38 protein-coding genes, 3 tRNA genes and 1 pseudogene are annotated in these 45,383 nt (G+C 65.0%); 20 read left to right on the top strand and 22 right to left on the bottom strand.

The window, feature by feature from the left end; all coding sequences use genetic code 11:
• Positions 1–203: 203 nt before the first annotated feature.
• On the bottom strand, positions 204–1,169 hold the full coding sequence (locus tag ACPYN9_RS15620; protein WP_424467520.1) for an aldose 1-epimerase family protein: 966 nt from the start codon (positions 1,167–1,169) through the stop codon (positions 204–206).
• A 163-nt stretch (positions 1,170–1,332) separates the two neighbouring features.
• Here ACPYN9_RS15620 and ACPYN9_RS15615 point away from each other — a divergent pair, with 163 nt between their 5' ends.
• Positions 1,333–2,607, top strand: a complete 1,275-nt coding sequence (locus ACPYN9_RS15615; RefSeq protein ID WP_424467518.1) for an alpha-amylase family glycosyl hydrolase — start codon at positions 1,333–1,335, stop codon at positions 2,605–2,607.
• Positions 2,608–2,723: 116 nt separating this feature from the next.
• On the opposite strand, the gene ACPYN9_RS15610 is transcribed toward ACPYN9_RS15615, so the two are convergent.
• Together ACPYN9_RS15610 and ACPYN9_RS15605 are read right to left on the bottom strand one after the other, a co-directional pair.
• Positions 2,724–4,205, bottom strand: coding sequence for an MFS transporter (locus ACPYN9_RS15610; RefSeq protein WP_424467516.1), 1,482 nt, complete (start codon positions 4,203–4,205; stop codon positions 2,724–2,726).
• Positions 4,206–4,463: 258 nt separating this feature from the next.
• Positions 4,464–4,548, bottom strand: a tRNA-Leu gene (locus ACPYN9_RS15605).
• A 223-nt stretch (positions 4,549–4,771) separates the two neighbouring features.
• Between ACPYN9_RS15605 and ACPYN9_RS15600 the strand changes: the two genes are divergently transcribed.
• From ACPYN9_RS15600 to pknB, 7 genes are all read left to right on the top strand, one after another.
• Positions 4,772–5,482, top strand: a complete 711-nt coding sequence (locus tag ACPYN9_RS15600) for an FhaA domain-containing protein (protein WP_424467514.1) — start codon at positions 4,772–4,774, stop codon at positions 5,480–5,482.
• A complete protein-coding gene (locus ACPYN9_RS15595; RefSeq protein WP_424467512.1) occupies positions 5,479–6,063 on the top strand; it encodes an FHA domain-containing protein FhaB/FipA in 585 nt (194 codons plus the stop codon). The genes ACPYN9_RS15600 and ACPYN9_RS15595 overlap by 4 nt, the downstream gene beginning before the upstream one ends.
• Before the next feature lie 2 nt (positions 6,064–6,065).
• The gene (locus tag ACPYN9_RS15590; protein WP_424467510.1) at positions 6,066–7,316 is read left to right on the top strand and encodes a Stp1/IreP family PP2C-type Ser/Thr phosphatase; all 1,251 of its coding nucleotides are present in this window, start codon (positions 6,066–6,068) and stop codon (positions 7,314–7,316) included.
• Complete coding sequence (locus ACPYN9_RS15585; protein WP_424467508.1) at positions 7,300–8,709, top strand: FtsW/RodA/SpoVE family cell cycle protein; 1,410 nt, start codon at positions 7,300–7,302, stop codon at positions 8,707–8,709. The genes ACPYN9_RS15590 and ACPYN9_RS15585 overlap by 17 nt, the downstream gene beginning before the upstream one ends.
• Complete coding sequence (locus ACPYN9_RS15580; RefSeq protein ID WP_424467506.1) at positions 8,706–10,166, top strand: peptidoglycan D,D-transpeptidase FtsI family protein; 1,461 nt, start codon at positions 8,706–8,708, stop codon at positions 10,164–10,166. Before ACPYN9_RS15585 ends, ACPYN9_RS15580 begins: the two co-directional genes overlap by 4 nt.
• Entirely contained in the window at positions 10,163–11,950 is a 1,788-nt protein-coding gene (locus tag ACPYN9_RS15575; protein ID WP_424467504.1) for a protein kinase domain-containing protein, read from the top strand. Before ACPYN9_RS15580 ends, ACPYN9_RS15575 begins: the two co-directional genes overlap by 4 nt.
• Before the next feature lie 153 nt (positions 11,951–12,103).
• A complete protein-coding gene (pknB, locus tag ACPYN9_RS15570; RefSeq protein ID WP_424467522.1) occupies positions 12,104–13,876 on the top strand; it encodes a Stk1 family PASTA domain-containing Ser/Thr kinase in 1,773 nt (590 codons plus the stop codon).
• Positions 13,877–13,967: 91 nt separating this feature from the next.
• Here the strand turns inward: pknB and ACPYN9_RS15565 are convergent, their stop codons facing one another.
• A complete protein-coding gene (locus ACPYN9_RS15565; protein ID WP_424467502.1) occupies positions 13,968–14,159 on the bottom strand; it encodes a hypothetical protein in 192 nt (63 codons plus the stop codon).
• Entirely contained in the window at positions 14,159–15,061 is a 903-nt protein-coding gene (locus ACPYN9_RS15560) for a class E sortase (protein ID WP_424467500.1), read from the bottom strand. The genes ACPYN9_RS15565 and ACPYN9_RS15560 overlap by 1 nt, the downstream gene beginning before the upstream one ends.
• A 169-nt stretch (positions 15,062–15,230) precedes the next feature.
• On the opposite strand from ACPYN9_RS15560, the pseudogene ACPYN9_RS15555 reads away from it, so the two are divergent.
• Positions 15,231–15,455: pseudogene (locus ACPYN9_RS15555) on the top strand (cell division protein CrgA); the annotation flags it as partial.
• A gap of 171 nt (positions 15,456–15,626) precedes the next feature.
• Here ACPYN9_RS15555 and ACPYN9_RS15550 read toward each other — a convergent pair.
• Positions 15,627–16,502, bottom strand: coding sequence for a rhomboid family intramembrane serine protease (locus tag ACPYN9_RS15550; protein WP_424467498.1), 876 nt, complete (start codon positions 16,500–16,502; stop codon positions 15,627–15,629).
• Between the two features lie 21 nt (positions 16,503–16,523).
• Positions 16,524–17,063 carry a peptidylprolyl isomerase gene (locus ACPYN9_RS15545; RefSeq protein ID WP_424467496.1) on the bottom strand — a complete coding sequence of 180 codons (540 nt, stop codon included), beginning with the start codon at positions 17,061–17,063 and terminating at the stop codon, positions 16,524–16,526.
• Positions 17,064–17,194: 131 nt separating this feature from the next.
• Here ACPYN9_RS15545 and ACPYN9_RS15540 point away from each other — a divergent pair, with 131 nt between their 5' ends.
• Positions 17,195–17,800, top strand: coding sequence for a hypothetical protein (locus tag ACPYN9_RS15540; protein WP_424467494.1), 606 nt, complete (start codon positions 17,195–17,197; stop codon positions 17,798–17,800).
• A 34-nt stretch (positions 17,801–17,834) separates the two neighbouring features.
• Here ACPYN9_RS15540 and ACPYN9_RS15535 read toward each other — a convergent pair whose 3' ends face one another.
• A complete protein-coding gene (locus tag ACPYN9_RS15535) occupies positions 17,835–18,704 on the bottom strand; it encodes a LysR family transcriptional regulator (RefSeq protein WP_424467492.1) in 870 nt (289 codons plus the stop codon).
• A 68-nt stretch (positions 18,705–18,772) separates the two neighbouring features.
• Here ACPYN9_RS15535 and ACPYN9_RS15530 point away from each other — a divergent pair, with 68 nt between their 5' ends.
• Positions 18,773–19,663, top strand: a complete 891-nt coding sequence (locus ACPYN9_RS15530; protein ID WP_424467490.1) for an EamA family transporter — start codon at positions 18,773–18,775, stop codon at positions 19,661–19,663.
• Positions 19,664–19,705: 42 nt separating this feature from the next.
• Here ACPYN9_RS15530 and ACPYN9_RS15525 read toward each other — a convergent pair whose 3' ends face one another.
• The 5 genes from ACPYN9_RS15525 to ACPYN9_RS15505 all read right to left on the bottom strand — a co-directional run bounded on the left by ACPYN9_RS15525 (position 19,706) and on the right by ACPYN9_RS15505 (position 24,123).
• A complete protein-coding gene (locus ACPYN9_RS15525) occupies positions 19,706–20,164 on the bottom strand; it encodes an NUDIX hydrolase (protein WP_424467488.1) in 459 nt (152 codons plus the stop codon).
• Positions 20,165–20,319: 155 nt separating this feature from the next.
• Positions 20,320–20,979 carry a methionine ABC transporter permease gene (locus ACPYN9_RS15520; protein ID WP_424467486.1) on the bottom strand — a complete coding sequence of 220 codons (660 nt, stop codon included), beginning with the start codon at positions 20,977–20,979 and terminating at the stop codon, positions 20,320–20,322.
• Complete coding sequence (locus ACPYN9_RS15515; protein WP_424467484.1) at positions 20,976–22,028, bottom strand: methionine ABC transporter ATP-binding protein; 1,053 nt, start codon at positions 22,026–22,028, stop codon at positions 20,976–20,978. The genes ACPYN9_RS15520 and ACPYN9_RS15515 overlap by 4 nt, the downstream gene beginning before the upstream one ends.
• A gap of 148 nt (positions 22,029–22,176) precedes the next feature.
• A complete protein-coding gene (locus ACPYN9_RS15510; protein ID WP_424467482.1) occupies positions 22,177–23,052 on the bottom strand; it encodes a MetQ/NlpA family ABC transporter substrate-binding protein in 876 nt (291 codons plus the stop codon).
• 177 nt (positions 23,053–23,229) lie between these two features.
• Positions 23,230–24,123, bottom strand: coding sequence for a LuxR C-terminal-related transcriptional regulator (locus ACPYN9_RS15505; protein WP_424467480.1), 894 nt, complete (start codon positions 24,121–24,123; stop codon positions 23,230–23,232).
• A gap of 182 nt (positions 24,124–24,305) precedes the next feature.
• Here ACPYN9_RS15505 and ACPYN9_RS15500 point away from each other — a divergent pair, with 182 nt between their 5' ends.
• From ACPYN9_RS15500 to ACPYN9_RS15490, 3 genes are all read left to right on the top strand, one after another.
• Entirely contained in the window at positions 24,306–24,650 is a 345-nt protein-coding gene (locus ACPYN9_RS15500; protein ID WP_424467478.1) for a DUF485 domain-containing protein, read from the top strand.
• Positions 24,647–26,278, top strand: coding sequence for a solute symporter family protein (locus ACPYN9_RS15495; RefSeq protein WP_424467476.1), 1,632 nt, complete (start codon positions 24,647–24,649; stop codon positions 26,276–26,278). Before ACPYN9_RS15500 ends, ACPYN9_RS15495 begins: the two co-directional genes overlap by 4 nt.
• 200 nt (positions 26,279–26,478) lie before the next feature.
• Positions 26,479–27,294: an SDR family oxidoreductase gene (locus ACPYN9_RS15490; protein ID WP_424467474.1), complete on the top strand. Its 816-nt coding sequence runs from the start codon at positions 26,479–26,481 to the stop codon at positions 27,292–27,294.
• 75 nt (positions 27,295–27,369) lie between these two features.
• On the opposite strand, the gene ACPYN9_RS15485 is transcribed toward ACPYN9_RS15490, so the two are convergent.
• The 9 genes from ACPYN9_RS15485 to dnaA all read right to left on the bottom strand — a co-directional run bounded on the left by ACPYN9_RS15485 (position 27,370) and on the right by dnaA (position 37,845).
• Positions 27,370–27,442 (bottom strand) — tRNA-Ala (locus tag ACPYN9_RS15485).
• A gap of 40 nt (positions 27,443–27,482) precedes the next feature.
• Positions 27,483–27,556 (bottom strand) — tRNA-Ile (locus tag ACPYN9_RS15480).
• A gap of 54 nt (positions 27,557–27,610) precedes the next feature.
• Positions 27,611–28,018 (bottom strand): DUF3566 domain-containing protein, encoded by a 408-nt coding sequence (locus tag ACPYN9_RS15475; protein ID WP_104285222.1) that lies wholly within the window; start codon positions 28,016–28,018, stop codon positions 27,611–27,613.
• 11 nt (positions 28,019–28,029) lie between these two features.
• Positions 28,030–30,669: a DNA gyrase subunit A gene (gene gyrA / locus ACPYN9_RS15470; protein WP_424467472.1), complete on the bottom strand. Its 2,640-nt coding sequence runs from the start codon at positions 30,667–30,669 to the stop codon at positions 28,030–28,032.
• Between the two features lie 17 nt (positions 30,670–30,686).
• Positions 30,687–32,909 (bottom strand): DNA topoisomerase (ATP-hydrolyzing) subunit B, encoded by a 2,223-nt coding sequence (gene gyrB / locus ACPYN9_RS15465; RefSeq protein WP_424467470.1) that lies wholly within the window; start codon positions 32,907–32,909, stop codon positions 30,687–30,689.
• 166 nt (positions 32,910–33,075) lie between these two features.
• Positions 33,076–33,564 (bottom strand): DUF721 domain-containing protein, encoded by a 489-nt coding sequence (locus ACPYN9_RS15460; RefSeq protein ID WP_424467468.1) that lies wholly within the window; start codon positions 33,562–33,564, stop codon positions 33,076–33,078.
• A complete protein-coding gene (gene recF, locus ACPYN9_RS15455; RefSeq protein ID WP_424467466.1) occupies positions 33,557–34,756 on the bottom strand; it encodes a DNA replication/repair protein RecF in 1,200 nt (399 codons plus the stop codon). The genes ACPYN9_RS15460 and recF overlap by 8 nt, the downstream gene beginning before the upstream one ends.
• Before the next feature lie 3 nt (positions 34,757–34,759).
• A complete protein-coding gene (gene dnaN, locus ACPYN9_RS15450) occupies positions 34,760–35,899 on the bottom strand; it encodes a DNA polymerase III subunit beta (RefSeq protein ID WP_424467464.1) in 1,140 nt (379 codons plus the stop codon).
• A 479-nt stretch (positions 35,900–36,378) separates the two neighbouring features.
• Entirely contained in the window at positions 36,379–37,845 is a 1,467-nt protein-coding gene (gene dnaA / locus ACPYN9_RS15445) for a chromosomal replication initiator protein DnaA (RefSeq protein ID WP_424467462.1), read from the bottom strand.
• 424 nt (positions 37,846–38,269) lie between these two features.
• Between dnaA and rpmH the strand changes: the two genes are divergently transcribed.
• The 6 genes from rpmH to rsmG all read left to right on the top strand — a co-directional run bounded on the left by rpmH (position 38,270) and on the right by rsmG (position 41,614).
• Complete coding sequence (gene rpmH, locus ACPYN9_RS15440) at positions 38,270–38,407, top strand: 50S ribosomal protein L34 (protein WP_068484134.1); 138 nt, start codon at positions 38,270–38,272, stop codon at positions 38,405–38,407.
• Positions 38,408–38,411: 4 nt separating this feature from the next.
• Positions 38,412–38,801 (top strand): ribonuclease P protein component, encoded by a 390-nt coding sequence (rnpA, locus tag ACPYN9_RS15435; protein ID WP_424467459.1) that lies wholly within the window; start codon positions 38,412–38,414, stop codon positions 38,799–38,801.
• A 2-nt stretch (positions 38,802–38,803) separates the two neighbouring features.
• A complete protein-coding gene (gene yidD / locus ACPYN9_RS15430) occupies positions 38,804–39,100 on the top strand; it encodes a membrane protein insertion efficiency factor YidD (RefSeq protein WP_424467457.1) in 297 nt (98 codons plus the stop codon).
• Positions 39,101–39,131: 31 nt separating this feature from the next.
• Positions 39,132–40,142, top strand: a complete 1,011-nt coding sequence (gene yidC / locus ACPYN9_RS15425) for a membrane protein insertase YidC (RefSeq protein ID WP_424467456.1) — start codon at positions 39,132–39,134, stop codon at positions 40,140–40,142.
• Positions 40,143–40,181: 39 nt separating this feature from the next.
• Entirely contained in the window at positions 40,182–40,691 is a 510-nt protein-coding gene (locus ACPYN9_RS15420) for a protein jag (RefSeq protein ID WP_424467454.1), read from the top strand.
• Positions 40,692–40,975: 284 nt separating this feature from the next.
• Positions 40,976–41,614: a 16S rRNA (guanine(527)-N(7))-methyltransferase RsmG gene (rsmG, locus tag ACPYN9_RS15415; protein ID WP_424467452.1), complete on the top strand. Its 639-nt coding sequence runs from the start codon at positions 40,976–40,978 to the stop codon at positions 41,612–41,614.
• Positions 41,615–45,383: the final 3,769 nt, after the last annotated feature.

Below are 45,383 nucleotides of genomic sequence, written 5' to 3'. Positions count from 1 at the left end.
GACCACGAGCTCACCATCAAGAACCCTCAACAGATCGGTCCGGCCCTCAAGAAGCGCATCCACAACCGCCGTCTCACCAGACGAACCCCTGAATGACTCCGATACCACGATGACCTCCCCCAAGATCACCACCAGCGTAGCGGTAAGGTCATCTCAGATCAAGATCAGACCAGGTCTTTTTCAAAGAAACTAATAACTGTGTTCTAGGCGTTGATCGCGAAAATGCGCTGCGTTGTCTCCAGCCGCTCGCCAGGCTCGAGCCATGCGAGGTCGATCCCCGAGTTAAACGCGTCGGGCGCACACGTCATGGGCTCGACGGCGACCGCCTGACGGTCCCACTCGATGCCCGGCTGGTCGCTCGTAAAGATCTGCACCCACGGTGCGTCAGTGCCCCAGGTCATGCCGACGCCCGTGCCGTCAGGCGTCGTGAGCGTCACCGTGGCGCCGCCGCCGGCCCCGTCGTCACCTGCACCAGCACCGTCCCCCTCCCCCTCGCCGAAGACATCGGTGAACGCGTGGTCGATCTCCATCTCTCCGATGCGCCGCGCCTCACGGAAGTCGAAGGCCCCAGCGACCTCCTCGACCGAGACGACGGATCCCGGGAGCAGCCTCGCGCCATGCGCGTGCATGAGCTTTCGCGCGGGCGATTTGAGGGTCCATTCGTCGATCTGTCCTTCGCCCGCCACAAGGTAGGAGTGTGTGGATGCGCCGGCTGGGGCGGTCCCGGCGCCCACGTTGCGCAGTTCCACGGTCGTCGTGAGCCCGTCCTCGGCGAGACGGTACGTGGTGCGCACCTCGACGCGGAACGGGTAGCCCGTCTGCGGCTCGATGGTCGCGACCAGGACGACCAGGTCGGGGCCCACGTCCTCGGGTTCGAAGTCGAGCCACAGCGCCAGCCCGTGGAGCGCGTGTCCGCGCTTCGGTTCGGAGAGCGGAAGCTGATACTCCTGGCCGTCGATGCTGTAGCGGCCGTCGATGATCCGGTTCGGCCACGGCGCCAGCGTCGCTCCCTTGTAGGCGGGGCGCACCTCGTCCATGTCGAACGTGTGCACCAGGTGCCTGCCGTGATGTGTGAGCTCCCGCAGTGTCGCGCCGATGCTGCTGATCGACGCCTCGTAGCCGCCGTTCGAGAGAAAGTAGGACGAACCGGAACGCGGGGTGATCGACATCTGTGGAGACTCCTCGGTGCTGTCGGGGGAAGGGCGAGGGCAGTCTTTCACGCTCAGGCGTGCGCGCCCGCCGTTGTCCACATCCGCGGCGCCTTCCGACCCGGCATGGCGGGCGCACGCGCAGCACACGGCCCCTCACAGCCCACGTCACTAGCCTGTGGCGATGAACTCAGCGCATCAGCCCTGGCCGCAGACGGCGCTCTGGTGGCATGTCTACCCGCTCGGCTTCGTGGGTGCCGACACGACGGGCAACGATCTCGCCGGCCCGGTTGAGCATCGCCTCGAGCGCATCACGGCGTGGCTCGACGAGCTCGTGGCGATCGGCCTCAACGGCCTCCTCCTCGGGCCCGTGTTCGCGTCGCAGACGCACGGCTACGACACGGTCGACCACTTCCGCATCGACCCGCGACTCGGCGACGACTCGGACGTCGACGCACTCATCGCCGCCTGCCGTGAGCGCGGCATCCGGGTCCTCCTCGATGGCGTCTTCAACCACGTGGGCCGTGACCACCCGTGGTGGAGGGAGGCCGTCGAGGGTGGCCCGGACTCCGCAGCGGCGGCGAGGTTCGCACGGGGCGCGGATGCGCGCGAGGTGGATGGGCTTCCCGTTGACGTGTTCGAGGGTCACGACGCGCTCGTGGTGCTGAACCACCAGCATCCTGAGGTCGTCGAGCTCGTCTCGGGCGTCATGGCGCACTGGCTCGATCGGGGCGTCGACGGTTGGCGCCTCGACGCCGCCTACGCCGTGCCCCCGCTCTTCTGGCGCTCGACCATCGAGCCGCTGCGCGAGCGCTTCCCAGACGCCTGGTTCGTGGGCGAGGTGATCCACGGCGACTATGCGCAGTACGTCGAAGAGTCGGGACTCGACTCGGTGACGCAATACGAGCTGTGGAAGGCGCTGCGTTCGTCGCTGCAGGAACGGAATCTGTTCGAGCTCGACTGGTCGCTGCAGCGACACAACTCGTTCGTCGAGCACTTCCTGCCGATGACCTTCCTCGGAAATCACGATGTCACGCGCATCGCGAGCGCCGTGGACGACGAACGCAACCACGCGGCCGCCATCGCGCTGCTCTGCTTCGTCTCCGGTGCCCCGAGCGTCTACGCGGGTGACGAGCGCGGACTCGAGGCGATCAAGGAGGAGCGCGCAGGCGGGGACGACGCGATCAGGCCCGAGTTCCCAGCGGACCCCGGCGACTGGCCCGAGAACGCCTACTCGGCGGCGTACCGCGACGCCATCGCGTTCCGACGCCAGCACCCGTGGCTCGCGACGGCGCGCATCCGCACCGAGCAGCTCGAGAACACGGCCGCCCTCTTCATCGCAGAGGGCGGCGACGGGCAGCGAGCTACTCTCGCGGTGAACCTCGGCGACGAGACCCTGCAGCTCGGCGGCGCGGAGGTTGCAGCCCACGGCATCGCACGCTGGAGCGACGCCGAGTAGCTGCAACGCACCACGTTCGCAGTGCCACTGTCCAACCTCAGTGCTCGATCACCCCTCCTGAGCCTGATTCGGAACCTGGGGCCCCGATATTGCACTGCAGTTGGTCAACACCGGCCTCAGTGCATCGCGACGAGCGTGTCCTGCTCAGCGGCGGCCGGCTGCATCAGCGGACGCTCCTTCGTGCCCCTGATCATGAAACCGGCGATGAGCGCCGCGAGGAGCATGGCCCCCGCCGCGGCCAGGAACACCGCCGAGTAGCCGTTGGTGAAGGCCTCGAGCTGCGGCTCGCCGGCCTCGAGACCGGCCGCGACGGCGTTCGCGTAGAAGACGGTGAACACCGACAGTCCGATGGAGCCGCCGATCTGCATGGACGAGTTGACGGTGGCCGCTGCCGCTCCAGCATCGTGCGGCTCGACGCCCGTGAGCGCGAGGTTCTGCAGCGGCACGAAGATCATGGCGAGACCGATGCCGAGCAGCACCAGGCCGGGCAGGATGTGCGTGAGGTAGCCGCCCTCGACGGTCACCCCGGAGAGCAGCAGCAGTCCGCCCGCAACGATGATCGGCCCGATGATCATGAACGGGCGGGGGCCGAACTTCGGGAGGAGTCGAGCGCAGACGGGCACGACCGCGAGGATGACCACAGTCATCGCGACGTTCGCGAGGCCCGCGACGAGCGGCTCCATTCCCATGACGATCTGCAGGTGCAGGGCGAGGTACATGGTCGCGCCGATGAGGACGCTGCCGATGATCGCCTGGATGAGGAACGCGCCGCCGCGCACCCGGTCGAGCACGACTCGCAGCGGGAGGAGCGGCTGGGCGACGCGGGTCTCGATCCAGACGAACGCCGCGAGCAGGACGACGCCGAGCGCCAGGAAGCCGATGGTGCCGAGTGAACCCCAGCCCTCTTCGGCGAGGCTGAATCCGTAGACGAGCGAACCGAGGCCGAGCGACACCGTGAGGGTGCCCCAGAGGTCGTAGGTGTTGTCGCCATCTGCCTTGCTCTCGCTGAGCACGATGAGCGCGCCGATGACGCCCACGATCACGAAGAAGACGTTGACGAGCAGGCACCAGCGCCAGCTGGCGAACTCGGTGAGCGCACCGCCGAGCACGAGACCGACTGCTGCGCCGCTTCCCCCGATCGCGCCGAAGACTGCGAACGCGGTCGTCCGCTCTTTACCGGATGGGAAGCTGACGGTGAGCAGCGCGAGCGCGGCGGGCGCGAGGAGCGCGGCGAAGAGTCCCTGCAGGCCACGGGCGAGGATCAGGTCGAAGGCGCTTTGCGCGAAGCCGCCGTACACGGACGCGGCGCCGAACCCGATCATGCCGACGAGGAACGCGCGCTTGCGGCCCCAGTAGTCGGCGACCCGGCCGCCAAGAAGGAGGAGCGCGCCGAACACCAGCGCGTAGGCGGTGACGACCCATTGGCGTTGCACGTCGGTCAGCCCCAGGTCGAGCTGCGCCTGGGGCAGCGCGATCGTGACGATCGTGCCGTCGAGCACGACGACAAGCTGGGTGAGGGCGAGCACGGCGAGTGCCCACCACTTGGAGATGGTGCGTGGTGCGGATGCACGCTTGACGGAGGACGCGGCAGTAGACAAGAAAACCCTCCAGGTTCTCAGAATGCGAGTGCTGGAGGTTTCAAGCCTCGGACCGAGGACGTCGCCGCCTCGACCTACCCGAGCGGCGACGCTCGACAGATCGGCAACTGTAGCAAGACTCGCGCGCCGACATAAGTGGCCTGCCTCGGTCGCCATTGAACGCTGGTCGCCGGCACACACGCATCGCACGCGAACGACAGAACCCCCGGAGTCGAGACTCCGGGGGTTCTGTGTGCACAGAGCCGAACTCTGTCACGCTGGTGCGCGAGGGGGGACTTGAACCCCCACGCCCGAAGGCACACGGACCTGAACCGTGCGCGTCTGCCAATTCCGCCACTCGCGCCAACCTCCGAGAGATTACCAGACACTCCGGCCCAGCGCGAAACCGGTGTGCGGATGCGCGGTGCGGGGCGCTGCTGAAACGCCCGCCAGGCACCCCCAGAGCGTGCATCGTCAGCCCACAGGGAGCGCACGGAAGTCGGACATCCAGGCCAGTGCCGTTAGCATGAAACAGATTCGCGCCACCCGGTGCGGGCTGCGGCGTGCCCTTGAGAACCAGGAGTCATGTGGGAATCCTCGACAGATTTGAGCGTGGGCTCGAGCGTGTCTTCAACGGTGCGTTCGCGAAGACCTTCCGCTCTGGGCTCCAGCCCGTCGAGATCAGCGCTGCGCTGAAACGCGAAATGGACACCAGGGCGTCAGTCGTCACCCGTGACCGCGTGCTGGTCCCCAACCGGTTCAACGTGCAGATGTCGCCGGTCGACTACACGCGCATCTCGCAGGTCGCCGGCATCCAGGACGAGCTCATGCGCATCGTCGAGCAGCACGCCGCGAAACAGGGTTACCAGTTCTCCGGTGGGCTGAGCATCAAGTTCCTCGAAAACGACTCCCTCTCGGAGGGACGCATCGAGGTCGACTCGCGCAGCGTGCAGGGTCAGGTCGCCTGGGCGCCGATCCTCGACGTCGACGGCGAACGCATCCAACTCGGCGTCGGGTCGACCGTCATCGGGCGCGGCTCCGAGGCCGACATCACGATCGCCGACACCGGCGCATCCCGCAAGCACGCAGAAGTTGTCTGGGACGGGAAGCGCGCTGGCATCCGCGACCTTGGCTCGACGAACGGCACGAAGGTCAACGGCCGGTCGATCTCCCAGGCGGGTCTCGAACCCGACTCGACGATTCAGATCGGACGTCACCGTATTGTGTTCCGGGTGATCCCCCAGGCCGACCCGAACGACGACACTGGCTACCTGCCTCGAGTAGGAGGCCGAACATGACCAGTGAGCTGACCCTGCTCGTCCTTCGCCTCGCCTTCCTGGCGGCGCTGTGGATCTTCGTCTTCTCCGTCATCTACTCGCTCCGCAGCGACCTCTTCGGCACCCGGTCCTCCGCGTACAAGCAGGCCATGGAGAAGTCCCGCCAGCAGGTCTTCGCGTCGGCGGACAACGACGACGCACCCGTGCCCGCCCCCGCGGCCCCCGCGCAGGCTCGCCCCGCGGCGTCCGAGAACGCGACCGAGGGCATCCAGCGCCCGTCGACCCCGGTGCCGAGCGCTGCCGCACGTTCCGAGCGACCGAGCAAGCTCGTGATCACGTCCGGCCCCAAGCGGGGCACAGAACTCACGCTCCGCAGCGAGCCGCTCTCGATCGGCCGCTCCGCAGACTCCGACCTGGTCATCCAGGACGACTACAGCTCGACGCACCACGCGCGACTCCTGCTGTGGAACGACGCGTGGATGGTCCAGGACCTCGACTCCACGAACGGCACCTACGTCAACGGCAAGCGCGTTTCCCAGCCGACCCACGTTCCCGTCGGCACCCCTGTCCGCATCGGGACGACGACGTTCGAGCTGCGATAGGCATGCTGGTCATCGCACGCGCCGGCGCTGTCTCCCACGTCGGCAAGGTCAGAAGCAACAACCAGGACTCCGGGTTCGTCGGAACCAACCTGTTCGTTGTGGCCGACGGCATGGGCGGGCACGCCGGCGGTGACGTGGCGAGCGCCATCGCCGTCAAGCACTTCTCCGAGAACGACGAGCAGTACTCGAGCACTGACGACGCCGAGCAGGCGATGACCGAGATGCTGCTCGACGCGAACTCGCTCATCGCGGGCGCCGTCGAGGAGCACAGCGAGCTGCGCGGCATGGGCACGACCGTGAGCGCGCTCAGCCTCGTCGGCCAGTCGCTGGTCCTCGCCCACATCGGCGACTCCCGCGTGTACCGCTTCCGCGACGGCTCCCTCGTGCAGATGACGGTCGACCACACCTTCGTGCAGCGACTCGTGGATGCTGGCCGCATCACGCCGGAGGAGGCGCTCACGCACCCGAGGCGATCGGTGCTGATGCGGGTACTCGGCGACGTCGAGACGCGCCCGGACGTCGACACCGAGGTCTTCGACATCCAGGACGGCGACCGCTGGCTGCTCTGCTCAGACGGGCTCTCGAGCTACGTCGACGAGTCGCAAATCGAGCGCACGCTCGCCCGAATGGACGAATCGAGCCGCGAGATCAGCGACGACCTGGTGCAGCTCGCGCTCGACAACGGTGCGCCTGACAACGTGACGGTTGTCATGCTCGAGATCGGCACGGCCGCGCTCGAGCCCATGAAGACCCGCGTGGTCGGCTCTGCGGCGAACCCGCTCCGCTACTCGGCGAACCTCCAGAAGCGCAGCAACCAGATCATCCCGTCGATCCTGCACCCGCTCCGGCGACCGGCTCCGCGCCCGCAGGACGAGGAGTTCGTGCCGTTCAGCGACGAGGCGCTGCAGGAGCTCATCGCGGAGGACAAGCGGCGCAAACGCGTCAGGCAGTTCTCGTGGCTCGCAGCATCCATCGTCTTCATCGCGGCTGTCGCGGGCGCAGGCCTCTTCGCCTACAACTGGACCCAGCAGCAGTATTACGTCGGCGAGAACGTCGGCTATGTCGCCATCTACCAGGGCGTCCAGCAGGGCATCGGCCCGATCACGCTGCACGAGCTCACCGAGACGACCGACATCAAGATCTCGACGCTGCCCGAGTACCAGCAGTCGCAGGTCGACAAGACGATCAGCGCAGGCGACCGCGAGGCCGCCAACGAGATCGTGGAACGGCTCCGAGATGCCATTCCTGAGTAGAACCAAGCAGAGCGAGTCGCGCGACCAGGCACCCGTGGTGCCCGGCGCGCCGCGCAAGACCGGTCAGGGTCTGCGCAACATGGAGCTCGGCCTGCTGGTCTTCGCGTTCATCATCAACTTCTCCGCGCTGCTGCTGGTGCAGCTCGGCGTGCGCGGCACCTTCGACTTCAACGTCGTCACGCTCTCCGCCATCATCGGCGCCCTCACGCTCGGCGTGAACATCGTCTTGCGGTTCCGCGCGCCGGGAGCAGACCCCTTCATCCTGCCCATCGCGGCGGTGCTCAACGGCCTTGGCATCGCGATGATCTACCGCATCGATTTGAGCAACACTGCCCTCGAGGGCGTTTTCTGGACACCCTCGACGCAGCAGATCGTGCTCACGATGCTGGCCGTCGGCGTGGCGATGGTCGTGCTCATCCTGCTCAAGAACCACCGAGTGCTGCAGCGCTACACGTACGTCTTCATGGCCCTCGCCATCGTGCTCCTGCTGCTGCCGCTCATCCCGGGCCTCGGACGCACTGACGTCGCCGCTCGTGTGTGGATCAGCATCGCGGGCTTCTCGTTCCAGCCGGGTGAGATCGCGAAGATCGCCCTGGCGATCTTCTTCGCCGGCTACCTGGTCACGGCACGCGACTCACTCTCGGTGGTCGGCAAGAAGTTCCTGTGGATGCGCTTCCCGCGCATCAGGGACCTCGGGCCGATCCTCGTGGTGTGGGCGGTCTGCATGGGCGTGCTCGTCTTCCAGCGCGACCTCGGCACGTCGCTGCTGTACTTCGGCCTGTTCCTGGTCATGATCTTCGTCTCGACCGGCCGCCTCTCGTGGGTGCTCATCGGCCTCGGCCTGTTCATCGGCGGTGCGCTCATCGCGGCGAACACGCTCGGCTACGTCGAGTTCCGCGTGCACGCCTGGCTCGATCCGTTCGACCAGGAGATGTATACGGCCGATGGCGGCAGCTACCAGCTGGTGACGGGCCTCTTCGGCCTCGGAGCCGGTGGGCTCATCGGCAAGGGCCTCGGCTCCGGCAGCCCGGGCACCACGCCGCTCGCCTCGAGTGACTTCATCATCGCCGCGATCGGCGAGGAGCTCGGCATGGCCGGCATCTTCGTCGTGCTGCTGCTCTTCGTGATCTTCGTGGCTCGCGGTTTCCGCATCGGCCAGCAGGGCGTCGACGACTTCGGCCGGCTGCTCGCGACAGGCCTCGCGTTCACGATCGCCCTGCAGGTGTTCGTGGTCGCTGGTGGCGTCATGCGCGTCATCCCCCTGACGGGCCTCACGATGCCGTTCATGGCGGCGGGTGGCTCGAGCCTGCTCGCGAACTGGATCATTGTCGCGATCCTGCTCAGGCTCAGCGACACCGTGCGCAACGTCCCGACGGAGGCGATCGACGAATGAGCAAGAACATCCGCCTCGTTGGCGTCCTCGTCATCATCATGTTCATGTCGCTGTTTGTCGCGTCGACGAGCATCCAGGTCTTCCAGGCCGAGACGCTGCGCGACGACCCACGGAACAACCGGACCCGCGAAGAGAGCTTCGAGATCCAGCGCGGCCCGATCCTCGTCAATGGCTCACCCATCGCCTACTCGACCCCGGTCGACACGGAGTACAAGTACCAGCGGCTCTACGAGAACGGGCCGCTCTACGCGGCGGTCACTGGGCACTTCTCGGTCGATGGCGCATCCACCGGGCTCGAGGGGGCACTCAACCCCGAGCTCTCCGGCAACAGCGACACCCAGTTCTTCCAGGGACTCGAGCGCCTCTTCACCGGCCAGGACCCGGCGGGGGCCGCGGTCGAGACGACCATCGACCCCACGGCCCAGCAGACGGCGTCGGATGCGATGGGCGGGTACAAGGGTGCGGTCGTGGCGATCAACCCGGCGACCGGTGCGATTCTCGCGATGTACTCCAGCCCCACGTACGACCCCTCGGCGCTCGCGAGTCATGATGCAACGAGCGTGCTCGAGGCGTACAACGCGCTCCTCTCGGACCCGAACGACCCGATGCAGAACCGAGCCATTGGCGGCGACATGAACCCGCCTGGCTCGGTGTTCAAGCTCGTGGTCGCCGCGGCAGCCCTGGAGGACGGCCTCGCCACGGCGGAGTCGCCCCTACCGAACCCCGCCACGCTCACCCTTCCGGGCACCAACGTCTCCGTGAACAACCCGTCAGCCGGCGCGAAGTGCGGCAACGGCGACACGACGAACCTCCGCATCGCGCTCGAGCAGTCGTGCAACGTGCCGTTCGCCCAGCTCGCGATGGACCTCGGCGCCGACAAGGTGCGCGCCATGGCCGAGGCGTTCGGGTTCAACCACGAGTTTGAGGTCCCGATGACGGCCAGCGCGAGCACGTACCCGACGGCCCTCGAGGACGACGCGCAGCTCGCGCTCACCGGTTTCGGTCAGTTCGACGTTCGCGCGACGCCCCTGCAGTTCGCGATGATCTCTGCGGCAATCGCCAACGGAGGCGAGGTCATGAACCCGTCGCTTGTCGAGAGCATCCAGACTCCGACGTTCCAGGAGATCCAGGGACCCGAAATCTCTAGCTTTGGAAGGGCCATCAGCGAGGAGACTGCGGCGTCACTCCAGTCGATGATGGAGGGCAGCGTGAACTCAGGCGTTGCCAGTAATGCAAGAATTGACGGGATCGATGTGGCTGGGAAGACAGGGACCGCGGAGAACGGCGAGGGCGAGCCGTATTCGCTGTGGTTCACAGGCTTCGCTGAATCAGGCGATACGCAGATCGCGGTCGCGGTAGTGCTCGAAGACGGTGGCGGAATGGGACAGTCTGGGACGGGCAACGGCCTGGCGGCGACGATTGGGCAGCAAGTGATGAAGGCGGTGCTGAGCAGATGAGACCAGCTGCAGGTGTTTCGTTCGGAGACCGGTACAAGCTGAGCTCACGTATCGCCATCGGCGGCATGGGTGAGGTCTGGGAGGCGACCGACCAGGTCATTGGTCGCACCGTCGCCATCAAGATCCTCAAAGACGAGTACATGGGCGATCCCGGGTTCCTCGAGCGGTTCCGTGCCGAGGCGAGGCACGCCGCGCTGGTGAACCACGAGGGCATCGCCAACGTGTACGACTACGGCGAGGAGAACGGCTCCGCCTACCTCGTCATGGAGCTCGTCCCCGGCGAGGCGCTGTCGACCGTGCTCGAGCGCGAGCGTGTGCTGCCGCCCGACCAGGTCATGGACATCGTCTCGCAGACGGCGCTCGCCCTGCACGCGGCCCACAAGGCCGGGCTCGTCCACCGCGACATCAAGCCGGGCAACCTGCTCATCACCCCGGACCGCCGGGTCAAGATCACCGACTTCGGCATCGCGCGCATCGCCGACCAGGTTCCCCTGACGGCCACGGGCCAGGTCATGGGAACCGTGCAGTACCTCTCGCCCGAGCAGGCGTCCGGCCATGCTGCGAACCCGGCAACCGACATCTACTCGCTCGGCATCGTCGCCTACGAGGCGCTCGCCGGCCGACGCCCGTTCACGGGCGAGTCGCAGGTCGCAATCGCGATGGCGCACATCAACGACGAGCCCCCGGCACTGCCGGTGACGGTTCCCGAGCCGGTTCGAAACCTGGTGCTCGCGGCCATCGCGAAGAAGCCCGAAGACCGACCTGCGTCGGCAGAGATCTTCGCCAGGGCTGCTCGTGCGCTCCGCGACGGCAACGTGACCCGAGCCGCGCAGGCCGTGCCGGCAGTCCTCGGGCTGACGGCGGCCGATGAGGTCGGCGACGCGACCGCGCCCCTCGACCGCACGGCGGTTATGGATGAGGGTGCTCGCACGACCGTGCTGGGCACGGCAGCGGGAACCACCGAAGTCATGAAGGACGACTTCGACACGCTCATCGGCGGCTCGCCCGTCGACGACGACGAGGAGTCCACGGCACTCGTCCAGCCCACAACCGAGGAACGCAAGAAGCCTGCGGCCTGGGTCTGGGTACTGATCGGCGCGATCGTGCTGTTCGCGGCCGCGCTCGCCTGGTTTGCGCTCGCGCTCGTCAACAGCAACGCACCCGCGACGACGACTCCGCCGCCGACCACCATCGAGACAACCGCCGTCGAGACGCCCACTGAGGAGCCAACACCGACGGTCAGCACGCCAACCACCGTGTCGATCAGCCAGGGCGACTTCATCGGCCTGGACTACGACACGGCAGCGACGCGCATCTCGGAGCTGGGGCTCACGCCTGCCCGTGCTGTGGGCCCGGTCGCCACGAACCCCGACGATGTCAACACGGTCACCGCGGTGAGCCCGACCGGAACCGTCGACGTCGGGTCCACGGTCACGCTCACGGTCTACGACAGCATGGCCACGCCGAACACCCCGACGACAGCCCCCACGGTGACGGTCAACGCTGCCGGCACGTCAGCGACAATTAGCTGGCCCTCGTTCCAGTGCCCACCAGGACAGAGCCTGTCGAGCTACAACGTCAACGTGTCCGGGGCCGAATCGCCGGGAAGCGTCTCGGGGACCTCAGCCAACGTCGCCGTGAACGAGGGATCGACGATCGTCGAAGCCTCCTACAGCGTGACCTGCGGCTCTGCCAACACGAGTGCCGATTCGCCCACCGGTTCCGCGACCGTCCCGCAGCCGTCGCCCCCGGCGACGAGCGAGCCGACGCCCACCGAGGAATAGTCACAAGATCTCTCAACTCCATGCATCCACATGGAACGCGTGGTTCACAGCTGGGATAGCACCGATCACTCATTCGGGGCGAGATAGGATCGGCAGACTGACGAGGCTTGAGCTTGGCCGATACTGCCAAGGGGAGAGGAGCTTGCTTCCGTGATGCAGGGCGAACGCACGCTCGCGGGCCGATACGACATCGGCCGGCGTATTGGTCGTGGAGGTATGGCTGAGGTCTATCTCGGGACCGATGAGCGCCTCGGCCGCCGCGTCGCCGTCAAGCTTCTGAACACGCAGCTCTCCGGTGAGCCCGACTTCCGCTCCCGCTTCCGCCAGGAGGCACAGGCCGCTGCGCGCATGACGCACCCCACGATCGTCCGTGTCTTCGACGCGGGTGAAGACACCTTCGTGCGCGCCGACGGGCACGAGCTCGTCGTCCCTTACATCGTCATGGAGTACATCGAGGGGCAGCAGCTCCGCGACGTCATGGCTGGCGCGCCGCTGGCCGACACGCAGATTCACGAGTACATGACGGGCATCCTCACGGCGCTCGAGTACTCACACCGCGCTGGAGTCGTGCACCGCGACATCAAGCCCGGAAACATCATGATCACGCCGGAGGACACGGTGAAGGTCATGGACTTCGGCATCGCCCGTGCCATCTCCGACACGGCCGGGACGATCGCACAGACCACCGCCATCCTCGGCACCGCCTCGTACTTCTCGCCAGAGCAGGCGAAGGGCGAAAACGTCGACGGCCGGAGCGACCTCTACTCGGCTGGCATCGTGCTGTACGAGATGCTCACCGGGAAGGTGCCCTTCCAGGGCGACTCCGCGGTGGCCGTCGCCTACCAGCACGTCACCGAACGCCCGATTGACGCGAACGAGATCAACCCGAAGGTCTCGAAGGCGATGAACGCCGTCGTCAAGCGCTCCCTCGCGAAGAGCAGAGAAGACCGCTATCAGTCGGCGTCCGAGTTCCGCCGCGACCTCGATCTCGCAGCGCAGGGCATCATGCCCGCCTTCGCGACCAAGGTCGAGGAAGACGACCGCACGCAGCTTTTCGGGCCAGCCCCGTCGGGCGTGAGCGCCACCGAGTCGGCGTTCAACTCACTCTCGGAGACCGACGACCGCGCACCTCAGGTGCAGCGTCGCCCTCCGGCGATGTGGATCTGGGGTGCCGCGGCGCTCCTCGTCGTCGTGATTGTCGCCGTCAGCATCTGGGTCGCCTCGCTGCAGGACGTCGGGCAGCTACCCGATACCAGCGTCGACGTGCCTGACGTCGTCGGCGAGCAGTGGGACGCAGCCCGAACCACCCTCGAAGAAGCCGGCCTGACCCCGGTGCGCGAGGCGCAGACGAGCGACGAGATTCCCGAGAACCAGGTGATCAGCACGACGCCGGGTTCCGGACTGAGCGTGGCGCCAGGCCAGGAAATCACCGTCGTCGTCTCCACAGGCCCGTCCGCGGTCACGATGCCCGACATCAACGGCATGACCGTCGAGCAGGCAACCGTCGCCCTCCAGGGTGCCGGCCTCAGCGTCGGACAGATCACCTCCGAGGACTCGCCGACCGTCGCTGCGGGCACGATCGTGCGCAGTGACCCCGCGGGCGGTTCCAGCGTCGCAGCAGGCTCCAGCATCAACCTGGTGACCTCTACGGGCAACGTGGCGCTCCCCGACCTCCTCGGCCAGCCGCTCGAATCGGCGACAGCGACCCTGCGGGAGCTCGGCCTGCTCGCCGTCGTCAAGCAGGACCCGGGCTGCCTCGCCGTCGAAGGCAACCCGATCGTGAACATGTCGGTGCCACCAGGACCGGTCGCGCAGCACTCTCAGGTCGAGGTCACCTACTGCACCGCCGAACCCGCACCGACGCCGACGACGCAGACCCCGGACGCGACGCCCAGCTCCGAGCCCACCACCCCACCAGAGGAGTAGGCGGAGCCGATCCGCACCGTGACCGAAGAAGGCCCTTCCCGTGACGACGGGAAAGGCCTTCTTCGCGTTCGGCCGCCCGATGGCCGCGAAGTCAGCCCAGCGCGGGAACGTGCCTCGCAACCCCGAGACCGACAGTCACGTCGTTCTGTGGCGTGATGAGTGCATCCACCCACGGGAAGGCATAGAACACGAGGCCGTAGAGCACCGCGGCGATCACGATGAGCGCGAGCAGGAGCTTGACCGGCCACGGGCCGGGCAGCACTCGCCAGAGGGCGCCGTACATCAGAGACCTCCCTGGTTGGCGACGGATGCGGCGATGGATGCGGGTGGCCCGTCCGCTCGCGGGGTGAAGCTGTCGAAGACGGCGTACCCGATGATGCGCTCCGCCGTCGACCAGAACGGGTTGCAGCTCATGATCATCATGAGCCGATCGGTTCCCGTCTGCTCTGGGTAGCGGGGAACCGAGCCGAGGACATCAACCTGTGTCGGCGCGACGTACTCACCCGAGCGGTAGGAGTACGTGTACCAGCCGTCGGCGGTCTCGACGACGAGCTCGTCGCCGAGCTGGAGCTCGTGGATCTTCTGCATCGAAGCCCCGTACGCGAGACGGTGGCCGGCGATGGCGAAGTTTCCGACCTCGCCTGGCATCTGCGAGTTGGGGTAGTGCCCGATGTTGTGGTCGAGCACCTCGTGCTGCTCGATGCCCTGCGCGATCGGACGGGCGTAGTCGGCGCCCCAGGTGGGCACGTAGAGGATCGCGAAGCGCTCGTTCGTGACGGTGGGAGCGGATGAGATCGGAATGCCGATCGCGGGGTCGGTGGTGGTCACCGTGGTGGCTTCACTGCCGCCTTCCGCCAGCACCTGGCTGAGTTCCTGCCCTGCCTGGTTCTGCTCGTCGCCGACGATAAGGTCGTTCAACCAGTACTTCCAGCCGACGAAGAGCAGCATGACGACGCCGAGCGTCATGAGCACCTCTCCCGAGACCCCGACGACGCTGAGCTTGCGTCTTGGCTTGGTTCGGGCGCGCCCCGCCTCCCGCCGGCCGTGTGTGGCCGACGTGCCACGCTCGCGCGCTTGGTTCTCCTGAGCCCGGCGCTCGGCGCGTGTCTGGTAGCCGTCATCGGCCAGGAGCGACTCGATCGAGGTCGTCCCGTCGTCTCGGTCTGGCCGTTGAGCAGATGGCATAGGAGCAATCATAGATAGGATGGCCCGCATGTCTCGTGAGAAGTCCAGCGGCTCCAAGTCCGACGAGCCGGAGAAGAAGAAGACTCCGGCCGGTACGAAGAAGCACCGTTCATCGGAAGCGTCCGCCGCAGCGGCCGCTCTCGCGGCGACGGAGAAGCAGCGTCGACAGAAGCGTGCTGCGAGTGCCAGCTCGAGCGATAGCGACGAGCGCAACCCGAACCCGGTGTGGTTCAAGCCGCTCATGTTCGGCTTCCTGATCGTCGGGTTCCTCTGGATCATCGTCTTCTACCTGACGAGCGGCGCCTTCCCGATCGCGGAGCTCGGGTCGTGGAACATTCTCGTGGGCTTCGGCATCGCCTTCATCGGCTTCATCATGACCACCAACTGGCGGTAGATCGGCGTTCCACAGCCACGAATTACAGCTGTGTAATTCATCCCCAGGTGTGTATAAGCCTGTGGATAACTTCTGTGGAACGTCGACCTCGCTTAATGAAGGAAGCCGCGCATCCAGTGGATGCGCGGCTTCCTTCGTTGACGGACGAGGCCGATGGGTGCGGAGCGGCGGTCAGCCAGTCACGCCGAGCGGGAGCTGCGAGACGCTCACCGTGGCGCCCACCACGATCAGCACCCCAAGCGCGGCAACAATCCAAAGCCCCTTGCGAGACGGCTTCGCGGCCTTCGACTCCCACAGGAAGAGCCACGAGCAGAGAGCACCGGTGACGAGACCACCGAGGTGCGCCTGCCAGGCGATACCCGGGATGACGAAGCCCATGACGACGTTGATGCCCACGAGCACGATGAGCGACATCGTGTTCATCCGCGCCTGCCGCATCACCACGAAGTAGGCGCCGAAGAGGCCGAACACAGCGCCGGACGCCCCGAGCACCGTCGTGTTCGGAGCGATGAGCGCGATGGCCAACGAACCTCCGAGCGCACTGACGACGTAGAGCATCCCGAATCTCAGATGGCCGTAGACCTGCTCGAGGACTCGGCCGAAGATCCAGAGCGTCAGCATGTTGAACGCCAGGTGGAAGACCGTCGAATGCGCGAACGCCGCGGTGAGCATGCGCCACGGCTCGAAGGCACCGCCCCCGGCGTGGGAGTAGATGCCGTGGTAGACGAGAAGCCCGGTCACCAGGTCGCCCGTCACCTGCTGGAGCAACCAGAGGACCGTGGAGAGGCCGATGATCGTGTAGGTGACCAGCGGCCGCTGATCTTGCCCGAGCCGTCGCAGCCGCGTGCGAGCCGAAGGGCGCTGGGCGGCCTTGGCACGCGCATTCGCTTCCCGGATGCACTCGGGACAGATCACGCCAACCGGCGCGAGCGTCTGGCATTCGGGGCACACGGTGCGCCCGCATCGCTGGCAGAGCACGAAGCTCTGCCGGTCTGGGTGTCGGTAGCAGAAGTTCTCACGCTGCTGCGACAGCTCGGGTGATGTCATTCGGAGAGAGGTGTCCTGTGCTTAGAGCTGCTCGACGGTGACGCTCTCGATGACGACGTCCTTGAGCGGCTTGTCACGGCCGTCGGTGGGGACCTTCGCGATCGCGTCGACCACGGTGCGCGACTCCTCGTCGGCGACACGGCCGAAGATGGTGTGCTTGCCCTGGAGCCACGGGGTGGGGTCCGTCGTGATGAAGAACTGCGAGCCGTTGGTGCCGCGCCCGAGCTGCTTGCCGGCGTTCGCCATGGCGAAGATGTAGGGCTCGTTGAAGTTGAGCTCGGGGTGGATCTCATCGTCGAACGCGAATCCGGGGCCACCGGTGCCGGTGCCCGTGGGGTCGCCGCCCTGGATCATGAAGTTCGGGATGATGCGGTGGAAGATCACGCCGTCGTAGAGGGGCGTGTTCTTGGTCTGGCCGTCGCGAGGGTCGGTCCATTCCAGCTCACCCGTGGCGAGGCCGACGATGGTCTTGACGGTGTTCGGCGCGTGGTTGCCGAAGAGCTCCACCTTGATGGGGCCGTGGTTCGTGTTGATCGTTGCAACTGCAGTGGCGATTGACATGCTGGTCATCTTTCCATAGCCCTCCGACTTCTCTCCTGCCTGTCCGCCGACAGCGTGCGGTGATTCAGCTTGCGTGTGGCAGAAGCGTGCCAAGATATGCAGTACCTACTTGTCAACGTCCGGAGGTACCAATGGCCCTTTCACGGAAGCAGCAGCGTGAACTCAAGCGTCTCCGCAAGGACGCAACAAACCTGTGGAGTGAGCAGCAGTCCGTCATCGAGCACGCTCGCGACATCCTGCAGTCCGCTGGAGTGAGCGCGAAGGGCTTGGCGGAGTCCGAGCTCGTCCCTGCTCTCCAGAAGAGCTACGAGCACAACGTGCGCCCGAGCTTCGACCGCGGCTACAGCGTCGCCCGTGAGAAGTACGAAGACGCCAGCGTCCGCTTCAACGGCAAGGTGCTTCCGGTCGTTGCAGGCCTCTCCGGTTCCGTCGCGGGCACGGTGAGCAACCTCGCCTCCAAGAACCACGACTTCAAGGACGCCGCCGGCACCGCCAAGAAGGTGTCGAAGGAGCTCAGCTCGCGCGCCAAGAAGGCTTCGAAGGCGTACGACAAGAAGTACAACAACTCGGGCGTTGGCGTCGGCGGCTGGCTGCTCATCGGTGCCGGTGTCGCAGCCGTCGCCGCGGTCGGCTACGCCCTCTGGCAGACGTTCCGCGCAGACGACGACCTGTGGATCGCCGACGAAGAGCTCGACGCTCCCGTCACCACGGTGTCGCCCGCTTCGGCTGCGAAGTAACTCGCGCCGAACACGCGTCTGACTGGCCCCGCGCTCACCTGGTGAGTTGCGGGGCTTCGTCGTAGGCATCGCCAATGAGCCGCGCGAGTGCCTCCGCGTTCACCGGTGTGGCACCTCGCCACCACGCGAGTCTGACCTCAATGACCGGGGCATCGCGCAGGAGCTTGTAGACGATCCCTGGGCGCGGATGCTGCGCCGCCGTCGCCTCGCTGGTGACCCCGTAAACGTCCCCGTCTGCGATCAACGTCAGCCACTCGTCGAGCGAGGTCGTCGGGATGAAGCGCGGCGACCGTTCCTGCGGCCAGAGCGACCCGACGGTCGTGCCGGTGCGAGCATCCACCGCCATGGTCTTCCCGGCGAAGTCATCGAGCGCGAGCGTTCTCCTGCGCGCCAGCCGGTCGTCTCGCGCGACCACGCCGACGCGACGCTCCTCACCGACGACGACCGTCTCGATGCGCGAATCTCGGGGCATCGTGCGGAGCACTGCGAGCTCAACCTCTCCGTCGAGCAGACCCGCCGTCGCGGTGTTGCTCTGTCGGAAGACGAGGTGCGACTCGGGATGCTCGGCTCGCCAGCGGCGTTGCACGGCACTCGTGTGCGCGCCGAGCGTTGACCACGCGTATCCGACCCTGAGCTCTCTGCTCGCCTCGGTGACCTCATCCTCGATGAGGCCCACTTCGAGCAGCACTCGCCGAGCGCGGGTCAGGATGCGCTCCCCGAGCGGCGTGAGGGCCACGTGGCGTGTCGACCGCGAGAGGAGCTGTGCGCCGAGCTCCGTCTCGAGGGCGAGGATCGCCCGCGAGACGGCCGCCTGCGAGCACTGCAGTTCGATGGCCGCGTCGGTGAATGTTCCGGCGTCAACGACAGCCGCAAGGGCGCGCAGGTGGCGGAGCTCCAGACTCATGCGCTCAGCGTATAACTCCCGCGTGTCACGCATTTCTCGGCCGCGACGAACGGGGCCACGATGAGGCCATGACCGGAGCCGCAGACGCCAGCACGCCGGGTGCCGCCGCACCGCGGGGAGTGCTCGCGGGCTCCGCCATGCTGACGGCGAGCGGGCTCTCGAACCAACTCGGCGCAGCCTTCGGGGCGTTGGCCTTCGGCGCCCTCGGAGCCCCCGGGGTCGTCGCCGTTCGACAGCTCGTCTCCGCGGCGATCCTGCTGCCGGTCGCGCGGCCGAGGCTGCGGAGCTTCTCGTGGGCGCAGTGGTGGCCCGCCCTGCTCCTCGGCCTGGTGCTCGCCACCATGAACCTGTCGCTCTACGGTGCGGTCGACCGCATTGGGCTCGGACTCGCAGTCACCCTCGAGTTCCTCGGGCCCCTCGCGGTCGCGCTCTGCTCGTCGCGCACCCGGGCTGACTTGGCGCTCGCTGCTGGGGCAGCCCTTGGCGTCTACGTGCTGTTACTGCCAGACGCCTCAAGCGACCTACTCGGGTACGGGATGGGGCTGCTCGCGGCCGCCTGCTGGGCGAGCTACATCCTGCTGAACCGGCTACTCGGCGGACGACTCACGGGTCTGCAAGCACCGGCGACGGCGACCCTGGTCTCGAGCCTGCTGACGTTGCCGATCACCGTACAGCTGATCACCGATGGTCGTTTCCTCGGCTGGCCGCTCCTGCTGGCCGCGCTCTCCGGACTCTTGTGCTCGGTCATTCCGTACTCGATCGACATCATCGCGCTGCGCTGGGTGACCACGAGGTTCTTCGGTGTGTTCATGAGCATCAACCCGCTGTTCGCCGCGCTGGCAGGGGTCGTGGTGCTCGGCCAGGTCCCCGTCGTTCACGAGTGGGTCGGGATGGCGCTCATCGTCGGCGTCAACGCCGTCGCCGTGTCGCGAGGTCTGCGAGGCGTTCGCGAACCCTGAGGGCACCTCGGCGCCGGCTCCGCCGCGAGCTCGTCGGCGTGCTCAGTGCGCCGCGCGGGTGGAACGCAGGTGCCCGTTGGCGGGGCGCTCCGCGTGGAGTCTGAGCCCCACATCCACGAGCGAGACGGTGCGAAGCGCCGAGATCTCGTCGAGATCGAACCAGCGGGCCTCGTCGGTCGAGCCACCACGTTCGTTCCTGAGCTCACCGCTCACGATGCTCGCCTCGTAGACGATGCGCACCGACTGCATCGGCGTCTTGCCCGGCTCGAGCCGGTCACGACCGGCGATGATATGGGAGTCGATGCCGAGCAGGCGGTCGATGGACGCGTGGTAGCCGGTCTCTTCCCAGATCTCGCGGACAACGCCATCGATCGGATCCTCGCCGGGGTCGGTGCCGCCGCCCGGGAGGGTCCACCCCGAACGGCCGCGGTCGTGCCAGTGCGCGAGGAGGATCTGCCCATCGCGCACGATGACGCCATACGAAGCGAGTCGTCGATGCACGGAACCCCCAAAGATCTCTGCCGAAGTCTCGAGGTCGGCCGCACGATGCCTGGCCGACCCGAACCACGGGCGCACGCTATCGTACGCCGACGCGCGCCGGGCCCCCGCTCAGGGAGGCCTCGACGCGCGTTCGGAGCCGGTGCCGCTGGGGCGGACTACCGGCGGAGCGTCTTGCGTGCCAAGAAGTTGCCGAGGAACTGCAGCCCTTGCACGAGAATGACGATGACGATGACCGCAGCCCAGGTGACTTCCGGCTGGAACTGCCGGTACCCGTACTGGATGGCGAAGTCACCGAGGCCGCCGCCGCCGATGAAGCCGGCGACCGCCGACATGTCGACGAGCGACACGACCGCGAACGTGTATCCGAGGATGAGGGGCCCGAGCGCTTCTGGAACGATCACGGTCCACACGATCTGGAAGCGACCGGCTCCGGCCGCGCGAGCGGCCTCGATGACGCCGGGCGAAACGGTCAGCAGGTTCTGCTCGACGAGGCGGGAGATGCCGAAGGTCGCAGCGAGCGAGAGCGCGACGATCGCCGCGTTGGTGCCGATGCCGGAGCCCACGATGAGCCGAGAGAGCGGCTGGACGGCGGCGATGAAGATAATGAACGGGATCGGGCGGAAGAAGTTCACCACCACGTTCATGACGGCGTTGATGATGCGCTGCTCGTAGAGGTTGCCGCGGCGCGTGAGGTACAGCACCAGCCCGACGAGGAGCCCGCCGATGCCACCGAAGAGGAGGCTGAGGGAGACGAGGAGGAGTGTTTCTCCGGTCGCCTCGAACAGCTTCGGCAGAAGGTCGATGACCTCGTTCATGCGGCACCTCCTGCGGTGATGTCGTCGAATTCGGTGACGACCGCGAGGCCGCTGATCTCGTCGAGCGCCCGACGTCGCGCATCCGCGTCTCCCTGGAGCGCGAAGGTGAGGTCGCCGAACGACTTCCCACGGATCTCGTTCATGCCTCCGTAGATGAGCTCGACGGTGATCCCCGCGTCGTGCAGGATGCGCAGCGCCTGGGCTTGGTTCGTCCGCCCGTCGCGGAAGCTCAGTGTCACGAGCGTGCCTGGGTGACGCGCGCTCAGGTCGGCGCGCAGCTCTGCATCCGGAATGCCCTGCACCACCGTCGAGACGAAGCGCTGGGTGGCGGGTGCCCGCGGGTTCGCGAAGATGTCGAAGACCTCGCCCTGCTCGACGACCTTGCCGTGTTCCATGACGGCGACATGGCTGGCGATCTCCTTGACCACGTCCATCTCGTGCGTGATGACGATGATCGTGACCCCGAGCTCCTGGTTAGCCTTCTTGAGGAGCTGCAGCACGTCGGCCGTGGTCTGCGGGTCGAGCGCGCTGGTCGACTCGTCGGCGAGCAGGATGCTGGGGTTCGTCGCGAGCGCTCGGGCGATGCCCACGCGCTGCTTCTGGCCACCGGAGAGCTGGTCGGGGAACGCGCGTGCCTTCTCGGAGAGGCCGACGAATTCGAGCAGCTCGGCGATGCGCTTGTCGCGCTCCGCCTTCGGCGTCTTCGCGACGCGAAGCGGATACGCGACGTTGCCGGCGACGTTGCGCGAGTTGAAGAGGTTGAACTGCTGGAAGATCATGCCGATGCCGGCGCGCACCGAGCGAAGCTTCGTTTCCGTCAGCTTCGTGATGTCGACGCCGTCGACGTGGATGCTGCCGGACGTCGTGGGCTCGAGGGCGTTGATGAGGCGCACCATGGTCGACTTGCCCGCGCCCGAGTAGCCGATGACCCCGTAGATGTCGCCGGCCTCGATGTCGAGCGAGACACCGTCGACGGCTCTGATGACCGGGGCTCCGCGCTTCGGCGACGGATACTCCTTGACGACGTCGGTGAGTGTGATGAGGGCCATGTGTTCGCTCTCGCCTTCTGCACGGTGCAACCGTGTGGTGGTGCTGGTGAGCGGCGCTCAGGCGCCGTTCGATGGAGCAAGCGCGATCGCCGCCCGAGGCCTGATGATCATCATCGGGTCTCGGGCGGCGAACACGCGAGGGTGAATTCTAGCCCTGGGCTTCGATCTCGGCAACCAGTTCGTCGAGCGTCGTCTGCAGCTCGTCGACCGGGGTCTTGGTGAGCACAGCGGTCTCACCGAAGGTCTCCTTGACTGCGGCGGCAACGCTTTCGGAGTTCTGGTAGATCTCGACGAGCTTGAGGTAGTTCTCGTTGTCGGCGTTGTCGGCCGTCGTCACGAAGATGTTGATGTACGGGAACGCGGACTCGTTCTGGGGGTCGTCGCGGGTAAGCGCGTCTTCCGTCGTGAGGCCTGCGTTCTCGACGAAGTCGTTGTTGATGATCGCGCCGGCGAGGTCGGGCAGCGAGGTCGCCGTGACCGACGCCTCCAGCTCGGTCACCGTGACGCGCGACTCGGGGAGCACGTCGTCGAGCGTCGAGAACGGCGAGCCGCCGTCCTTGAGCTCGATGAGGCCAGCTTCCTGGAGCACGAGGAGGCCACGCGCGCGGTTCGACGCGTCGTTCGGCACCGCAACCTCTGCGCCGTCCGGAATCGCCTCGACAGAGTCGTACTGCGACGAGTAGAAGCCGAGCGGGTAGATGGCGGTGGAGCCGATCGGGACGAGGTCATCGCCGCTCGCCGCGTTATGCTGCGCGAGGTAGATGATGTGCTGGAACGCGTTGACGTCGAGCTCACCCTCGGTCGTCGCGGGGTTCGGCTGGTTGTAGTCAGAGAAGTCGACGAGCTCGACCGTGAGGTCCTGAGCCGCGGCTTCCTCGACCAGCACCTCCCAGTAGGGGTCGGATGCGCCCACGACGCCGAGACGGATGGTGTTCTCGTCGGCTGCGCCGGTCGAGCACGCGGAGAGGCCTCCAACGAGGGCGATCGCGCCGACTGCTGCGGCGATCTTGGTGAAACGTGACATGGAGGAGGGTCCTTTCATTGCGGCGTGCACAACGCCCGCCATCCTCTAAGGGTCCAGAGGGCCTCGCAAGAATAAGAGAACAGCGCGTCTCCGCGCCGATACATCCTGACACGTTGCGTAACAGTCCACCGATGGGGTAAGGAACGCAAGATTCTTGCGTTCGCGAGCCCTGTCAGCTCAGGGAAGCAGACCCAGGTGTCTTGCCTTGGCAAGAGCCTGGTAGCGAGAGCTCGCATCCAGCTTGGTCATTGCCGTACCGAGGTAGCTCTTGACGGTGCTTTCCGTGAGAATCAGCTTCGCCGCGATCTCCTTGTTCGAGAGACCGAGAGCGATCTGCCCGAGCACATCCAGCTCCCGAGGCGACAGCCTGATGGGATGGTCGGCGAGCTCGGCCGACGCCGCATCCGCACGATCCCGCGGGTCGCCGTGATCACCAGCGAAGCGCACCAGCCGCTCTTCGATGCTTCGGAGCCTCGCGCGCACCTGCGCATCCCCGAGCATGGACGACACCTCCCTGAGCTCCGAGAACGTGCCACGTAGCTCCTCCAGCTGCGTCGCTGTGAGGCCTCCCGTACCGAGCTCCAACACGCTCGCGGCGCCGACCCGCATCCGCCGGCCCAGCTCATCCCGCAACCGCAGCTCGTCCTCCACCTTCTTCCCGAGCGCGACAGCCGGCCCCAGCGACATCGAGCCCGAATCCGGAGCCGCGCGGAAGCCGCCGTAGAGCACTCCCCGCACGCGCTTGTCGACGATCACGGGCACCGCCATGAGGCTCTGCACGTGCTCGGAGAGCACCTGCACGTCGTAGTCGTGGGTGATGCCGCTGCTGCCGCGGTAGTTGGTCGTGACCTTGGCGCGGCGCTCAAGCATCGCGCGACCCCCGAGACCACGCCCGAGCTGCACGCGCAAGCCGACGAGTCCACGACCCTGGTTGCCGCAGATCGTGTGCACGTCGGTCGTGTCGCGGTGCGTCGGCCCACCGAAGGACAGCGGGCATCCGGTGGACTCTCGCAGGCGAGAAACAGCCTGAGCGAAGACCTCGGCCTCGGTCGCGGCCTCTGGGAACATCATGTGCGTCACTACCAACTTCCGGGGGTAGTTCGATACTTCGTCGTATGCGTAGCGTGGATGCTATCACGCAGGCAATGAGGCTTTCGTGTTCGCAATGATGCGAAGAAGCGCCGCCTTTTGCCGTCGAGGTAAACACGTCCATCTCTGACGAACGCAGCAATGCACTGAGGCAAGGAGGCCCCATGCAGAACGAAACGTCATCACAGCCGCCGGGCGGAATCGACTACGTCGCATTCGAAGAATCCGCCGACTTCAAAGACCTGAAGAAGCGCCAGCGTTCCTTCGTGTTTCCGCTCTCGATCTTCTTCCTCGTGTGGTACGGCGCCTACATCGTGGTCGCCGCATACGCACACGACTTCATGGCCACCCCGGTCTTCGGCAATATCAACGTGGGCCTGCTCCTCGGCATCGGTCAATTCGTGACGACCTTCGTCATCACCATGTGGTACGTCTCCTACGCAAACCGGAGGCTCGACCCCCTCGCGAATGACCTGCGCGTTCAGCTCACCAAGGAGGAGCAGGCATGAGCGGTCACCTCATCGCCCCGCAGGCCAACGCGGTGGCAGACAACGATCCCGTCCTGAATATCGCGATCTTTGCGGCTTTCGTCGCAGTCACGCTCTTCATCGTGATTCGCGCAAGCAGGAACAGCAAGACAGCAGCCGACTATTACGCCGGCGGCCGCTCATTCTCTGGCACGCAGAACGGATTCGCCATTTCCGGCGACTATCTGTCTGCCGCATCGTTCCTCGGAATCGTGGGCGCTATCGCGGTCAACGGGTACGACGGATTCCTCTACTCCATCGGATTCCTCGTCGCCTGGCTCGTCGCATTGCTGCTGGTCGCCGAGCTGATGCGCAACACGGGCAAGTTCACGATGGCGGATGTGCTGTCGTTCCGCCTGAAGCAGCGCCCAGTCCGGGTCGCAGCCGCACTGACCACCCTCGCGGTCTGCTTCTTCTACCTGCTCGCGCAGATGGCGGGCGCCGGCGGCCTCGTGGCACTGCTGCTCGGCATCACCGATGACATCGGCGTCGCGATCGTCGTCGCCGTCGTCGGCGTGCTCATGATCATCTACGTGCTCATCGGCGGTATGAAGGGCACCACCTGGGTGCAAATCATCAAGGCGTTCCTGCTCATCGGTGGTGCTGGCGCGATGACCGTCTGGGTGCTGCTCGTCAACGGCTTCGACCTCTCCGCCCTCCTGCAGGCAGCCGTCGACAAAGCCGCGGCAGACGGTGCCGAAGACCCTGCCGCGATCCTCGCCCCTGGCCTGCAGTACGGCAAGAACCCCATCGACTTCGTCTCGCTCGGCCTCGCGCTCGTGCTCGGCACCGCCGGCCTCCCGCACGTGCTGATGCGCTTCTACACGGTGCCGACAGCCAAGGAAGCGCGCAAGTCGGTCGTCTGGGCGATCTGGCTCATCGGCGGCTTCTACGTCTTCACGCTGGTCCTCGGCTACGGCGCGGCGGCCCTCGTCGGCGCACCGGCCATCAAGGATGCGCCGGGCGGCGTGAACTCCGCGGCCCCGCTGCTTGCCCTCGAGCTCGGCGGCCCCATCCTCATGGGCTTCATCTCGGCGGTCGCCTTCGCGACCATCCTCGCGGTCGTCGCCGGCCTCGCCATCACGGCAGCCGCATCGTTCGCCCACGACATCTACAACAGCGTCGTCAAGCGAGGAACAGCGACCCCCGAGCAGGAGGTGAAGGTCGGCAAGTACACGGTCGTCGTGCTCGGCGTCGTCGCCATCATCGGTGGCATCGGCGTGCAGGGGCAGAACATCGCCTTCCTGGTCGCCCTCGCCTTCGCGGTCGCCGCCAGCGCGAACCTGCCCACGATCCTCTACTCGCTCTACTGGAGGAAGTTCACGACCCGCGGCGCCCTGTGGAGCATGTACGGAGGCCTCGCGACGGCGATCGTGCTGATCTTCTTCTCGAAGGTCGTCTCGGGCGCCGAGACCGCGATGCTCGGCGAGGAGATCAACTTCGCCTGGTTCCCGCTCAACAACCCCGGCATCGTTTCCATCCCCGTCGGCTTCTTCCTCGGCTGGCTCGGCTCGGTGCTTCCGCAGAAGAAGGAAGACCCGAGGGTCGCAGCCGAGATGGATGTGCGCTCGCTCACGGGCTACGGCGCCGAGGAGGCGGTCGAACACTAGCCGCTGCGCGGGGAGACTCCGGTCTCGTCCCACTCGCCCGAAATGGTCGCTCTGAGTCGCTCAGAGCGACCATTTCGGCGTTCTCGTTGTTCCCCGGCCACAACGCACATGTGGTTCCGGATGCGCGTCGGTAGCGTGAGGGCATCCACGAAGCACAGGGAGGTGCGGATTTGTCGCAGTCAGCGCAGGCAGGGTCTCTGATGGGCAAAACGATCATCATGTCGGGCGGCAGCCGAGGCATCGGACTCGCCATCGCGAAGCGAGCCGCCCGAGACGGGGCCAACGTGGTGCTCCTCGCCAAGACCGCGGAGCCTCACCCGAAGCTGCCAGGCACCGTCTACACAGCCGCCGAGGAGGTGCGTGAGGCCGGAGGGAGAGCACTGCCGATCGTCGGAGACGTGCGCGACGACTCCGACCTCCAGCGCGCCGTCGACACCGCGGTCGCCGAGTTCGGCGGCATCGACATCGTGGTCAATAATGCGAGCGCCATCGACCTGCGCTCGACGCTCGACATCGACGAGAAGCGCTACGACCTGATGCACCAGATCAACCAACGCGGAACCTTCATGCTCTCGCGGGCAGCCCTGCCGCACCTGCTCGAGTCGCCGGATGCGCGCATCCTGTCACTCTCTCCGCCCCTGAACCTCGCACCGAAGTGGCTCGGCGCCTACCCGGCGTACATGACCGCCAAGTACGGCATGACGCTCGCGACGCTCGGCATCGGCGCCGAGTACGCCGAGCGCGGCGTGGATGCGAACACGCTGTGGCCGCGGACCACGATCCAGACGGCGGCGGTCGCGAACATCATCGGCGGCGACGAGCTCATGCGTCGCAGCCGCACCCCAGACGTCTATGCCGACGCCTCGCACGCCGTTCTCACGGCCCCACACGGGCGATACCGGGGAGAGACGCTCCTCTGTGAGGACGTGCTCGCAGAGGCCGGCGTGAGCGACTTCAGCGGGTACTCGCCGGGCGTGGACGAGGCCGAGCTCTACACCGACGCGTTTGTCGACTGAGCCGCCGCCGAGAACTTGCCTGCAGACGCAGAAGAACCCCGGTCAGATTTCTCTGACCGGGGTTCTTTGTCGCCGTGGAGCCTAGGAGATTCGAACTCCTGACATCCTGCTTGCAAAGCAGGCGCTCTACCAACTGAGCTAAGGCCCCGTTCGGGGTGGAACCGATACCAACCTTCAGTATCGAACCGTGGGGCTACCAGGACTTGAACCTGGGACCTCTTCGTTATCAGCGAAGCGCTCTAACCGCCTGAGCTATAGCCCCCGAAGCGACTGCCCCAACATACACGAAAAGTGCATCGAAGGGGAAATCGAGTCGTTAGCTGTTCGTGAAGCCGAACACGAGACCGCCAGTGACCTTGACCGCGAGGTTGTACAGGAACGCCGCGACCGCGCCGAGGGCGGTGCCCGCGACGAGGTTCAGCAGTGCCACGACCAGCGAGAACAGCATGAGCTGGGGCAGCGTCACGAAGTCGTCGACACCGACGCCCGCCGAACCGGAGACGTCGTTGAGAAGGCTGTTGACGCTGTTGAGCACGCCCGTGTTCTCGATGACCGTCCACATCAGGAACGTCGCAACGATCGTGATGATGCCGAAGCAGATCGACAGCAGGAACGAGAACTTCACGACGGACCAGAAGTCGATGTGCACCAAACGGAGGCGCACCTGCTTGCTCGCAGTCTTCTTGCTGGACTTCTGGGCCAGCTTGTCAGCAACGCTCGTCATAGATCAGTACCTCAGTCTTCGGTCTCGTCCTGCTCGAACGACGTGACCGAGTCTGCCACAGTCTCACCCGGGGCATTCTCGGCCGGGGTGATCTCCCCGTCAGCGGTCGCCGGAGCGGTCGCCGCCGCATCCTGGACGACATCACCGTCAGCGGCCGCCTCTTCTTCGTTCTCGAGTTCGCGGTCTGCGTTCTGCGCGATAGCGATGACGTAGTCGTTGTCGTCGGGCTTCGCGAACGTAACGCCCATGGAGTCCCGCCCGGTCACCGACACCTCCGCGACGTTGGAGCGCACGACCTTGCCGGAGGCGAGGATGACCAGCACCTCTTCCTTGTCGTGGACGAGCAGGGCGCCGGCGAGGCCGCCGCGCTCCTCGTTGAGCTTCGCGACCTTGATACCAAGGCCGCCGCGCTTCTGGATGCGGTACTGCGACACGGACGTGCGCTTGGCGTAGCCACCCTCGGTCACGATGAAGACGTACGAGTCGTCGCTCGACGTGACCGCCGCTGTGAGGAGGTAGTCGCCGTCGCGAAAGGACATGCCCTTGACGCCGGAGGTCGACCGCCCCATGGGCCGCAGCGCCTCGTCGTTCGCCTCGAAGCGAAGCGACATTCCGAGGTGCGAGACGCAGAACACGTGGTCGGACTCATCGGCGAGCATGGCCGAGACGAGCTCGTCACCCTCGCGCAGGTTCACCGCGATGATGCCCGCCTGGCGGTTCGTGTCGTACTCCGTGAGGGCCGTTTTCTTGACGAGTCCCTCGCGGGTCGCGAGCACCAGGTACTGCGCCTGACGGTAGTCGCTGATGTCGAGGATCTGCGCGACCTTCTCGTCAGGCTGCAGGGGCAGGAGGTTGGCGATGTGCTGCCCCTTCGCATCCCGTCCCGCCTCGATCAACTCGTAGGCCTTGGCGCGGTACACGCGACCGAGGTTCGTGAAGAACAGCAGCCAGTGGTGCGTCGTCGTGACGAAGAACTGCTCGACCACGTCATCGGCTCTGAGCTGGGCCCCCTTGATGCCCTTGCCGCCGCGGTGCTGTGAACGGTAGTTGTCGCTGCGTGTGCGCTTGATGTAGCCGCCGCGAGTGACGGTGACCACCATCTCCTCTTCGGGGATGAGGTCCTCGTCGGTCATGTCGCCGCCGGAGCCGCGCAGGATCTCGGTGCGCCGGTCGTCGCCGAACTTGTCGACGATCTCCTGGAGCTCTTCGCCGATGATGGTGCGCTGGCGCACCGGGTCGGCGAGGATCTCCTTGTACTCCGCGATCAGGGCTTCGAGGCGCGCGGCGTCTTCCATGATCTTCTGGCGCTCGAGCGCCGCAAGGCGGCGGAGCTGAAGGTTCAGGATGGCGCTGGCCTGCAGCTCGTCGACATCGAGCAGCTCCATGAGTCCCGTGCGAGCTTCCTCGACGGTCGGGGAGCGGCGGATAAGCGCGATGACCTCGTCGAGCATGTCGAGCGCCTTGAGGTAGCCGCGGAGGATGTGAACCTCGTCCTCGGCCTTCTTGAGGCGGAACTTCGTGCGGCGCACGATGACCTCGACCTGGTGCTGCACCCACGCCGTGATGAAGCCGTCGATCGCGAGCGTGCGGGGCACCCCGTCGACGATCGCGAGCATGTTGGCGCCGAAGTTCTCCTGCAGCTGCGTGTGCTTGTAGAGGTTGTTGAGGACGACCTTGGCGACCGCGTCGCGCTTGAGCACGATGACGAGGCGCTGGCCGGTACGGCCCGATGACTCGTCGCGGATGTCGGCGATGCCGGTAAGGCGCTGGTCTTTGACGAGCTCGGCGACCTTGAGCGCGAGGTTGTCGGGGTTGACCTGGTACGGCAGTTCGGTGATGACGAGGCAGGTGCGACCGTGGATCTCCTCGATCGCCACGACCGCGCGCATCGTGATCGAGCCACGTCCCGTGCGGTACGCCTCCTGGATGCCCTTGGTTCCGAGGATCTGCGCGCCCGTCGGGAAGTCGGGGCCGTGGATGCGCTCCATGAGCGCCTCGATGAGTTCCTCGCGGGTCGCATCCGGGTGCTCGAGGTGCCAGAGCGCACCCGCCGCAACCTCACGGAGGTTGTGCGGTGGGATGTTCGTGGCCATGCCGACGGCGATTCCGACGGAGCCGTTGACCAGGAGGTTCGGGAATCGGGCGGGCAGCACGGCGGGCTCGCGCGTGCGGCCGTCGTAGTTGTCCTGGAAGTCGACGGTGTCCTCGTCGATGTCCCTGACCATTTCGAGGGCGAGCGGCGCCATCTTGGTCTCGGTGTATCGAGGGGCGGCGGCGCCGTCGTTGCCGGCAGAGCCGAAGTTGCCCTGCCCGAGTGCCAGCGGGTAGCGCAGCGACCACGGTTGCACGAGGCGCACGAGGGCGTCGTAGATCGCCGAGTCGCCGTGCGGGTGGAACTGGCCCATGACGTCGCCGACGACGCGGGCGCACTTCGAGAACGCCTTGTCTGGTCGGTAGCCGCCGTCGTACATCGCGTAGATCACGCGACGGTGCACGGGCTTGAGCCCGTCGCGCACCTCGGGGAGCGCTCGCCCGACGATGACGCTCATCGCGTAGTCAAGGTAGGAGCGCTGCATCTCGAGCTGCAGGTCGACCTGCCCGATGCGGTCGCCGCCGTCGGCGTTGGTGGTTGTGACGCGTTCTTCAGCCATGGAGGTGCCTGTGTGCCTTAGATGTCGAGGAAGCGCACGTCGTGCGCGTTCTGCTGGATGAAGGTCCGGCGGGATTCGACGTCCTCGCCCATGAGGGTGCTGAAGACGGCGTCAGCCGCCTCGGCGTCGCTCACCTTGACCTGCAAGAGCGTACGGACGGCAGGGTCCATCGTCGTCTCCCAGAGCTCCTGGTAGCTCATCTCACCGAGACCCTTGTACCGCTGGATGGCGTTGTCCTTCGGGATGCGGCGACCTGCGGCCTTACCGTCGGCGAGCATCGCGTCACGCTCACGGTCGGAGTACGCGAAGTCGTGGGCGGCGTTCGACCACTTGATGCGGTACAGCGGCGGCTGCGCCAGGAAGACGTAGCCGAGCTCGACGAGCGGGCGCATGTAGCGGAAGAGGAGCGTCAGCAGCAGCGTCGTGATGTGCTGCCCGTCGACGTCGGCGTCTGCCATGAGGATGATCTTGTGGTACCTGACCTTGTCAGGGTCGAAGTCATCACCAAGACCGGCGCCGAACGCCGTGATCATGGACTGGACTTCGTTGTTCTGCAGCGCACGGTCGAGGCGTGCCTTCTCGACGTTCAGGATCTTGCCTCGGAGCGGCAGGATCGCCTGCGTCTCCGGGTCTCGGCCCTGCACCGCCGAGCCGCCTGCCGAGTCACCCTCGACGATGAAGACTTCCGAGCGGGTCGGGTCCTTCGACTGGCAGTCCTTGAGCTTGCCTGGCATGCCGCCGGTCTCGAGGAGGCCCTTGCGTCGAGTCTGTTCGCGGGCGCGGCGGGCGGCGAGTCGGGCAGCGGATGCCTGGCCCGCCTTGCGGATGATGTCCCTCGCCTGGGAGGGGTTGCGGTCGAACCAGTCCTGGAGAGCCTGGCCGACGATGCGCTGCACATACGACTTCGCTTCGGTGTTGCCGAGCTTCGTCTTCGTCTGGCCCTCGAACTGCGGTTCGCCGAGCTTGATGGAGATGACGGCCGCGAGTCCTTCGCGCACATCTTCGCCGGAGAAGTTCTCGTCCTTCTCCTTGATGAGGTTCTTCTCGCGGGCGTAGCGGTTCACGACCGTCGTGAGCGCGGCGCGGAACCCCTCGAGGTGCGTGCCGCCCTCCTTGGTGTTGATGGTGTTCGCGAACGAATGGATGGATTCCGAGTAGGAGTCGATCCACTGCATCGCGAGTTCGAGCGAGATCTTGCGCTCGGTGTCTTCGGCGTTGACCTCAATGATCTCGTCGTGCACCGGCTGCTTCTTGCGCCGGCTGACAAGGTGCTGCACGTAGTCGACGAGTCCGCGCTCGAACAGGTAGGTCTGTGCGCGCTTCTGTGGGATCTCGATGGATTCGGTGACGGCCTTGGGCTCGCCGGTCTCGGTGCGCTCAGCGTCGTCAAGCTCGGCTGCCGTCTCGTCTTGCAGCTCGGTGATCTGCGCGGCGAGGCCATCGCCCTGGAGGGTCGCCTGATCGCGGTCGTCGGCGAGCGAGATACGGAGGCCCTTGTTGAGGAAGGCCATCTGCTGGAAGCGGGCACGCAGCACTTCGAAGTCGTACTCGACGGTCTCGAAGATCTCCGAGTTCGCGTAGAACGTGATGGTCGTCCCGGTCTCCTCGGTCGGCGCACCCTTGCGGATGTTGCCGGTCGGCACGCCGTTCTCGAAGTCCATCTCCCACTCGAAGCCGTCACGCTTCACCTGCGCGATGAGGCGGAACGAGAGGGCGTTGACGACCGAGGAGCCCACGCCGTGGAGACCACCGGAGACCGCGTATCCGCCGCCCCCAAACTTGCCACCGGCGTGCAACTTCGTGAGCACGACCTCAAGGGTGGAAATGCCCTCGACGGGGTGGAGCTCGACTGGGATGCCGCGGCCGTTGTCGCGCACGCACACCGCACCGTCGTCCTGCAGCGTGACCTGGATGTCGTCGCAGTACCCCGCGAGCGATTCATCCACAGAGTTATCCACAATCTCGTACACCAGGTGGTGCAGGCCCTCAGGTCCCGTCGACCCGATGTACATGCCGGGGCGCTTACGCACGGCTTCGAGCCCCTCGAGCACCTGGATCTGCCCTGCGCCGTAGTCGTTCTCGACGCGATCGTTCTGGGAACGGGCCTCGACTACCTCGGCGGGCGCACCGTTCTGGTCCTCAGAAGTGGCCAGACCTTCCGACGTTCCTGGGCCGTTCGACGTTCGAGCGTCGTCTGGCGTCTCAGTCGTGTTCTCGGGGTCGGAAGTTTCTGATGCCATAACTCGGGCGTCTCCTTGCTGTGTGGCGACATGCAAGATCCGCGCCTCGAGCAAACTCACACGACGCGGATCCAGCGACTGTTCAGTCTACCAAGGAACGCGACGCGCGGCCCGGAAAATGGCGCGTGGAGCGACGAAAACGAGGCCACGTACCGTATTTGCCTCGTCAACCGTAGGTATCGCGTGGGCCACGCCCTGGAACCGATCTGGGACCGCGTTTCCACGAGGGGGCACCCGGGTTCAGAAAGCGGATGCGCTCGACCTTCGCTTCCGCGTACCTCTCGGTGAGATTCGTGAGAAGCATCGTCTGCATCCCGCGGAGCTGCGTCGCCCACGCCGTCGAGTCGCACTGCACGAGCAGCACTCCGTCGTCGATGTGCAGCGGAGTCGAGTGCGCAGCCGTCTCCTTGCCGACGATCTCGGGCCACGCATCCATCAGTTCCGCTTGCTTAATCGCACCGTTCCACCCGAACTGCCTGGTCAGTGCGGCGAGGGCGGACCCTGCGGCGACCGGATCGCGACCAAAACCGAACGGCTCGGAGAGCTCCGCGCCCTCGGAGTCCTTGGCCTTCGCCGCGAGTCGGCGGCGCAACGACGTTGTCTTGCCGCCGAAAATCTCCTTGAAGCGGGCGTAGACCTCCGCGCCCTCACTCATCAGCGTCTCCTGGCGTTTCGGACTCGCTCGCGTCGATCGTGCCTGCAGTGATGCGGATCACCTGCGAGCGGAGCCCCGGCGGAACGTCCTCCAGCACTGCGGCGGTGATGAGCACCTGCTCGAAGTCGCCGATTGCTTCGGCCAGACGGGACCGACGAGACGCGTCGAGCTCGGCGAACACGTCGTCGAGGATCAGCACTGGGTCGCCAGCACGCGACTCGCTACGGACGAGCTCAGCCGCAGCGAGCTTCAACGCGAGCGCGAACGACCAGGATTCGCCATGGCTGGCGGTCACTCGAGCCGGCAGCCCGTTGAGCCAGAAGACGGCGTCGTCGCGGTGCGGTCCGACCAAGCTCACGCCACGCTCGAGTTCCCGAGGGCGCATCGCGGCCAGCTGCGCCGTGAACCGCTCCCGGATCTCCGCAGTCGTGACCTCCCCACCCTCGACCTCCGCGCCTTCACCATCGGAGTCACCCATGACGGAGGCGGCGTGCCCGAACGCCGAGACCCGCATCGTGAGCGTCGGCCGGTGGTCAGCCCCGACGAGGCGCTGATACGAGCCTGCGAGGTGAGGAAGCAGACGGTCGCACAGCAGCAGGCGCTCCGCGATGATCTGCGAACCGAGCTCCAGCATCCGCTCGTCCCACACATCCAGCGTCGCGACCATCGCCTCCGATGACCGCGGGCCGCGCATCGAGCGCAACAACGAGTTGCGCTGGCGAAGCACCCGCTCGTAGTCAGCGATCACGCCGCCGAGCTTTGGGGAGTGCGTGACAAGCAGCGAGTCGAGGAAGCGGCGACGGGCGCCTGGCTCGCCACGGACGAGCGTCAGATCCTCTGGCGCGAAGAGCACGCTCGCGAAGTACCTGGCGAGGTCCCGCGACCTGACGTTCTGCCCACCCACCCGCGCTTTGTTCGCACCCGAGCTCGCGATCTGCACGTCGAGGTGCAGCGAACGCGTCTCGTGAGCGAGCTCCATCTTGACGACGGCGAACTCCTGACCAAAACGAACCAGGGCCTGGTCGCTCGAGACGCGGTGAGACCCGAGCGTGGCCAGGTAGCCGATCGCCTCGACGAGGTTCGTCTTGCCCTGGCCGTTAGAGCCGACGAACAAGTGAGCACCCGGCCCCAGCGAGAGGTCGGCCGACTCGTAGTTCCTGAAGTCGTGCAGCTGCAGACGGGTGACGTGCACCGGTTACCGCATGAGCAGATTCGGCTGCAGCAGGTAGCGGTAGTTCGTCGACTCACCCTCGTCTCGCGACGTCTGGCTCGTGAGCAGCACGGGACCAGGCTTGTTGGGGTTCTCTGAGTTCGTGAAGGCGATGCGCACGAACGGCGAGTGGATGGCGCCAACGCCGTCGAGCAGGAACTGCGGCTTCAGCGAGACGACCATGTCGTTGCCGTGCAGCACGGCATCGAGGTTCTCACTCGCCTGCGCCTGCTCGCTACCGAGGGCTTCGAGGTGCAGCCCCTCGGAGGTGAACGTGAACCGCAGCGCGGCCTCGCGCTCGAGGACCAGCTGCACTCGGCGGACCGCGTCGACAATGTCGCTGACGGTGAGGACCGCGTAGTGCGGCGTCTCCGCAGGGAACAGGCGCTCCACCGCGGGGAAGTTGCCCTTGATGAGCAGCGAGGTGACGGTCTTGTTCCCGGCGGAGAAGGCGATGAGCTCACGGATGTCGTCTTTGACAAGCGTGATCGTGATCTCGCCCGCGTTGCCGAGCGACTTGCCAACCTCGGCGAGCGTCTTTGCTGGAACGAGAGCCGTTTCGGTCTCCGTGAGCGAGCTCTGCCACTCGATCGTGCGGACGGCGACGCGGTAACGGTCTGTTGCAACGAGGCTCATCGAGTCGGCCTGCAGCGAAAGGTTCACACCGGTGATCACGGGGGCGACATCCTCGCGAGAGGCAGCGACGGCGACCTGCGAGATGGCTTCCGAGAAGACGTCACCTGCGATGGAACCGCTGGCGCCTTCAACAACGGGGAGGCTCGGGAACTCCTCGATCGGCATTGTCGGGAGGTGGAACGAGGCGCTTCCGCAGCGAATCACAACGCCGGAGTCGTCGCGGCTCAACTCGACAGGAGCCTGCGGCAGCCGGTTGGCGATGTCCGCAAGGAGGCGACCCTGCACGAGGACCGCTCCGGATTCCTGGACGTCAGCGTCGATGCTGGTGCGACTCGAAACCTCGTAGTCGAACGACGAGAGCGTGATGCCAGCATCGCCGACCTCGAGGACAACACCGCTGAGGATGGGGAGGGTCGGGCGCTGAGGCAGAAGCTTGACGACAAACGACACCGCATCGCTGAAGACGTCACGGTTGACCACAAACTTCACTAGGCGTTCCTCTCGTTGGAATGCCCCAATGGTAGCCGTCTCGATTCGGTGTGTTGCGCCCGATCGTCTCGGCCTGCATTGAGGCTGCGAACTCGTCGCTCGGTTCGTCGCGCACGCGAAAATACCAGGTGCTGGAGCCCGAGCAGACCACCGTTCATCGATGTCATCGAGTCGCCCAATACAAAGAGATTTCTTGTCATCATCGTATTAACAGCTGTGCACACTGTGGATAACTCCGGGTTGGCCAGTGACCGCCTGGGAACTACAAAAATGTAAGTTGTGGCGGATCGGTGGACGCCCTGTGCACCCTGACGAGCACTGGGGTGCACAACTTTTCGAACTCCACAGCCCCCGGGACGTTTTCCACAGTCCGTGCTCGCGTGTCGATTCTCCTGTCCACACGTTATCCACAGGCTCTGAGGGCAGAAAAGAGCCCCGCATCCGGCCACTCGGGCGCGAGACGCGGGGCGGAAGCATGTTCAGGCGCGCCCGTTGCCGTTCTGGCGGATCCGCGCAGTGAGCTCAGTGACCTGGTTGTAGACGTCTCGTCGTTCGGTCATGAGCTTCGTGATCTTGCGGTGGGCGTACATCACGGTGGTGTGGTCGCGACCGCCGAACAGCTGCCCGATCTTGGGCAGAGAGAGGTTCGTCATCTCACGGCAGATGTACATGGCGATCTGGCGGCTCGTGGCAATCGCCTGCGAGCGGGACGAACCGTAGAGGTCGTCCACGGTCAGCTGGAAATACGCGGCGGTCTTGTTGATGATGTCGACCGGCGAGACGACGCCCGTGTCCTGATCGGAGACGAGGTCTTTCAGGACCGTGGAGACGAGAGCCAGATCGACTTTCTCGCCGTTCAGGTTCGCGTAGGCGGTGACTCGGATGAGCGTTCCCTCGAGCTCGCGGATGCTCGAGGAGACTCGGGCGGCGATGAACTCGAGTGCGTCGTCCGGAATCAGCAGGTTGTCGACCTGCGACTTCTTCCTGAGGATGGCGATTCGTGTCTCAAGGTCGGGCGACTGCACGTCGGTGATCAGGCCCCACTCGAAGCGGGAACGCATCCGGTCTTCGAAGCCGGTCAGCTGCTTGGGCGGGAGGTCACTCGTGATGACGACCTGCTTGTTGTGCTCGTGCAGCGTGTTGAACGTGTGGAAGAAGGCCTCTTGCGTTGAGTCCTTGCCCTGCAGGAACTGGATGTCGTCGATCAGGAGGATGTCGTTGTCGCGGTACCGCGCTTGGAACGACTGTGTCCTGTTGTTGGCGATGGAGTTGATGAAGTCGTTCGTGAACTCTTCGCTCGACACGTACCTGACTTGGATGCCCGGGTAGATCGACTCTGCGTAGTTGCCGATCGCGTGGAGCATGTGGGTCTTGCCGAGGCCGGAGCCGCCGTAGACGAACAGGGGATTGTACGAACGGGCCGGCGCCTCTGCCACGGCGACGGCCGCGGCGTGGGCGAAGCGGTTCGATCCGCCGATGATGTAGTTGTCGAAGGTGTATCGCGGGTTGAGGCGAGACTCCGGGTCCGGCTGCGTTCGAGCGCCCTGATCCGATGGCGCGTGGATGCCGACCGTTTCGGCTTCTACGACGGTGACCGAGCTTGTCGGCGCGGGCGTCGCGCGCGGCGGGGCGACCTCGATGTAGTCGTGGGATTCGAGGGGATCGCTCGTCGCCGCGCGTGGCGCCGCGTCCGGGTTCACCAGCACGGCGAACGTCTTGATGTCCGACTCATCCAGCTCAGCGATGGCCGCAAGCATAGGCACCCGTGCACGCGTCTCGATCATCGTGCGGGTCATGTCGTTGGGGACCTCGAGGAGCAGCGCGCCGCTCATGACGCCCTTCGCCTCCACAAGTCCGAGGAAGCCGAGCAGGGAGGCGGGGACGCGATCGTCTTCACGCAGTGTGGAGAGCAGTGTCTGCCAAGTCTCCGAAACCGGGTCGGTCACCGAAGTACTCCCCCGTCCCTCTTGTGTACTCCGCAAGACCGCAGCTGAGCGGTCAGGCGTTCTTCGTGTGCTGCGCACGTGCAGCGTGGTCAACGCGCCGGCCGTGTGGCACTGGCGCGCAAGTCATTGTGTTCTACCGCGAGAGATATCCACAACTTCTGTGGACAAACGGGCGGATGCCTGTGCATAACTCCCCGAGGTAGGGGGCTAGCCTACGCTGGATCGCGACGCGCGCCAATTGCTTTCGACGGATTCGGCATGTCATGCCCGTGGCTGAAGCGGTCGTGAGCATAATGCTGGGCCTTTGGCGCCAGTTGACTGCCAGGCGTGGGTCACGTAGGTTAAGGCAGTTGTGCCCTTCGGTAGGGCACTTGTGAAAATCCGTACGGCGTCCGCCGATCGGGTCGTATCTTCCGGAGTTCTCATGTCGAAGCGTACTTTCCAGCCAAACAACCGCCGCCGCGCGAAGACCCACGGCTTCCGCCTGCGCATGCGCACCCGCGCGGGTCGCGCCATCCTCTCGGCTCGTCGCCGCAAGGGTCGCACCGAGCTCTCCGCGTAGCTTCTTGCTTCCCTACGCGAACCGCGTCACGAAGGGCGATGACTATCAGGCCATCGTTCGACGGGGTGTTCGCGTGGGTGCTCGGGGAATCACGGTCAGCGTGCGCGAGCGCGACAACATCGACGCACCTACTCGCTTCGGATTCATCGTCTCGAAGCGGGTAGGTGTGGCCGTTGTGCGCAATCGCATCCGACGTCGTCTGAAGGCCGCGTCTCGGGAGCTGCTGTCGGAAATCGGAACCGGTTTCGACATCGTGTACCGAGTGCATCCGGAAGCCGCTGAGCTCGGTTTCGATGACCTTCGCGAGCGTGCCAGGTTCGGTTCGCTGCGTGGGGTCCGTCGTCTCGCCGCTCCCGCGAGTGCGGATGCGCGTGCGTTGAAGGTCAGCAGCTGACCGTGGGCGTCCTGAAACGAGTCGCGCTTCTTCCCCGAAATGTGGTGATTGCGTTTCTGAACGTCTATCGGGCGGTCGTCTCACCGCTCTACGGTGACGTCTGCCGGTATCACCCCAGTTGCTCCGCGTACTCTTTAAGGGCTGTGCAGGTTCATGGCGTCCTCCGGGGCGGCTTCCTGACCGGGCGACGACTCGTTCGCTGCCACCCCTGGGCTGCTGGAGGCATTGACGACGTGCCTGAGCCAGCACACCGAACCACCACCACTACCGCTCACGGATTCGTAGTCCAGGGCAGGTAGCGGAACTTAAGAGAAAGACGTCACCGCTCTCATGGATATCCTCGGAACCATCTTGTGGCCGATCAGATGGGTCATCGAACTCATCTTGGTTGGTTTCCACTCGCTGTGGACGACGCTCGGACTCAACGGCGCAGACGGCTGGACCTGGATCCTCGCGATCCTCGGCCTGGTGCTTGTGGTTCGTTCCGCCATGATCCCCCTCATGGTGAAGCAGGTGAAGTCTCAGCGCGCCATGATGGACGTCGCTCCTGAGATCAAGAAGATCCAGGACAAGTACAAGGGGAAGCGCGACCAGTTCTCCATGGAGGCCATGCGTCGAGAGACCATGGCGGTCTACCAGCGCACGGGCTCGAACCCGATGGCGGGATGCTGGCCCCTGCTCGTGCAGATGCCCATCTTCTTCGGTCTCTTCTCCGTGCTGAACGGTGCTCAGCACAACACGGTCGGTGTGGGTCTCCTCAACCAGGAGCTCGCGACCTCCTTCTCGCAGGCCAGCATCTGGGGAGCGCCACTGAGCGCGACGTTCTTGAACAACAACGGCAACGTCGGTGTCCAGATTCTTGCCGGCGTCATGGTCGTGGTCATGACGGTCTCGCAGTTCATCACGCAGAAGCAGATCACGTCGAAGAACGTGTCGCAGGCGACCAAGGAGTCGCCGATGTATCGCCAGCAGCAGATGCTGCTCTACATCCTGCCGCTCACGTTCCTCGTGTCGGGCGTCATGTTCCCGCTTGGCGTCATGACGTACTGGCTCATCTCGAACTTCTGGACGATGGGTCAGCAGTACATCATCATCCGCAACATGCCGACGCCCGGCTCTGAGGCCGCCAAGGCTCGTGAAGACCGCCTCAAGGCTCGTGGCAAGTGGGTTGAGCCTGAGCGCAAGGACTCGAAGGGCAACGTCATCGTCGAAGCTCCGGTCCAGCAGCCCGCCCAGCGTGTGCAGCCCGTTTCGAAGAACCGAGCCAAGAAGAAGGCGACCGGCGGCAAGCCCAGCTCGGGTGGGGCTTCCGGCAAGAGCAATCCACCCGCGAAAAAGTAGCGTTCGTCGCACTTCGCCCCACTGTTGTAAGGAATCCGAATGACTGAAGCTACCTCCGAGGCCATCCCCGCAGACGCTGGTGCAGCAGACGCTCGTGATGATGGGGATATCGCGGCCGACTACCTCGAAGAGCTGCTCGACATCAGCGATGTTGATGGCGACCTCGACATCGAGGTTCGCGAGTCGCGGACGTACATCTCCGTCAACTCCGACGGCGACTCGAATCTCTCCAAGCTCGCAGACGGTGAGACGGTCGATGCGCTGCAGCATCTGACTCGCCTCGCGGTGCAGGCTGAGACAGGCGAGTTCTCGAGGCTGATCCTCGACATCGGTGGGTCGCGAGATGCGCGACGCACTGAGCTTGCGGGTCTCGTCGATCGAGCCATCGCTCGCATCGAGGAGGGCGCTTCGTCGGCGGCGTTGCCCCCCATGTCGTCGTACGAGCGCAAGATCGTGCACGACATCGTCTCTGAGCGGGGCTACGTTTCCGAGTCTGAAGGCGAGGCGCGCGAGCGTCACACGGTGATCCGCCCGGTCGCTGCTGTCTGATCCACAGACTTATCCACAGCAGTTTCCACAGGCTCGGGCGGGTGTGTACAGCCTCCCTACCCCGCACGTTGAGAAACACCTGGTCAACAGGGTATTCAAGCGATCTAGGCAAAATACGCCCGTAGGCTCGACGTTTTCCACACAGTTATCCACAGTCCATCGGGCAGTGAGCACTTCGCACCTACGATGTCCGCAGTGAGCTTCGTGCCAGACTGACTTGGAAGCTCCGAGCCTGCCGTCGAGCGGTAGGTCAAAGTACGCACGCAGTGAGAGGGACTTTGTCTATGACTGAGCAGGCGGCAGAACTTGAAGCTGAGCCGGCCGTTGCCGAGCAGCTCTTTCAGGAGCGCATTGACCTCGCGCGAGCCTTCACAGCCGATCTCGCGAAGTACGGTGAGCAGCTCGGTCTTGTTGGTCCCTTGGAGTACCCGCGCCTTTGGACTCGTCACATCGTGAACTCGGTGCTCATGGCACCCCTGCTGCGGCCCGGCCTCGTCGGCGATATTGGGTCTGGTGCTGGACTTCCTGGTCTCGTCTTGGGTATTGCTCGCCCTGACGTGAAGTTCGTACTGATCGAGCCGATGGAGCGTCGAACGGATTGGCTGCAGCGTGAGGTGGATGCGCTGGGCCTCACGAACGTGCAGGTGCGTCGTGCGCGCGCCGAGGAGGTGCACGATGAGTTCACTTTCGATCAGCTGACGGCACGCGCTGTGTCGGCGCTAAGCAAGCTCATTCCCATCACCGTTCCACTCGTTCGGTCCGGAGGGGAGTTGGTGTTCCTCAAGGGGCGATCTGCGGAGGCGGAGATCGAGAAGGCCAGCAAGGCGATCCGCAAGTTCGGGCTGACCGATGTCCGAGTTGAAGAGCTGGGCGAGGGGCTCGACACGGAATCCACGCGTGTCATTCGGGCGACGGTCGACTAACCGTACCTTCTTGGGCTCGCCCGGTCCGGCACCTCAGATACTTTAGATCGATATGTATCGATCCAGACGGTCTCGTCATGCGGTGCCGATCCAAGGGCTGTCGAGCGGGTTTTTAGCGAATGAGTGCGCGTGTTCGCTTCCATCGAGGTGCTGGAGTACCGAAATCTGACGCTAACGGGCTCTGCTCTGCGACTTTCAACACCGAAGATGGAATTCCTTACTATTTGGCCCCTGTTTCACGTGAAACACGGCACATACGGTGTCGCTGCCGAGCACGAGAGCTCACGGTGGTGAGTAGTACTCGGTGCCCTCGCTCCTGACGATGCCGTACCGCTTCATCCAGCGTTCCCATCCGCGGCCCGCGTTTTACTGATGAACGCATCGGAGTAGTGCAGATGCGTGCTCCTCAGCTGGGTTGGAGTTCGAAGGCTAAGGGTTTCACGTGAAACGGCTTGCGAGTGCAGATGACGAACCGGGACAGGTTTCGGTCACTTCGGGCCACTCAGAGGCACGCGCTGCCAGTCATGAAGCTTTGCACTGTAGGAGGTGTTGCCTGCGGCCTGCGGAAGCCTCGCCTGGGCTCAACGCAGCGGGACATCGATCGATGCGGAGAAGATTACCGCAAGTAGGGCTTCGCACTGAGGAACCACCGTTGCTGCGAGCAGGAGACTCGGCGCGCGAGTGTGCCGATAGGTGGGGTGGGTGTATTGGAACTCCCGCAGACCACTCGGGCCCGTATCTCGCCCTGACCAATCTCTAAACTGGGGTTCTTCTACTACCCGCAGGGCCAGCGGCAGTACTCAGGACAAGAGGCAGTGCTCAGAACGACCCGGACTAGGGTTTGTCCACTAACAAGCTTTGGAGTTCGAGAGTGTCGTTCCGCTGGCTCCCGATCCCAGCGCTCCATGGGTCTTGGGCGAGTTCGAGCCGCCGTCCGACTTCGAGGGAGCTGAACTCGCTTTCCCGGTTGACGTGAGCATTCCGATACCTGAAATCGCGTACTCGCCGAGTGCACCCCAATCGCTCGTCATGCGCGCACAGCGATGTTTCACGTGGAACGTGCCTCTTAGAAGCGCATTCTCGCTCTGTGAAGATATCCCAGGTGTGGGGCGGCTCCATAGCGTCGGAGAGATGCGCCAGTGAATGCATGGGACTCGTTGAAATCATGGAAACAACGAGGCCACCACGAATGGAGGCACTCCATTGCTGACCCCTTCCTAGCGGTGTAAGGCGTCGTATTGTGCTGTCGCTCGGTGCGTAACTACTGATGGGGATGCGACCTGCGCTGAGAACTGAGTACATCGTCAGTCGCGACATCTGAACGACGCCGGTTCCAGTCGAAGTTCTCTCAGGGACGTGCGACTAGAGGCTGTGGTCACTGGTCGTTCATACCGAGTAAGGGGTGCGAATGGGTCCGAGGGTTGTGGCTACGCCAGGCTACCCCTGTTGCTCTGTCCCCATGGGGGTGTGAACGGAACATTCGCGCGCAACTGGGTCGTGTGAACGTGAGCACACGCGACAACGCTCGTGTGTAGGAGTCGAGAGGCGTAAGAGACCGTGGGGACTGGAGGAAGCGCGGAAGTCTGTTTCACGTGAAACCATGCGGAACCTGCCGGCGCAACAACTACGGACCAGCCACAACGCTCGTGCACCTAGATCAAGAGATCAGTGTTGGCCGTAAAGAGGTCAATAGACAAATGCGAGCGGCCCGGGATTATCAGCAATGTGAGGAACATTGAGTGACTAAGGTCGTGGAGGTACGACTCCAACGGACGACAACTGTGGAGTTGGGACTTAGAGTGCCTGCTCGCACGAGAGCCTCGGTCTTGGATGTTTCACGTGGAACGCCAGCACGCACTCGTCTCCGGCCTGGGTGTCAGCCTGGACGGCCATACGCCGTTGCCGTACCCCTGTACGGCTAGGGTGCCAGGAATGAGTTTGGCTACAGCCGCGTGTCTCGGCTGTTGTGCTTGCCAGCGAAATGGGCGATCGCACCTGGGCACGTGGTTCTTCTGGCGAACACACCCGCTATGTCGCGTTCGACCACTGGCATCGCGCGGTGGTTCAGAGTCTGAGTTGATGGGCTGTCTGAGTTGATTGAGGATGAATCGAACCTGGGTCGTTTCACGTGAAACACGCTGAGCAGCGATCGCCCCTCGAGTCGCGAGCAATATCAGGTGCGCGATGACGCATGGCTAACGCTGTATCGGACCTTTTCCGGCAAAGTGTCGCAAGGAATGGCAGTGTGAAATCGAATCCTCGGCCATACCTCTGGTCGATGGTCCCGGCCGGGTTCGGTGTTTTGTTTCACGTGAAACCCGAACGAAGTCGACCCAGACTGGCCACTCCGAGGTGATGGCGATGGTTGGCATGCTTGAGGAAGAGAAGGCGACGGGGTGTGTAATGGACGCCATGCCTCATGCCTGATTGCTAAACCCATGAGGCGTCTGGAGACCGGCCGCTAAGCGGAACATCATGCTGCTTACTCGATCCCTTGGGGAGGTCCGGATTGAAAGGGAGAAGTCCCGACTGAAAGGGAGAAGTCCCGACTGAAAGGGAGAAGTCCCGACTGAAAGGGCTTGTGTTTCACGTGGAGCGTCAGTGCATTGTTGTAATGCCGAGACCGTAGTGCTCACAACGGAACCTGTGACCTGCACAGGAACGTTGCAGTACGGCACCTCGTGAGGAGATAGAGGCCAATGCCCGGGCCATTCAAACAGACGGGCGAGAAATGGGGCCAAACGACGAAGGCAGATCCGGCTCTAGTCCAGGCAGTCGAAGGGCGATTCAATGCTTCATCCTCGGTCCCTCGCGAACTGTCGATCGCTAGTGGTTCCTTGTTAGCGGTCGTAGTTCGCAGCTAAACGTGCATCCCGGCCGTCGTGCGACCTGTGACCTGCGACCTTCGCCTGCGTCCTGCTTCCTGCCGTCGGGCCACCGAACCTCTTGCCCTGCTCCCCGCCGCTGTCTGCTCATCGGATCGCGACTGTGGTCCCGGTTCGCGCGGGGTGGGGCCGCGGATAGCGTGGGTGCGCAGCCTGTGACCTGTGCTGGCGTGCGTGGTCAACGCTGAGTATGTCGTTTGGTCCGTTCCTGCTGAGTGGCCTGAGTCTGGGGTTCAGTACGGACGCCTTGTGCTCCGCGACCTGGGACAACTCGCATCGTGGTTCGCGATGCCCTCCTCCTGCAGTGGTCGACTCAGCGTTGCGAACCAGGCGTCGACCGCTGCCATACGGCGGATATCGAGATTGGCTCAGGACCATCCAACACAGAGACGACGATGTCGGAGGGCAGTGCCGGCACCGGCAGGAGTGCTCGCAGTCTTGGTCCAGACGACGGGCGAATAACATCTGTTGCCAGACACGAGTACGGACCCGAGGCCGGACAGATATCGGAATCCTGCGGCAACGGAATGAGAACCCCAGGACGGAGGTGTGTGGGTGGCTTGGTCCGATCTTGCGCCTCGAACGACCTGGTTTGGCCTCCTCGCGTGACCCCCGCGGAACACTGTCTGCAGGAACCACCTAGTCGACATCGAGACACGACAGGACTGCGAGCGGCTGTCTGTTCGATGTTTCACGTGAAACTGTGTGGCTGTGGCTGTGGCTGTGGCTGTGGCTGTGGCTGTGGTTGTCGCCGTGGCCGTGGGCGCAACCGTGGTCGTGGTCGCAGTCGTAGTCCTAGTCGTAGCCTAGATGTATTGACCTGGGACGTTGTGAACGCTTGATGGTTTGAGGGAAACGAAAACCTCCGTGAGGATGTGGGTTAC

The sequence above is a fragment of the Pseudoclavibacter helvolus genome (genome assembly GCF_049707175.1).
GTDB classification, from domain to species: Bacteria; Actinomycetota; Actinomycetes; order Actinomycetales; family Microbacteriaceae; genus Pseudoclavibacter; species Pseudoclavibacter helvolus_A.
The sequence above is the reverse complement of the archived record's forward strand: the minus strand, read 5'-3'. Positions and strand labels throughout refer to the sequence as shown.

Bases quoted from the DNA above. Each gene is read 5' to 3' on its own strand.
- ACPYN9_RS15620 (WP_424467520.1), bottom strand. From the start codon at position 1,169: ATGTCGATCACCCCGCGTTCCGGTTCGTCCTACTTTCTCTCGAACGGC.
- ACPYN9_RS15615 (WP_424467518.1), top strand. From the start codon at position 1,333: ATGAACTCAGCGCATCAGCCCTGGCCGCAGACGGCGCTCTGGTGGCAT.
- ACPYN9_RS15595 (WP_424467512.1), top strand. From the start codon at position 5,479: ATGACCAGTGAGCTGACCCTGCTCGTCCTTCGCCTCGCCTTCCTGGCG.
- ACPYN9_RS15590 (WP_424467510.1), top strand. From the start codon at position 6,066: ATGCTGGTCATCGCACGCGCCGGCGCTGTCTCCCACGTCGGCAAGGTC.
- ACPYN9_RS15585 (WP_424467508.1), top strand. From the start codon at position 7,300: ATGCCATTCCTGAGTAGAACCAAGCAGAGCGAGTCGCGCGACCAGGCA.
- ACPYN9_RS15580 (WP_424467506.1), top strand. From the start codon at position 8,706: ATGAGCAAGAACATCCGCCTCGTTGGCGTCCTCGTCATCATCATGTTC.
- ACPYN9_RS15575 (WP_424467504.1), top strand. From the start codon at position 10,163: ATGAGACCAGCTGCAGGTGTTTCGTTCGGAGACCGGTACAAGCTGAGC.
- pknB (WP_424467522.1), top strand. From the start codon at position 12,104: ATGCAGGGCGAACGCACGCTCGCGGGCCGATACGACATCGGCCGGCGT.
- ACPYN9_RS15565 (WP_424467502.1), bottom strand. From the start codon at position 14,159: ATGTACGGCGCCCTCTGGCGAGTGCTGCCCGGCCCGTGGCCGGTCAAG.
- ACPYN9_RS15560 (WP_424467500.1), bottom strand. From the start codon at position 15,061: ATGCCATCTGCTCAACGGCCAGACCGAGACGACGGGACGACCTCGATC.
- ACPYN9_RS15550 (WP_424467498.1), bottom strand. From the start codon at position 16,502: ATGACATCACCCGAGCTGTCGCAGCAGCGTGAGAACTTCTGCTACCGA.
- ACPYN9_RS15545 (WP_424467496.1), bottom strand. From the start codon at position 17,063: ATGTCAATCGCCACTGCAGTTGCAACGATCAACACGAACCACGGCCCC.
- ACPYN9_RS15540 (WP_424467494.1), top strand. From the start codon at position 17,195: ATGGCCCTTTCACGGAAGCAGCAGCGTGAACTCAAGCGTCTCCGCAAG.
- ACPYN9_RS15535 (WP_424467492.1), bottom strand. From the start codon at position 18,704: ATGAGTCTGGAGCTCCGCCACCTGCGCGCCCTTGCGGCTGTCGTTGAC.
- ACPYN9_RS15530 (WP_424467490.1), top strand. From the start codon at position 18,773: ATGACCGGAGCCGCAGACGCCAGCACGCCGGGTGCCGCCGCACCGCGG.
- ACPYN9_RS15520 (WP_424467486.1), bottom strand. From the start codon at position 20,979: ATGAACGAGGTCATCGACCTTCTGCCGAAGCTGTTCGAGGCGACCGGA.
- ACPYN9_RS15515 (WP_424467484.1), bottom strand. From the start codon at position 22,028: ATGGCCCTCATCACACTCACCGACGTCGTCAAGGAGTATCCGTCGCCG.
- ACPYN9_RS15510 (WP_424467482.1), bottom strand. From the start codon at position 23,052: ATGTCACGTTTCACCAAGATCGCCGCAGCAGTCGGCGCGATCGCCCTC.
- ACPYN9_RS15505 (WP_424467480.1), bottom strand. From the start codon at position 24,123: ATGATGTTCCCAGAGGCCGCGACCGAGGCCGAGGTCTTCGCTCAGGCT.
- ACPYN9_RS15500 (WP_424467478.1), top strand. From the start codon at position 24,306: ATGCAGAACGAAACGTCATCACAGCCGCCGGGCGGAATCGACTACGTC.
- ACPYN9_RS15495 (WP_424467476.1), top strand. From the start codon at position 24,647: ATGAGCGGTCACCTCATCGCCCCGCAGGCCAACGCGGTGGCAGACAAC.
- ACPYN9_RS15490 (WP_424467474.1), top strand. From the start codon at position 26,479: ATGGGCAAAACGATCATCATGTCGGGCGGCAGCCGAGGCATCGGACTC.
- ACPYN9_RS15475 (WP_104285222.1), bottom strand. From the start codon at position 28,018: ATGACGAGCGTTGCTGACAAGCTGGCCCAGAAGTCCAGCAAGAAGACT.
- gyrA (WP_424467472.1), bottom strand. From the start codon at position 30,669: ATGGCTGAAGAACGCGTCACAACCACCAACGCCGACGGCGGCGACCGC.
- gyrB (WP_424467470.1), bottom strand. From the start codon at position 32,909: ATGGCATCAGAAACTTCCGACCCCGAGAACACGACTGAGACGCCAGAC.
- ACPYN9_RS15460 (WP_424467468.1), bottom strand. From the start codon at position 33,564: ATGAGTGAGGGCGCGGAGGTCTACGCCCGCTTCAAGGAGATTTTCGGC.
- rpmH (WP_068484134.1), top strand. From the start codon at position 38,270: ATGTCGAAGCGTACTTTCCAGCCAAACAACCGCCGCCGCGCGAAGACC.
- yidC (WP_424467456.1), top strand. From the start codon at position 39,132: ATGGATATCCTCGGAACCATCTTGTGGCCGATCAGATGGGTCATCGAA.
- ACPYN9_RS15420 (WP_424467454.1), top strand. From the start codon at position 40,182: ATGACTGAAGCTACCTCCGAGGCCATCCCCGCAGACGCTGGTGCAGCA.
- rsmG (WP_424467452.1), top strand. From the start codon at position 40,976: ATGACTGAGCAGGCGGCAGAACTTGAAGCTGAGCCGGCCGTTGCCGAG.